Below are 57,671 nucleotides of genomic sequence, written 5' to 3' on the forward strand. Positions count from 1 at the left end.
TACAGCCTATACTTCCCATTGTAATTACTTTATAAAAATCAATTTTTTGAATTAATTTTTTTATTATTTCATTTCTATGATTTTTACTTGTTACTAAACTCATATCTTTAAGACTTTTGTTTGTAGATAAATTGGGTTTAATTTTTGATCCATCTTTTTTTTCTCCCCAAACTTTTTCTCCATCCGTAATCCATAATTCATCTTTATCTGGTATTAAAACAATTCCAATATATGGCTTATTCTTATAATTTAAAGCTAGATGCATTGCATAGTTCCCTGTCCCTTGAATAAAATCCTTAGTCCCATCAAGAGGGTCAAGAACCCAAATCCAATCAGCATTATTATTACAACTTTCAGAGGTTAATTTTACGTTTTCCTCACTTAAAATTTCCCAATTAATGTCTTTATATTTTTCATTAATTCTTTTAATGATTACCTCATTAACTTTTAAATCTGCCTTTGTTACTGGATCATCTAAATTATCATTTTTTAGTATATTGCTTTTGTTGTTTGAATCTTTTACTATTTTAGAGTAATAAATTAAGGTTTCATAAGCTTCCCAGCTAAAAGCCCGTAAATCATCGATAAGATTTTCAAGATAAACACCAGAGGGTAATTTAATCACTAAATGAATATTAAACAACCATCTTCTCATAAAAATCCAGAACCTGAAAGTAGCGTTTTATATATTGTTGGTACGCCCATAGGGAATTTAAGTGATTTATCCTCAAGAGCAATAAATATTTTAAAAAATGTTTCTTTAATTGCATGCGAAGATACTAGACAAACAAAAAAAATAATGAACAAATTCGAATTCACAAATAATCTTATAAGCTTCAATAAGCATAATTCTTTAAAAAAAATCCCAAGAATAATTAATGATCTAAACTCAGGAAAATCGGTAGCCTTAGTCAGTGATGCTGGGATGCCAAGTATTTGTGATCCTGGGGAGGATCTTGTTAAGAATGTTAGGTCGAATGGATCAAATATAATTTGTATCCCGGGACCATGCGCAGCTCTTACTGCCCTTGTATCAAGTGGTTTGCCTTCTTCTAAATTTATATTTGAAGGTTTTCTTCCAAAAAAAAAGTCACAAAGAGAAAAAATTCTTTTTGAAATCAGTAAAAATGAAAAGACTACAATTATTTATGAATCTCCTCATCGCCTAAAGAAATTACTGAATGAACTAAAAATTTATTGCGGTGGCGAAAGAGAAATTCAAGTCTCCCGAGAACTAACAAAAAAGTTTGAAGAACATATTGGTAATGATATTAATAACGTAATAAAAACTTTTCAAGAAAAAGAGGTAATAGGTGAGTTAACTATAGTTATTAAGGGAATCAAGAAAGAAAGCAACTTATTAATTAACAAATCAGATTTAAAAAAAGAGCTTAACGAATTAATTAAGGCCGGATTAAGCTTATCAGCCGCATCAAAATACTTAGCAAAAAAACATGGAATTAAAAAAAGCGAAACTTATAATTTGAATTAATATTTATATAAATAAAAGAATATGCCTCTTCGATTAAAAAACTTAGTTTTCAACGTAACATTCAATTCTTGTTTGTTTTTAATATTAATAATTGGTATTCAAAATAGTTCAAAGAAAAGTAGTATTAATTTGTTGATAGATGAAACAGTAAATTTACCAATTAGTTTTATTATTGGATCAAGTTTCATAAGCGGATCTATTATTGGAAGTATCCTAAGTTCAAATTCCGGTAATAAATAATAATTAAAGCGCTATTAATTTTTCAGAACTTACAATCCTTGAAATTCCGCGAGATCGCAAAATAGGTGCAACTATTCTGAAAACATCTGTATTTGGAACCTTAATTACTTTTTGTTCCTTATTACAAAATCTCTTTGCAATTTTTAAATCAAAAAATATTGAAATAGTTTTTCTATTTAAATCATCAATTGGAAGAAAACTCCATTCTGGATAATCTTTTAATAGTTTTATTTCTAACTCAATTTTTTTATCAACTATCATATAAACCAAATCTGGTAATTTAATTTCTGAAATTGACACTGATGATAAATCTTTTTGTTTTTCAGGCAGTTCATCAAGTAAAGGAGGAACCTCACAGAAAGATTGTACGAAAAAGCTCTCATTAGCACTATAGGTATCAATATCTTTCTTATTTTCTTCCTCACTAAAAGAATCTGTTTTTCTGAAATTAGTTCCACCTATAGTTTTTTTTGTTTGACTAGAAAAGGATATTTTTTTTTTAAATTTCTTAAAATCAATTTCTCCAAAAATTATCTTTAACTGTCTTGTTATTGTTTGTTGTGAAAATTGAAAACTTTTAGATATTTCCTGAATTGAATTGCCTTGAATAAATAAATCTTTTATTTGTTTTTTTTGTAGTTCAGAAACTTTCTTGGACACAAAATTTAATATGGATTAATTTTTATTTTACTATATAAAATTATGCTAAATTTAAAAAAAAATCAACTCAGACTTAAAAGTGAAATAGTTTAAAAATATGATAAATAATTTAAAATCAGATTTAAAATTGCAGCCTGTAATTTTATCAGGAGGAAAGGGTTCAAGACTTTGGCCTTTATCTAGAGAATGTTATCCAAAACAATATTTAGAATTATATGAGGGAAATAAGTTTTCGTTATTGCAGAATACTTTTTTAAGACTAAATCTCTTAGATAACTTAGAGCCTCCAATAATAATTTGTAATGAATCACAAAGATTTCTTGTGGCGGAACAAATGTTAAAGATAAATGTAGTGCCAAAGTCCATAATTATTGAGCCCGTAGGTAAAAATACAGGGCCCGCAGTAGCCCTAGCGGCAATTGCTGCAAATAAAAAAGGACAAGATCCAGCTCTTCTTATCCTTTCTTCGGATCATGTGATTAATGATTCGAAAGAGTTTACAGCAACCATAATTGAAGGACTAATACATGCAAAGCAAGGAAAAATTGTCTCTTTTGGAGTAGTTCCAACATATCCAGAAACTGGTTATGGATATATTGAATCACTTGAAGAACTAACCAATTTTAAGAAATCAAGTTCTATAAAAAGATTTATAGAAAAACCTGAAGAAGATAGGGCTAAACAATTTATTCAAAGCAATCTATTTACTTGGAATAGTGGGATTTTCCTATTTAAAGCATCAACTATTATTCAAGAATTCAATAGATTCGCTCCTGAAATTATTCATATTTGTAAGAAATCTATTGTTAGTGCAGTAAGTGATCTTGATTTTCTTAGATTAAACAATGAAATTTTTCAAAAATGTCCAAATGTTCCAATCGATATCGCAATAATGGAAAAAACAGATAAAGGTACTGTAGTTAGGCTAAATGCTGGATGGAGTGATATTGGAAATTGGGAATCTGTTTGGGATAATTCGACTAAAGACAATGAAAGAAACTCCACTAAAGGTAATGTTCTACTGATGGAATCTCATGGATGCTATTTAAGGAGTGAAAAAAGACTCCTTGTAGGTCTAGGACTAAAAGATCTTATAGTAATTGAAACTGATGATGCCGTACTTGTAATTAATAAAAGCTCAGCTCAAAAAGTTAAGCATATAGTAGAGGATTTAGAGAAAAAAAATATTTCAGAAGGAAAAGTCAATAAAAAAATATACAGGCCATGGGGAAGTTATACTTCAATTTCTAATGGAATTACTTGGCAAGTAAAAAAATTAGAGGTAAATCCAGGTGCGAGTCTATCTTTACAGATGCATTTTCACAGAACTGAGCATTGGATAATTGTTGATGGCACTGCAAAAGTTGAAATTAATAATCACGAAACGATCTTAAATCAAAACGAAAGTATATATGTTCCTATTCAGGCGAAACATCGATTATCTAATCCAGGAAACGAGAACTTAATAATAATAGAAGTACAAAATGGTAAATATCTTGGGGAGGACGATATTGTAAGGTTCGAAGATATCTATGGAAGAAAAAAAGATCTTTAGAAAATCTTTATTTTGGCACTAATATAATTTTTGAAATAACAAATTTAAAACAATCTTGTTTGTATTCATTTTTATCAGTAAACTCTTAAGGTGGAGTTAAAAAATTAAAAACAAAATTCCTTCAAAATAATGATTATTCTGAATATTTTTTTTCAGGATTTTTATTGCTCTCTTAGCTCAGCTGGATAGAGCAACTGCCTTCTAAGCAGTGGGTCGCAGGTTCGAATCCTGCAGAGAGCGTAAATCAAAATTAATTTATACATCTGATCATTAGATTATGATCAATTAAAAATTTCTTTTTGAAATTATAACTTTTAACCAATTTATAAATCGACATAAAATGTGAACTATTATATTAACATTAACTAACATTAATATATCTTCCAAGAAATTTTGTGAATTTTAATTTTATTCCGAGAATAGAATTCAAAGAGCTTTTTGTTAAATCTAATAAAAATTTAAATGGTATTAATTATTTTAGAATTGGAGTCTTCTTATTACCAAGTGCCTTTAGTGTATCATCTATATTTCTAATAATTGCTTTAATCATTAATACTAAGAGCGAAAAGATTAATTATTTTAAAGACTACTTCAATTACCCTTTGTTCCTCTCAGGGATATTAATTTTAATAACTGCAATATCAAATTATTTATCAAATTCTCAAATTGCAGATATGAGATTTGAGAATAGAATCCAATTTTTACTTGATATTGCAAATTGGATTCCTTTTTTTTATGTATTCTCATCATTTGGAAATTATCTCTCAAATACAAAACTAAGGAAAGAATTTTCAATTTTACTTATTTCGGGTTCTCTCCCAATTTTTGTAAGTGGTTTTTACCAGTTTTTTTTATTTAAATTTAATATGCCTTTTTCACTTTCTGGGCCTTATAAGTTATTTAATGGATTAATTACTTGGTATCAGTATGTGATCCAACCTACAGGAGAATTAGGAGTAACAAGTATCTTTAATAATCCAAATTACCTTGGATGTTGGCTTTTAATTTTGTTACCATTTTCAATGTTTTTATCAATTCAAAAATACGAAAAAAGATATCAAAAAATTTTTGCATTAAGTTTTTTAATATCGATAGTTATTCTGATAGCACTCTCTAAATCCAGAGCAGCTTTAGGCCTATTAGCATTATCTATACCAGCAACATTTGAATTGAATTTATTAATAACAACATTATTTTTAATATTTTATTTAAGTACGAATTTATTAATAATATTTTTTGCAAATACAGATTATCAATCATCAATAAAACAACTAATACCTGAACAAATAATTAATGATTTTTCTCAAAGTAAACTTTTGGGAAATCCATCTAGAGAATTAAGATCTGATATTTGGTCGAGTGCAATAAATTTTATAAAGTTAAAGCCATTATTTGGTATAGGTGCAGGACTATTCCCATTAGTTTATATTTCTAGGAATGAATTAACTGAAGAAGTGAACAACTGGGTTGGTCATACTCACAATTTATTTTTGGAGTTAGCATTTAATTATGGCTTAATTTTAGCTTCTGTTATCAGCTTCTTTATACTTTTTCTAATTATCAAAAGTTTTTTTGTAATCCGATTTAATAAATTAAAAGCTTGTAATAGTATTAATAATTTCAATAGGGCATGGTGGGCAGCGACGATATTATTAGTTTCATCTCAACTTGTAGATGTTCAATACTACGATGGAAGAATTTCTATTGTATTTTGGATACTATTATCAGGATTAAGGGCAATTATAAAAGAGGGTTAATAGAGTAATAGTTAAATTAAGAAAGACATTTATATTAATTATTTTTCTTGAATTTAAATGCCAAAGGGTGTCTATCTCTAGATGAATTTATTGGTCTTGGAAGTGGAAGTTTAAAACTAAAATTTTGATTTTGATTTTTTCTATTTCATTAATTTTATAGAAAACCTTCTTAGTCTTTAAAATTCATATTCAAAACTTTTTGTCTTCTAATTTTTATAGGCAAATCTTCTAACCAGAATTTTTCATTCTACTTTAGTTATTTTTAATGTTCTGAATGCTTTTTGAAGAAAATTATAAATTCCAAAAATTTCTGGTAAAAATTTTTAAGAAGAAATACTTTTTGAAGATAAAGCTTTTGGATCTTTTTTAAGCAACTTAACAATCTCTATTAACATTAATATTGAAAATAAAATATAAGGTAGAGATCCCAGTCCCCTTAAATAATTGGGTAAACCGTGAAACATATGACATGAAAGTGCATAAAAAGTTTGATAGAAATTCAAAAAACAAATCCACATTAAAAAAGAAATAAATAATCTTCCATTTTTCATTAATTTTTTATCGTAAATATATCTAATCATCATTGGCGAAACAGCGAAGAAGAAAAGAAAGAATTGCGGATGTCCTACTTTATAAAAAGTAAACGCAAATGCCAAAGTTAATATAACTGCTGGTAAAAGATCGATCTTATTTTTATATATGAAAAATAGTACGATAAGTAATACTAAACCCATAGCGAATAAACTATATTCATCAAGATTAATTCCTACAATTCTTCTGAAGAAATTAAAGAAAGAGAGATGCTTAGAATGCCTGTCGGCCGCATATAATATTGGGTTTAGGGTTGAATTACCCCAAATAATTATTGAAGTGAATAATATACTAATTATTGATAAAAAATACGAAGTAAAAAAATTAACATCAATTCTTTTTTTCCTTAGGATAAATAATGGAGCAATGAAGACTGGGTAGACTTTTATCATCGTTGCTAAAGCAAGAGATATACCAGACAGCAAGCTATTTTGTTTTGTATTGTTGGATAAAGATAGATATAACGATAAAACTATTAAACCAGCCACTGGGGTATCATTAAGTCCATAATATGCAATGGTTAGTAGACAAAATGGTGAAAAAGCAAATACTGAAAATATTCTTATTTTTGAAAAAGTATCTAATTCTCTTTTAAAATTTAAGGGAGATATTGAAGATAAATACATTGGAATTGCAAATATACAAACGAATACAAATTTTGGTAAGGAATTGTTTATAACTGCTAATGGGGCAAAAATATTATGGATTGGTAAGTAAGCATTATCTGTTCCAATCCAAGGATCCAATCCTTGATTAATAATTGCCCAATGATTTAAATAAGCTTTATAGTCCATGACTCCATTCCTACTAGCTATAAATATCAGTCCTATCGAAACTAAACAATAAAAAGCAGTTAATTTTATTGATTTATATTCATTTTTTATATTAATAAACGTTCCATCAATTTTTTCATTGCTTAAAATTTTTAAAATAGCAGCTTTTAGTAAATATGAAGAGAAAATTGCAGATATTAAAGCCTGGGAAAAAATAATAAAAGTATTAATATCATAATTAAACATATAGTATAGTTTGCAAACTAATGCTGCCTGAAAAATAATTACTGGCGTTGAAAAGATAAAAAAAAAGAGGTATCTATTAATTTTCATTTTTAGATAGAGTTATTGTTGAATTTATCATTTAATTTAAAAATCAATTCTTATATGTTTTACAATTGATATACATTAAATTTATTATAAAATATCTCTTAATAAGAATTACTTCAAGTTATTAGTAATTATTCAAGTTTTTTTCCACACAAATTTAGTAGATGCTGTGTAATTCCATATAAAACAAATAGCTATTCCAAATATTTGTGCCCAAAATACATTTCCCAAAATATACGTATAAAAAGCTGTTGATAGCGCAAAATTCGTAATTAATGGTATGGATGTGATGAGAAGAAATCTTATTAATCCAATTAATAGTAAATTCCCACTTAATTTATTTGATCTAAATGTTAAAGAGTTATTAATCAAAAAGTTTGATGTTGCAGAAACTAATATTGAAAATAAAATAACTTGTTCAAAGTCTAAGTTCGTAATACTCATTAAAAAGTAAGTAATAGATAATTGAATAATTATTCCACTGATGCCTATGAGCCCAAAACTTATAGCTCGGCGAGGAAGTAATTTAAAACTTAAATTATGCAATATTGAAATTACAAAATTCCATAAAATTGGCAATTCGATTATAGTTTTATCGTTTAAATTGGCATCTACGATAAGAGGTATTTCTCCAATTGATAGATTTCCTTTACTCATTGCAAGAAATTCAAAAATAAAATTAAATCCATCAATTTCAATCTTATTAATTAATCTTTTACATACAGTCTTTCTTAATACAAAGAAACCTGTCATGCAGTCTGTAATGTGTGAATATTTGTTAGAAAGACAATACTTTCCAAGTTTGTTGGTAATTTTAGAAATTTTTTTTCTTTTCTTGTTCAGGCCTTTTATTTCAGAACTATAGTTAAATCGACTGCCTAATACTAAATCTAGATTATTTTCGATTAACTTATCAAAGGCGGTTATCAGTGAATTTGGGTCATATTGACAATCGTCTTCTATTACAGCTATAAATTCTGATGATGATTCAATTATTAATTTCTTTATTGAATTTGAAACTTCTGATTTTTTTACTTTATTAATTAGTTTGATTTTTTTATTCTTGAGAGATGAATTTCCTTCTATTCCTGCAAATTCAGTATCAAGGCTCAAAATAATAATCTCAATATCAAAAAGCTTTTTAAAATTATTTATCTTATTAAGCAAGATATATAAATTCTCGAATTTTTCGTTTTTTATAAGCAGGATAGTTATATTCGGTTTATCTTTTTTTTTAGTTGATCGCATGATATAAGTAACATATAAATAAGATCAAAGCTTTTAATAATTAAAATTTAACTATTAATTATATTTAAATTAACTTCAAAATCTTAATTTAAAAACTTTTTTATACTTAAGAATAAATAATTTATCTTATCTGATTAGAGGGCACATTATTTCTTTCCCTCTCAATAACCAAAGGCAATTTTAATGATCTTTGATTAATAAAACCAATATATTCTCCTATAATTCCTAAAGCGAATAATATAGTCCCTGCAAATAATAAGTTTGTAACAGAGATCATTGCAATACCAAAGGCAAATTTGGTCCAAAAAAGTACTTTCGTTATTATGACTATTAAAGAAAATATTATTGCTAAGCAGCCAAGGGTTAACCCAAGAAAAGTTATTAATCTCATGGGTTTTCTTGAAGAAGTAACAATTCCCAGAACTCCAAAGTCGATTAGAAATGATAAAGAAGCAGAACTTTTCCCTGATTTTCTATCTGCACTGACATAGCTGATTGTTGACCATTTAAAACCTGTCGCACATACTAAACCTTTTACAAAAGGATAAGAATCAATAGAATCCCTTAAACTTTTAATCACTTTTCTATCGTAGATTCCGTAGCCCGTAGTATTCCTGACCATTTTTTGATCGGATAATTTTGATAAAACATAGTAATATAATTTTTTTGTAAGAAAAAGAATTTTATTTTCCCTACTTGTTCTTCTGACAGCAAAAATTACTAAATTTTCTGTTTCTTCCCATTGTTTTATTAACTCAGGAATTAGTTCAGGCGGATCTTGAAGATCAGACATCAAGAAGATGTTTGCATCAGCGTCTGGAGCCAAAAGAACATTTGCTGATGATCTCACAAAACCAAAGTTTGATACGTTTAAAATATATCCTATCCTTTCATCTTTCTTCATTAATTCTTTAATGAAATCCAATGATGAGTCTTTCGAACAGTTATCTGCAAAAATTATTGAGAAATTATATCCTTTAATATCTTCTAGGACTTTATCAATACGATAATAAAGCTCATCTAAGTTTTTTCTTTCGTTGAAGCATGGAATGCATATAGCAATTGATCTTTTCAAAATTGAAATTTCAAATTAATATTCAAGCATTATATTATTAAATGAAGTTAAAAAAGAATAAATAAGCTCTTATTTAATTAAATTAGTGTTGATGTCCAACTAATCATATCCTTAATACCTTTTTTGTAATTTATTTTAGGTTCCCAACCAAGTTTAATCTTAGCTTTTTTAATTGATGCGACAAAGAAATCTTGATCACTTTGTCTTCTTGGCAATTTATTATAAGAAAGTTGCTCTATATCTAATAGCTCAGACAACAAATTAAATAATTCTAATAAACTTAATGAATTTTCTAAACCACCGCCGATATTAAATATTTCACCATTTAATTTTTCTTTTGCAAAAAATGCCTTTTCATATAGATTTACAAGATCATCCGCATGAAGAACATCTCTAACTTGTTTACCAGAGCCAGAAATTGTAAATGGTAATAACTTTTGATTAGATTTTTGCTGTTTTTTTTGTTCTATTGCTTTTTTGCAGAACCAACCTATCCATCCTTGATCTTTAGAGGCATACTGTCTCCCTCCATAAATAGAAGAATGTCTAAATACAACAGTTTTTAATCCATATATCCTTGCCCAATCTCGAACATATTGATCAGCAGAGCCTTTTGAACAGCCGTATGGAGTTGAAAAATCAAGAGGGAGATTTTCATTGAAACCCTCTGGATATTCTGAAACACTAAATCTAGTACTCATTTCTTTGTAATTCAACCATCCTAAATCTCCATAAACTTTATTTGTGCTGCTATAGGCTAATAAAGAATGAGGTGAATATTTGCGCATTGCCTCAAGAACATTAAATGTTCCTATTAGGTTGGTTTCTAAGTCAGTTCTTGGATCTTTAAGAGAGGTTGTCATTGCTACTTGACCAGCAACGTGACAAATATAATCAAATGGTCCATTAACCTCAAAAATATTTTCTAATTTATTTTTGTTTTTTATATCAATTTGGAAATTTTTTAAATTTTTATGATTTGTAGAGTTTTTGAGCCAACTTAAATTGATATCTGAGCCTCTTCTAACTAATGAGTCTATAATAAAAACTTCATAGTTCTTTTTAAGAAAGAAATTGGATAAATTACTTCCTAGAAATCCACAACCACCTGTAATTAAAATCTTCATCCAAGCAATTTTAACATATTAATAATTTAAATTTTTTTTTCATATAAATTATTTAAATCAGGCACGAACGAATTTGGTTCATTTTCTCTTTCAGGAATTACTCCATTTAATAACTGACCTTTGGCTTTTAATCTTTTCCATTCTTTTTTAGCAAAATCAATAATTGATATCGGAGAGCCACTGCCAATATTAAAAACTAGTGGAGTACCCTTTATAACATCTTTTCTTGAACAGCAATTTATTAAATGTTCCGCAACTTCTTCAACAGGTATGAAATCTCTAATTTGAGTACCTTTAGTCATCTTGAAATCTAGATTATTTAATGCCGCATTTCTTAAAGATGGCCAAAAATTCATTTCATTTTGCCCTAATCCATAAGCTGAAAAAATCCTTGGGTAAATGAATTCTGTTTGATAATTTTTGCATAATGCTTCTAACATATAAAAACTTGCGACCTTACTTCTAGCATAATTATTTGTTGGAATTAAAGGGGCATTACTTGGAATCATTTTATATCTATCAGAGCTCAAACCATATTCATGGCAGGAGCCTGTAAAAATGCATCTTTTTACATTAGCTTTAATTGATTCTTCCATTAATTTAATTGATCCAAGGATATTTGTTTTTGTTAATTCTTGAATAGAAGCCTCTTTAGGACTTACACCTGCTGAAGCCAAATTAAATAATATATCTACTTCTTCAAGGTCATACATATTTATATCTAGTAAATCTTTGTTAAGCCATTTAATATTTTTGTCATGATTTTGGCTACTTATATAAGATCTATTTAATGCAATGATTTCATATCCTTTTTTTTTTGCAAGATTTGTTAGATGTGAACCTATAAATCCAGAAGCGCCTGTTATAAATAATTTCATCATTTAAATTTGGATAAATTATGATTTTAAAAAATGTTCAAGATCTTCTTTACAATATTTTTCGGTTTCACTCGAAAATAAATAATAGTTTTTGTACCACAAAAATGTTCTTTTAACGGATTCATCAAAATCCCATCTTGGTTCCCAATTAATTAAATCTTTTGCTTTATCTGTATTTAATCCGAGGAATCTTGCCTCATGAAAATCTTGTTTACTTTCAATAATTTTCCACGAAACAGGCCAAAACTCCTCAGCTTTATGAACTAAATCTAATACTTTTTTATTTGAGTCAAGATTTGGTCCAAAGTTAAATGAAGATGCTAGATTGATATTATTTTCAAAAAGTTTTTCAGCTAGTTTTAAATAACCAGATAAAGGATCTAAAACGTGTTGCCAGGGTCTTACCGAATCGGGATTTCGTATAGTGATTATTTTTTCAGAAATTATAGACCTTATCAGATCAGGAATAATTCTGTTATCAGACCAATCCCCTCCACCAATAACGTTTCCTGATCTTACACTAGCAATTAGTAGATTATTTTTTTGAAAGTTTGAATTACCACAAAAACTTGATCTAAATGATTCTATAGCAATTTCGGCTGCCGCTTTACTACTACTATATGGATCATGTCCTCCTAAGGGATCAGTTTCTTTGAAATAATTTTCTCGATCATTATTTCTATAAACTTTATCAGTAGTTATACAAATGCAAACGCATTTATTTTTAATAAATTTCAATGAATTCAGTAGATTAAAAGTTCCCATTACATTTGTTTCCCAAGTTTTTAAAGGCTCTAAATAACTTTCAATAACTAATGGTTGTGCAGCCATATGGAAAATAATGTCAGGTTGAATATCAGATATCAATTTTTCTAAGAGACTTTGATTTGTAATGTCAGTAACATGATGATTTATCTTTTGCTGTAGTTTAAGTTCTTCAAATAAATTTGGGGATGTAATTGGTTCTAAACTAATTCCATAAATATTTGCTCCCATTTGCAAAAGCCAATATGAAAGCCAAGAACCTTTAAAACCTGTATGCCCAGTTATTATTACTTTTTTTTTATTCCAAAAAGGAATCTTGGGGTTTCTCAAATTCATATTTTTTTTATAGAAAGCTCTACCAAATTTTCCAAGGCGCTTTATTAGATTCCCATAAATCTTGCAAAACCATCTTATCTCTTAAAGTATCCATTGGCTGCCAAAAACCGCTGTGGTGAAATGCAGATAGTTGATTTAACTCTGCAAGTTTTTGCATTGGCTTTTGTTCCCATGAACAAAAGTCGTTTTCTATAAAATCTATTGTTTCAGGTTGAAGCACAAAAAAACCGCCGTTAATCCAGTTACCATCACCTTTTGGTTTCTCATTAAACCCTAGAACTCTACCTCTTTCAAAAGCTAAAGAACCAAACCTTCCAGGGGGCTGAACTGCTGTAAGCGTCGCTTTTCTTCCTTTTTTAAAATGGAAATCTATTAGTTTACTTATATTTACATCAGCCAAACCATCTCCATATGTGAAGCAGAAAGTTTCATTCCCAATATATTCTTTTACTCTTGCAAGCCTTCCTCCAGTCAAAGTATCTTTACCCGTATCTACAAGAGTGACCTTCCAATCTTCAGAATCCACATTATGGGTAGTAATAGAATTCTTTTGAAGATCTACAGTAAAGTCTCTTGAATGAAGATAATAATTTGCAAAATATTCCTTTATTAAATATCCCTTATAACCACAACAAATTATAAATTCTTTGATGCCATAACAACTATAAATTTTCATGATATGCCATAAAATTGGTAGTCCACCAATTTCAATCATTGGCTTAGGTTTAATTGTTGTTTCCTCTGAAAGTCTCGTACCTAATCCACCAGCAAGTATAACGGCTTTCATATTTTTATAATTTGTCAAAGTTATTTAAGTGGGAAAGGGATTTTTTTTTAAAATTTTGACAAAAATTCATTTATTGTTTTATGTAATCTAGTAAACATTCTATCAGTTAAACCATGGTGGACAGGTAATAAAACACCTTGCTTCATGATTAAATCAGAATTTTTATATCCATATTCACTAATTTTTTTTTCAATGTTTTTAGTCATGGGTTGTTTAAGAATATTGCCAGTAAACACGACTCTAGTTTGGATATTACGTTCTTCTAAATAAATTTGAAATTCTCTTCTTGTAAAAGGTGCATCTTCTTTGATTAATATTGGATAAGCAAGCCATGCTGTATCAACGTTTTCATTTTGTAACGGATTCATAAAGAATTGATTGTGGTTCTCAAAAAAATCAAATTGTCTATTGAAGTTCTTTTTTCTAGTTTGAATATTTTGGTTTAATTTTTTTAGTTGTGCTAAGCCAAAAGAAGCCCCAACTTCATTTCCTTCGACATTGTATCCCACTTTTTCAAAGACGAATTTCGCATCATATTCAATGCCTTCTAAAGAAACATTAAATCTATTGTTTATCGATTCACTTTTTTCATCAAATAAAGATGAACTTCTTCCCCATGACCTTAATAGTTTAGCCTCAGATAAAACGTTTTCATCGTTTATAGCTAAAGCTCCTCCATTGCCAGCACAATTAATGATATGTGATCCATAAAAACTTGTTATTGATATATCTGAATAAAAGCCACTACTTTTACCATCTATTTTTGCTCCTAACGTATCTGCAGAATCCTCAATAACAACTAAGTTATATTTATCCGCAATATTTCTTATTAGTGGCCAATTACAAAGATTTCCAAGTAAATTTGGCGCTAGTATAGCTCTCGTGTTTTTATTAATATTTTTTTCAATTTGCTCGCAATCTATACAATAAGTGGTTAGATCAACATCTACAAAAACAGGAACTAAATTGTTTTTAACGAGGCAGCCGACAGAAGTTGAAAAAGTTAAAGCAGGAGTGATCACCTCTGAGCCTTCAGGTAAATTTAATGCTTCAATTCCTATGTATAGAGCAGATGACCCAGAATTCACATATAAACAATATTTTTTATCAAAAAGTTTGGCTATTTTGCTTTCAAATAATCTTGAGTAATTACCCATTTGAGTTGACTCACCAAGACATTTAATAACTGCATCTATTTCTTCTCTGCCATATACAGTTTTTGCGTAAGAAATTGGCTCTAAATCCAAAACCTGCTAAATCTTTAATATATCATGTTTTTTTAACAATAATGAGTCTTTTATGGCGTATAAATAAAGAAACTTCAAGAAATAAACTATAAATTTATATTATTTATAAGTCATCGTAGTTTGATAAAAAGTTTTTAAGATGAAAGACTTTCTGAAGATAAAGCTTTTTGATCTTTTTTTAATAATTTTATAATCTCAATCAACATTAATGTTGAAAATAAAATATAAGGTATTGCTCCAAATCCTCTTATGTAAAAAGAGTAGCCTTTTGTCATTAAGCAATAAAGTTGATAAAAAGTCTCGTAAAAATTTAAATAACAAATCCACATTAAATATGAAATGAATAATCTTCTATTTTTATGTAATTTTCTATCATAAATGTATCTGATAGTCATGGGTGCTGCAGCAAAGAAAAAAAGAAAAAACTGTGGATGTCCTAATTTATAAAAAGTGAAGCCTGAAGATGAAGTTAGAATTACAGCTGGCAAAAGATCTATCTTATGTTTGTACATTAAAAAAAGTACAGTCAATAGCACTAAGGCCATAGCATATATGCTGTATTGATCTAAGTTAAGACCTAAAATTTTTCGAGAAAAATTAAAGAAAGATAGATGTTTAGAATGCATTTCAGTGGCCCAAAAAACTGATTTCAAGGTTGAATCCCCCCAATGGAATATAGAAATGCTTAGTATGCTAATTATTGATAAGAGATAAGAAGTAAAAAAAGTTATATCTATTTTTCTTTTTCTTAAAACAAATAAAGGTGCAACAAATATTGGATATATTTTCACCATCGTTGCCAATGCAAGTGAGATTCCAGATAAAACGCTATTGATATTTTTGAGATTTGAAATCGATAGAGATAAAGATAAAACAATTAAACCTGCTACAAGAGTGTCATTATGGCCGAAATATGCAGTTACTAATAAACAAAAAGGAGAAAAAGCGAAAATTAGGAAAATTTTTAATTTTGCAATTTCATCAATTTCCCTTTTAAAATTTAATGGAAAAATTGAAGAAAAATACATAGGGATTAAGAAAAAACAACCCCAAAAAAGTTTTGGCAAAGAATTATTAATAGCTGCTAATGGTGCAACAATATTGTGAATTGGTAAGTAAACATTATCTGTTCCAATCCAAGGATTTAAGCCTTGATTAATTAAAGCCCACTGATCTAAATAAGGTCTATAATCTAGTATTCCTTTATGACTAGCTACGTAAATAAGTATCATTGCAATTATGTAGTATAGAAAAGATATTTTTATTGCCTTATACTCATTTTTTTTATTTAAAGATTTTGCGGGAACTAAATCTTTATCTATGACTTTTAGAATTGTAGACCTTAGAAGATATGAAGAAAAAATTGCAGTAAATAAAGCTTGTAAAAGAATAACAAAATTAAAATTTTCATTAAAATTGGATATTCTATGAAGTTTGCAAACTAAGGCTCCCTGGAAAATAAATACTGGTGCTGAAAATACTAAAAGATAGAAATATCTATTATTCTTTATTCTAGAAAGAATCATTATATAGTTTTTAAATTAAATAAATGCTAACTCCTTATGCTTTTCCCAAGTATTAATTTTAAATAAAACATAAACAATTGAAATCAACTAAATAAAACCACTTATATAGATTTATTATAAATTATTCTCACTAAAAATTTTAAAAATTTTTATCTTTTAGAATTACCTTGGTAATGGTTTCTTTATTTTTAAAAGTTTTAAAAAATTTAAAGATTTTCTCTTGAGAGAAAGCTTTAATAGTAATTTTTTAAATAAAAATTTGGGATCTTAAACTGTTTTACTTATTCTTGGATAAAAGGTTTATCTCCAATATTATTATTCAAAGTTCCATTAAATTAAGGTTATTACTTTCAGCATAACTTTCAATTTCCCTTAAAAAAGATCCTGCTTTAGAAATACTAATATATATTTTTTTTAAAGTCTTTAATAGTATTCTCAATACCCTCTTCAAGTGATATTTTACTTTCCCAACCTAATTTTTTAATCCTAGTAATATCCAATCTTTTCAGAGGAGTTCCATTGGGTTTTGTTTTATCCCAAAAAATAGAACCTTTAAAACCTACTTTATTTTTTATCAAAATTGCTAAATCTAAAATCGATATGTCTTTACCAGTTCCAACATTTAAGAAAGAGCAATTATTTAAACTAAATTGAAAATTTTCTAAGGTAAAAACTGATGCCTCAGCTAGGTCATCAACATGTAAAAATTCTCGTTTAGGGGATCCATCACCCCAACAAATCACCTGATCAAGATTATTAATTTCTGCAGTTACGAATTTTTTTATCAGTGCAGCAAAAACATGACTTTCATTATCTTGGTAATTATCATTTGGTCCATATAAATTTGTTGGCATGAGAGAAAAAGCATCAAAATTTTTTTGTTTCCTTAAAGCTTCACAAAATTTCATGCCAACAATTTTTGCTAAAGCATAGTTTTCATTAGTTTTTTCTAAATAATTACTTAGTAAATATTCCTCTCGTATTGGCTGTGTGCATTTTTTGGGATAGGCACAACTACTACTTAAAAAAAGTAACCTTTTCACAGAATTTTGATATGCAGCTTCAACAACGTTTGTTTGAATTTGAATATTCTCAATAATAAAATCATATGGGTAAATGCTGTTTGCTAGTATTCCTCCTACTTTAGCTGCTGCAAGAATAACAATATCTGGACTATTTTCCTTAAACCAATTTTTAACTTTATTTTGATCCCTTAAATCAATTTCTTTCCTTGAAACTGTAATTATATTTTTATATCCAAATTTTTTTAAAGCGCGACAGATTGCAGAGCCTGCCAGTCCATTATGACCTGCGACAAAAATAGAATCACTTTTCGAAATTAAATTCTTCATAAAGAATAAATGATAATATTCAAAATAAAATATTTATTGTTTAGCAAGTTTCAACTTATCAAATTCCACCATTTCGTGTATTAATTTTTCTAAAGTAATAGAGCTTCTCCATCCAAGTTTATTAATAGCTTTAGTAGGATCACCCAACAAACTATCTACTTCAGATGGCCTAAAATATCTTTTATCAACTTTGATAATTATTTTATTATTTTCATTTCTAATTCCAACCTCTTGCAAACCTGAGCCCTCCCAGCGAATAGCTGGTAGATTTCGGTTTTTTCTATTCCAGCCGAGCTCACATGCTACCAATTCAATAAATTCTTTGATACTTTTATTTTTTCCAGTAGCTATTACATAATCATCTGCATAATCTTGCTGAAGCATAAGCCATTGCATTTTCACATAATCCTTAGCATGACCCCAATCTCTCAAAGAATTTAAATTTCCAAGATAAAGTATTTCATCAATACCTGAATCAATTCTCACAAGACCCCTTGTGATTTTTCTCGTAACAAATGTTTCTCCTCTCCTTGGACTTTCATGATTAAACAAAATACCATTACATGCGTAAATACCATATGCATCTCTATAATTTTTTATTATCCAATATGAATACAATTTAGCCACGCCATAGGGACTTTGAGGGTTAAAAGGAGTATCTTCGTTTTGAGGGGATTTACATACTCTCCCATATAACTCACTAGTACTAGCTTGGTAAATTTTAGTCTTTTTTTCTAAGTTTAATATCCTAACAGCTTCAAGAATTCTTAATGTACCAAGAGCATCGCAATTTGCCGTATATTCTGGAGTTTCAAAGCTAACAGCTACATGACTTTGTGCAGCGAGATTATAAATTTCATCTGGTTCAATTTCTTTTATTAACCTAATAATATTTGTACTGTCAACTAAATCTCCGTAATGGAGTATTAATTGTGGAGATATTTCATGTGGGTCTTGATATAAATGATCAATTCTTTCAGTATTAAAACTACTCGATCGCCTCTTTATTCCGTGAACAATGTACCCCTTATCTAAAAGGAGTTCAGCAAGATAACTTCCATCTTGTCCAGTAATACCTGTAATTAATGCTACTTTTGAGCTATTCAATTCGTTTCAAAAACTTTTTTTATTTTAGAGCATAAACCTATTTTCGAATAGTTAACATAATTTTTATTTTTTTCAAAACAGATTAATTAATTACTCAATTAATAATCAGATCTCACAATAAATGCTCAAATCTAGTTCCTCAAGATTTTTGATATAACCATAAGGATTTTTCAAACCCCATCTCCAACCATCCCTACATATATCATCTAATGTTTTTCTTGCCTTCCAATTAAGTATAGAATTAGACAATCTACTATCTGCAAAAAGCACTCCACAATCTCCTATCCTCCTCTCTGAGAACTCATATTCAATTTTTATGTCATTAACTTTTTTAAAAGTATTTATTAACTCAAGTACTGTAGTTCCTTTACCAGTACCTAAATTTACTTTGATCAAATTATGTTTTGAATTTAATAACAAGCGTAATGCTTTTTCGTGACCATCTATTATATCCTCAACATGAACATAATCTCTTAAACAGGTGCCATCCCTAGTAGGCCAGTCTTTCCCAAAAATATTCAATTTTTTATTATTATCTTTAGCCACCTCACAAATAATTGGAAATAAATTATTTTTGTTTGAGATAGGATTTTCTCCTATTATTCCAGAGTGATGAGCTCCTACAGGATTAAAATATCTTAATATAGCTACTCCCCAATTTTTTCTGAAATGTAGATCAGTTAAAATTTCTTCAATTGTTTTTTTTGTTTTTCCATAAACATTAGAAGGGATTAATGAACTATCTTCTTTGATGGGACAATTTTGATTGTTACCATAAACGGCGGCACTACTGCTAAAAACTATATTTTTACAATCATATAACTCCATAACTTTAAATAAATTAATGGATCCTGAGACATTATATTCCCAATACTTAATTGGATTTTCCTCAGATTCACTAACAGCTTTTAAACCTGCAAAATGTAAAACTGCAATTATCTTTTGATTATTACAAAGAGCATGTTCAAAAATAATTTTTAATTTTTCAAAATTTGTTATGTCTGCTTTAAAAAATTTTATTTTATTATCAGCAAATTTATTTTTTTCTTTAAAAAATCTATTAACTCTGGATATTGACTCAAATGAACTATTTTCCAGAGAATCAACTATATAAATTCCATAACCAGCTTCAAGTAAATTTAAACACGCATGACTGCCAAGATAACCTGCTCCGCCTGTAATTAAAATATTATTCATCCTGAGTTTTTAACGTTATGTTTTAATTTTTTTGAAATTGGAATATGAGTTTATATCCGAACATATTCTTTATACCATTTTACAAACTTCCCAATACCCTCAGTAAGATTTATTTTTGGTTCGTATCCAATCCAATCACTTAGCTTATTTATATTAGCGGATGTGGCGATAACATCTCCTGTTTGCATTGGTTTAAAAATCTTCTTGGCACTTTTCCCTATACTTAATTCTAAGAGTTCAATAAATTTCATTAACTTAATTGGATTACCATTGCCAACATTAAAAATCTTATGTTTTGCAAAAGATATTGAAGGGTCTGGTTTATCTCTATTAAAATTGTCAGAACTTTCAGCAGACTTATAAACACACCCTACAATTCCATCTACAACATCATCAATATAAGTGAAATCCCTCATCATCTCTCCATTGTTAAAAATATTTATTTCATCACCAGATAAAATTGCTTTAGTAAATATCATAGGTGCCATATCAGGTCTTCCCCAAGGTCCATAGACTGTAAAAAACCTTAGTCCTGTTGTTGGCAAGTCATAAATATGACTATAAGAATGTGCTATAACTTCGTTACATTTTTTGGTTGCGGCATAAAAACTAACAGGATGATCTACAGATTGGCTTTCATTAAAGGGCATATTAGTATTGCCCCCGTATACAGAGCTACTTGAAGCATAAATAAAATTCCTTACATCATACTTTTTAGATAAATAAATTATGTTATGAAAGCCCACCAAGTTAGATTGAACATATTGATGTGGGTCGATTAATGAATAGCGAACACCAGCTTGAGCAGCCAAATTAACAACAAATTTTGGTTTGTATTTCGTAAAAAGTTTTTCTAATTCATTTATGTTTTCAATTGAGAAATTAAATCCCTCATATTTTCCTTTATTAAATTTTGTAGATTTAATAATTTCTTTCAATCTATCTTTCTTCAGAGAAACGCTATAATATGAGTTTAAATTATCTACCCCAATAACTCTAAAACCTTTATGAACTAATTTTATTGAAAGAGAAGAACCGATAAACCCAGCGGAACCTGTAACTAATATTGTATCCATTTAAAAAGGAAATAATTTAAAATTTAAACTATTAAAGATGCAAAAGCCAGAATTATCAATTTCCTTTTTTAAAATTAAAAATGGATTAAAATTTAAATAATTCTTATTTTTAATATTACTATTTTTAGTAAACAAAAATAAGTAATATAAAGAATAATATATGTTAATAATTTTGCAGATATGAATGGCTACTTTTTAAAAATATCTTCAGTATTATTGTTATTAAATTTATTTGGAATTTTTCCGTTAAAAATATTCTCACAAGATCTTATTAAAAATGAAATATATAAAAATAATATTCCAATAGATTATCTAGATTACATTCCTGATAATGAATATATCTTAGGGCCTGGAGATGTAATTTTAATTTTATTCAATAATAAAGAGCTTTATAATAAATTATTTACTATTCAGAATGATGGGACAATATTTAGTAATAGGTTGAGAAGAGTTTATATTGAAGGTCTTACCATAAATGAATTATCTATTTTATTAAATGAAAAATATAAAGAATTTTTTATTAATCCGAATATAAATATAGAAATTGTTAAAAGCAGACCCATTAGAATTCAAATATTAGGAGAAGTGGTTAGTCCTGGTAGTTATTTATTAGGTGGAAAGAAGGAATTTAATCAATTTAATGCTTTAATTAATGAAACAAGTAATATTAAAGATGAAAAAAGTAATTTACTTTTTGAAGAATTAAATAAAGAGGGGGAAATAACGACTTCTAAGACTTTATTTGATGCAATTAAGGAAGCTAAAGGTATTACTCTTTATTCTGATCTAGAAAACATAGAAGTAATTAGGAGAAATCCAATTAGCAAAGGCGGAGGAAAAATAAAAACAAATTTAAATTTTCTTAATTTCATAGAAACTGGAGCTCAAAAACAAAATATTAGTTTGATGGATGGCGACACCATAATTGTAAAAAAGAGTAATTATCCCCTTAATGAACAGTTTAGAAAGGCAACAAGTACAAATTTACAAAGTCAATTTAATAAGGTATTCATATCTGGAAGAGTAGAAGAGCCTGGAATGAAATTAATTAATAAGTCTGCTACACTAAATGATTTAATTCTTCTGAGTGGAGGTAATAAACCTCTTAGAGGAAATATTTATAATGTAAGATTTAATAATGACGGAACTCTAACTAGAAGTAAAATAAGATATAGAAGGAATGCTCCTGCAAATTCTAAGAATAATCCTATATTACGTTCTGGAGATATTGTAAGCTTAGACTCTAATCTTCTATTAAAAGGTTCGTCAACTATAAGTGAAATCACTAGCCCTTTTGTAGGGATCTTCTCCTCCTATAGCTTTTTTAATATGCTTACGGAATTATGAAAAATTTTTTTAATTAAGATTTTTTTTGTATGCATCTACAATTAAACTTGAATTCGCATTTTCAAAATTCCAACCATATTTCCTACTAAATGATTTATTATTTCTCGTCCTGATTATAAATCCCAACTCAGAATTTAATTTTTCATTAACAAGACTTCCATCAGATAAATATCCTTCCCTTAAGACACATTTAAAACCACAATTTTCTAATTCTGATTTTAAATATTCATAAGTAATGAATTGTTTATGATCAGAGGCATCAGCCCCTTTCCCATTTATTCCAGCATGTTCTCTGTAAATAGGATTTGGATGATTCCCATCTGGCACGGCAATTCTTAATGTTCCATCTTCAATCAAATAATTATATATTAAATTTAAAGCAGACTTCATTTCCAATTTACTTAAATGTTCAAAGACATGCTCAGCTAAGGCTCTTTTAAGCTTTTTTTTATTTTTGAAAAGTCTGTGCCAGTTTTCTTTGCTTGAAATATCAAACCATTCTTCATTTGTTGATAACCAATCTTTTTGAGATGTAAGTGCTGCTCCAAGAATAATTTTTACTTCCTTAGCAAAAAAAAGGATTATTTTGAATTTTAAAAATCTAAATTTATATAGAAAAATTTTAAAAATCCTTCTAATTAAAATTCTTAGTCTTTTTGGAACTATATTTCTGTAAATTAATTTTCCTCTATTAATTAACATTTTTCAAGGATCTAGGTAAGTAGATAATACGCTAATAACTGACTCAGAAGAAGCTTTATTATCATATTTTGAAGAAAGATTCAGAAACACCTCTTTTGGTAAGTGAGAATAAGAAGAGTAATTGTTAATAACTTGTTTTATCAATTTAGAAATACCATAGGGTTCAATCTCCATTGTTGTTTCTCCTAAGATTCCATCTATAAACAAAGAGGAAAGTCCTCTATTAACTATTGCAACAATGGGGATACCCAAAAGACCAGATTCTAAAGCAACTCTTGATAAACCTTCTCCATAAGTACTCGGAATTACAATCAATTTAGAAGTTGCATAATAATTTATAGGTTCAATTACATATTCTTCTAATACGATATTTTTATCTAATAAAAATTCTTTTAAATCAGTATCAATATTTTTTATATCACTTTTTGGTGATACTATTCTGAATTTTAAATTAGAATATATTGGATCACTTAATAAATAGTTAATAGCTGCTATAAACCTATAGAACCCTTTATCGACGGAAATTCTTCCAATATAAGTAATGTACATATCATCTAATTGGAGTTGATTTTTTTTATTTAAAATTCCTAAATTTATCCTCTTTTTCTTAAGATTATCTGGATTAAAAATACGTGAGTCGATCCCAGTCCCAGGAATTATATTTATTTTTGAAATTTGAACTATTTTTTTTTCTAATAAATAAGCATAATCAGCATAATTTAAAACAAATATACCTTTATAAGGATTTAGAAAAATTATTCTATAAACTATTTCCAAAATTCTTTTAAGAATTCTAAATAATAATATTCTTGAAGAAAATATTCTTCCTAAGCCTTCTAAAGTCGCAAATCTAATTGAATTATTAAAAATCGGAAGTATTGATAAGATAATTGGACCAATAGTAAAACTAAATAAAAAAGTTTTCTTTTGATCCTTAGAAAAAAAATTTTTAATATAAAAAAAAATATAATTTACAAAATTATATTGTTTTACTTTGTTTAATAAAAATTTATTTTTATTTCCTACTGGCGGTCCTAATCTTAAATAAATCAAAAGAACTTCAATTTTTTTATTATTCAATTCTTCGATTAAAGGTAACTTAAAATTATGTAGGAACCAAAGTGTATTAGCAAATAAAATAACTTTATGTTTACTATCTTGCATTAAGAAATTTTCAACTTATTTAATAATAGTAAAATTAAAAATAGTTGTTTATAATTTTGCAAATTAACGTCATGAAAACCCATGAAATTTTGTATCAAAATTACAAAAAAACATTTTTAGATTTACAAAATCATTAATATTGTTATATGAAACACAAAAAATAAAATTGTTAGATAATGGTCATCATATAAATTTTTTTTATAATAATAAACTTTTCCTTCCCAAAGATAATAAATTAAGGCCAGCTTTGTTCCTTGACAGAGATGGTGTAATAATTAAAGAAAAACACTTCATATCTAAAGCAACTGACGTCGAATTAGAAAATGGAATTAATGATCTAATATATTTAGCTAATATGCTTCAATTGCCAATAGTAATTATCACCAATCAATCTGGAATAGCACGAAAAATCACAAAATGGGAAAATTACTTTAAAGTAACAGAAAAAATGATAAATCTTATAAATAAAGACAATACTATAATTGCAATTTATGCAAATGGATTAGGTACAGAATCTCCCAACTATTCATGGAGGAAACCAAGTCCTTCTATGATTTTAAACGCAGCAAATTATCTAAAATTAGATCTATCAAAATCACTTTTGGTTGGGGACAGATTAAGTGATTTAATTTCTGGTTTCAATGCAGGTTTATTAAATCTTTTTCATGTACGTACTGGACACGGAAACTTGGAAAGAGAGGATGTTAAAAAATTTTTTAGTAAAAACGATCATTCTGATTTAATAAAAATAAAATATATTAATAAAATAGGGGAAGAATTATTTCATGATCTCCAAGTTTTGGTTGGGCAGCAATGAGCTTGAAGAATGGAGAAATTATTATAATTGGTGGAGGAATTGTTGGATTAACAATTGCATACCAGATTATCAAAAGAGGTATTTCGAAAAATATTATTATTTTAGAAAAAGAAAATAATTTAGGTTTGCATACCTCAGGCAGAAATAGCGGAGTCTTACACGCAGGAATATATTATAAACCTGGCTCCCTTAAGTCAAAAGTATGCATTGAGGGAGGCAAGAGACTTAAGGCATGGATAAAAGATAGAGGACTAAAAACAAATCCATGTGGGAAAATAATAATTCCTACTAAGTATGAACAAGATTCTCAAATAGATTTACTTTTTGAAAGGGGCTTAAAAAATGGAGCAAAAGTCGAAATTATTAATAATAAAAAACTGAAAGAAATTCAACCAAATACAAATTCCATAACAAATAGAGCATTATGGAGTCCTAATACTGCGGTAGTAAACCCATTAGAGATAATAAATCAATTAGAAATTGAACTTAAAGATAAGGGAGTAATTTTCATAAAAGGAAGCAAAATAAGAAAGATAAATAAAAAGGAAAATAAAATTCACACTGAAGATAATTTAATAATAAAGTATAAATATTTTTTTAATTGTGCTGGTCTTCAATCGGATAGGGTTGCACATATGTGCAATGTTGGCAAAAACTTAACAATATTGCCTTTTAAAGGTTTTTATTGGAAGATAAAAAATAATGACGCTTTTGATATCAAAACGAATATATATCCAGTTCCTGATTTATCTGTTCCTTTCCTTGGCGTTCACTTCACGCCAAGTGGTGATAAAAAAAATATTTTTATTGGACCAACTGCGACAGTGGCTTTTGGTAGAGAAAATTACAAATTTTTTGAAGGATTAGAACCATTAATGTTGATTTCAAATCTATTTATTCTTTCAAAGCAATATTTGATGAATAAGAATAAATTTAGACAATATGTTCATCAACAATCTCTTCAGGCTTTTGAACCATTCTTAATAAAATCAGCTCAGAATTTAATTCCATCAATCAAATTGAGTGATATTGAAATAAGTGAAAAACTAGGAATTAGGGCGCAGCTTTTTGATAATAAAAAAATGAATTTAGTAGATGATTTTATTTGTACAAATGATGAAAATTCTACACATGTTTTAAATGCAGTTTCTCCAGCTTTTACATCAAGTTTCTCACTGGCAGATTTAATAATTAATTCTTCAAAATTAAATAAAGAATAATATGGACAAAAAGTTAAAAGTTTTATTATTAGCGGCAGGTTTGGGAACAAGATTAAAACCATTAACAAATAATGTCCCAAAATGTCTCGTAAAAATAAATGAAAAGCCTCTTCTACATTTATGGCTTGAAAAACTAGAAAATTTAAATTGCGAATCTATATTAATTAATACTCATTATTTACCTGATAAAGTTAACAGAGCCATTTATGAATGGGATGGGGAAAAATCCAAAATATATACTACTTTTGAAAAAAATCTTTTAGGCACAGCAGGCACCTTAATAAGGAATCTTGATTTTTTTAATAATTCTGAAGGTTTAATTATTCATGCTGATAATATGACTGATGATAATCTTGTTGAATTTATTAATGCTCATAATAAAAGACCTTGCAATACTATATTATCGATGCTTACATTCGAAACGGATAATCCAACAGCTTGCGGTGTAGTAAAAATAGATAAAGATAATATAGTTCAAGAATTTCATGAAAAAGTAAAAAATCCGCCTTCAAAATTAGCTAATGGTGCTATTTATGCTTTTGGCAATGATTTCATAAATTATCTTAAAAATATGGATAATAAAGTATTTGATATAAGCAAAGATATAATACCTTCATTAAATGGTAGAATATTGTCCTACAAAACTAGTGCGAATTTTCTTGATATTGGAACACCTTATAATCTAAAAAAAGCTCAAAAATTATTTAATAAAGATTTATAGTGATGGAAAAAGTTTTTAAAAATTTTACAGAATTATACCTAAAGAATTTAGTTTCAAGTTTTGAACCAAAGATTATTGAAAAGATAGAAATACTTGCAAATGATTTAAATTTAAGCTGGAAGAATGGAGCTAATGTTTTTATATGCGGAAATGGAGGTAGTGCGGGAAATGCAATGCATATTGCAAATGACTTTCATTACGGAGTTGGTTGTAAAAGGGATCCACAATCAAATGATATAAAAAATAAACCAGGAATAAAAATTATAGCTCTGCCATCAAACCCGAGTATTATTACATGCTTGGCAAATGATATTGGTTATGAAAATATCTACTCTCACCAATTAAAAGTCCTTGGGAATCTAAATGATATATTAATTGTTTTATCAGGCAGCGGAAATTCTAAGAATGTAATAAATGCTATAGTTGAAGCTCATAAAATTGGAATTAAAACTTATTCAATTACTGCTTTTGATGGAGGTAAATGCAAAGAGATTTCAAAAGAAAATATTCATTTTGAAATTAATGATATGCAAATAGCAGAAGATACTCAATTAATTCTTTTTCATATGTGTATGCAATGGCTTTCAAATACTAATAATCAAGAAATAGAATAGTTATTAAAAAGTTAAATGAGTAGTTTCATCACCCCAATTATTCAAATAAATGAAGCATGCAAATACAATAACTGTATCTTGGGTTATGGCCATTTCAACTCAATTCATACCGGGCATATAAGATATTTAAAACGTGCTAAAGATATAAATAATATTCTTTTAGTTGCAGTACTTAAAGATCCACAATTTCAAGGAGTTATTTTTACTCAAGAGGAAAGAGCTGAGTCTATTGCACAATTAGGTATTGCTAATGCTATTGTTCTTCTACCTGATAACAACCTTGAAAAAGCAGTTAATATAATAAATCCTAGAGAACTTATTTTAGGAAAAGAGTACGAGAATTCTAATATAAATAATATTAATACTACAGTTAAAAATTTAAAAGCTAAAAACAAAGCAATCTATTTCCATGCTGGAGAAATAAACTATGCAAATACAGAGTTATTAACTATATCAGAAGATAATCTTAAAAAAGAAAGAGAAAAAGAATTTTTAAAAGCTTTAAAAAGACAGAATATTTCTTGTGAAAATCTTATAGAGACTAGTAAAAGAATTAAGAATACAAAATTAATTGTAATTGGAGATTCTATCGTTGATCAATATGCATCGTGCGAAGCATTAGGTATGAGTGCTGAAGCCCCAGTAATTGTAGTAAAGGAATTAGAACAGAAAAATTTTGTGGGAGGAGCTGCAATTGTAGCCTCTCATATAACCAGACTAGGTTCTGAATGTGAATTTATCTCAGTTATAGGTTCTGATGAGCCCGGTAAATGGATTCATAAAGAATTAAAAAAAAATTCAGTAAAACCAAATTTATTTATTGATAAAAATAGACCTACAACCTTTAAAAAAAGATACATTGTTGAGAATCAAAAGCTTTTTAGGGTAAGTCGATTAGAGGATCATATGATTGACAAAGAAACAACAAAAAAGATTCTTGATTACGTTTATAAAGCAAGTTTAAATGCTAATGGAATTGTAATTTCTGATTTTGTTTATGGAATAATAACAGGTGAACTTTTAAAAGGAATTACTAAATTTGCTAACGAGAGTGGGATTAAACTTTATGGTGATCTTCAATGTAGTAGTCAAATAGGTGATATTTCCAGAATGGAGGATTTCACACTTATTTGTCCAAATGAAAGAGAAGCAAGAATATCTATTCAAAATAAAGATATTGGTTTAGAGGAATTATGCAGAATATTAATAAGTAAAACAAAATGTGAAAATCTTATTATGAAACTAGGTGCTAACGGTTTTATTGTTTACTCACATCAAAAAGGAGAATCTCCAAGGGTACAAGCATTCCCAGCATTATCTGTAAATCCAGTTGACGTATCAGGCGCTGGAGACACTCTTCTTTCAATAATGGCTGCAGGTTTATCTAGTGGATCAAAAATAATGGATGTAGCGGCATTAGCATGCTGTGGTAGTGCAATTGCCGTTGATACTATGGGCAACAACCCCATTGAAATTGAAAAAATTATTGATAAAGCAATTAAGATTTTTAATAAATAATTGCAAATTAAAGTGTTCGTTTTTTATTTGAAAGTATAAAATTGTATCTACACATAATTCTAATTTAAATGAATATTTTAGTAACTGGAGGAAATGGATATAAAGGGAGTGTATTAATTCCAAAGCTGCTTGAAAAAGGACACCACGTGACATCAATAGATATTAATTGGTTCGGAGAATATCTCTTGCCTCATAAAAACCTTAAAGTCTTTAAAAAAGATATCAGAGAAATTAAGTTAGAGGATTTGAAAGGGATTGAAACTATTATTCATTTAGCAAATATCGCAAATGATCCTTTGGTTGAATTAGAACCACAGTTAAGTTGGGAGGTTAATGTATTAGCTAGTCAGCAATTAGCTGAAAAAGCAGTTAAATCAGGAGGAGTTAAAAATTTCATCTTTGCTAGTTCAGGCAGTGTTTATGGCATTAGTGATAAAGAAAAAGTTACCGAAGAAACTGATTTATTACCTATTTCTGAATATAACAAGACAAAAATGGTTGCAGAAAGGATTTTTTTAAGTTATAAAGATTCGATGAATATTTTTTGTATAAGACCTGCTACTGTTTGTGGAGTATCTCCAAGAATGAGATTAGATGTATCAGTAAATGTCCTAACATATTCTGCTCTATCAAAAGGAATTATTACTGTATTTGGCGGCGATCAAATAAGACCAAATATACATATTGATGATATATGTGATTTATATATATTCTTTATTGATAATTATAAAAGACTTGAATCAGGATTCTATAATGCTGGTTTTGAAAACATTTCAATTATGGATATAGCAAAATATGTAAAAGAAATTCTTCCAAATACGATCATAAATGTTACACCATCAAATGATCCTAGATCATATCGTCAGTGTTCTGACAAAATTTTAAAGCTTGGCTTTATGCCAAAAAAGAATGTGAAAATTGCAATACAAGAAATAATTAAAGAATTCAAAAATAATAAATTAAATACAAATGAAACATGTTTTTCCGTTAAGTGGCTTAAAAAGTCATTTAAATAGCTACAAATTTTTTTATTTTAAGAATGTCTAAAAATGCACCTTTAGTCACTATTGGAATACTTTGTTTCAACGCTGAATCTTCAATTTTAAATGCCTTAAGTAGTGCATTAAATCAAACCTATAAAAAAAAAGAGATTATAGTTATAGATGATTGTTCAACTGATAATTCATTAAAAGTTATAAAGGAAAGTAAATATATAAATGACATTAAGGTTTTTAAAAATAAACAAAACAAAGGTGCCGCTTATTCAAGGAATATCATAACTAAGAAATCAAAAGGTTCTTATATATGCTATATGGATGATGATGATTTCTCAGACAAAAAAAGAATCGAAATTCAACTAAAAGGAATAATTGATGAAGGATTTAAGAAAAGTGATTGTGTAATATCTATTTGCAATATAAACAGAGAATATTCCTCTGGATATATAAAAGAGATGAAAGTATTTGGCTCAAAAGCTTTAAAACCCAATAATTATGAAATGATAGATTTTTTACTTTTTAATGAAAAAAAAGCAAAAGTTGATTATGGTTTTGGATGTCCAGCTTGTGCAATGTTAATCTCTAAAAAAGCTTTAGAAATTGTTAAAGGTTTTGATGAAACTCTAAAGAGAGTTGAAGATATGGATATAACTATAAGACTTTCTAGAGAGGGTTGTAATTTTATTAATTCAAAAAAGACCTTTGTTAATCAGCTTTCAACTCTAGGAGAAGATAAATTGCCTATTAACAATTTAAAATCTGAAATACAAATCATAAAAAAAAATAAAAACTACTTAAAAAATAAAAATATTTATTCTTATAGTAGATTATGGCCATATTTGCGTTTCTACCATTTCACCGGAAATTACTTTTTTTTAATATTTTTTCTTATAGTTATATTTTTTATAAATCCCAAGAGAACTCTATACCATTTCATTTCATCAACAATAAATAGAATTAAACATGAGCATAAAATAAAAAATTTTAAAAAAAGGGACTAATATGAGAAATAATAAAAAAAGGATAATTGGATTTGTATGCACCAGTTTTGATAATGTAGCAGGTGGATTAGAAAGGCAAATTATTAGAACTAGTGAAAGTTTAAATTTAAAAGGATACAAAATTTATATTATTAGTTTTGATAATAATTCAGCAAAATCTTTCTACCAAATTCCAAATCAGATTGAGTGGTTAAAATGCGGAAATGGTCTTAAACCTCATACATCGGCAAAAAAATACCAAAGGTTAAAGCAAATTTTACATCTAAGAAAAACAATAAAAAAATATAAAATTACAGATATTATTACTTTCCATCATGGAATATTTCCAAGAGTCTTTTTAGCTTCATTTGCATTAAAAATTATTCATATTGTCTCGGAAAGAAATTCTCTTAAAAATTACGATTATATAAAATTGAATAAAATAAATTTAGGATTTCTTTCTCTATTTTTTGCTAATAAAATTACAGTCCAACTAAAATCATATATAAAAGATTATCCATTCTTTTTAAGAAAAAAAATATATGTCATTAGTAATATTTTAAAGAATCCCTTAGAAAAATATAAAGCCCCAGACTTAAATAGTAATAAGGTTGCAATGGCTGGAAGATTATGTGCCCAAAAGAACTTTACTCCTCTTTTAGATCAAATCAAAAAATCAAATTCAAATGAAATTGAAGTATCAATAGCTGGTGAAGGAGGGTTGAGATCTTTTTTAGAAAAAGAATATAACGAGCAAATTAAAAATTCTACCTTAAATTTAAGAGGAAATATTAAAAATATTGACTCATTTTTTTCTGAATCCGCAATATTTTGTTTCCCTTCATTATGGGAAGGATATCCAAATTCGCTTGTCGAGGCCTTAAGGATGGGACTTCCAATTGTTACTTCTAAAAGGATGAAATACTTAACAGAATTTGTAGAAAATAATGTCAATGGATTGATCCTTGATGATAATGATTTTCTATTTGAAATTAAGAAATTAATAGTTGACAAGGAGAGATTAAATTTTATGAGTTTACAAAGCCACAATAAATATATTGCTTTATGCAAAAGAAATCCTATTAAAGATTGGATTAAACTAATAGAAAGTAATTATCAGTAATGCAACAAGAAGCTTTATTAACATGTGCATTTTCAACTTATAATGCATCAGAAACTATAGAATTTGCAATAGAATCTGCTTTTAATCAAACATATAAAAATAAAGAGTATTTAATAATAGATGACTGTTCAAATGATAATACTTTGAAAATTATTAGTGAAATAAATAAGAAAAAAAATAATGTTATCCATATTGTCAAAAACGATAAAAATAGAGGTATAGGAGAAGTTAGAAATCAATTAATAAAATTATCGAATGGAGTATTTATTGCTTTTTTTGATCATGATGACTACAGCCATCCAGATAGAGTTAAAGAGCAAATAAAATCAATTCAAAGATTCGAAAAGAAGCATAATATTCAATCAGAAAATTCACCTTTATGTTATACAAATAGGAAAATAATATTTTCACCAAAAAATTTTTTAATTTGCAAATCTGTTTCTTATGACGTAAACAAATACTCAAATACAGATGGTGCACTTGCATTACTTTCAGCGAAAAGAATGCCTAAATTTAACTTATCAGGTAGTACAGCCACATGTACCCTATGCGCTAGAAAAAAAAGTCTGGTATTTATAGGAGGATTTAATAATGAATTAAGAAGATATGAAGACTTGGATTTAGCAATAAATGCACTTTTAAAAAAAACATCGCTAATATCTGTTGATGAAATACTACTTGATCAGTTTTTTAAAAACGAAGCTTATAAGAAAAACTCAGAGATATATGAATTAAAAATGATAAAATTACATAAGAAATTTTTAGAGGAAAATAATTTATTTGACTTCTCATATAACTTTGCCAAGATGAAGCATTATTTTATAAACTATAATTTATTTTATTTTTTCAAATATCTTTTATATCTTCAATATAAATATCCCATTAATTTTATAACAAAAGTCATGGGTTCATTTAAAACATTTTTTTTTAGTTTTCTAAATAAATTATATTCAAACGCAAATAATAAAAATGTTTTGGAGTAAGGAATTACATGAATAATAATATTAATTTAGCCATTGATTTAAGATATGCAGAAAAAAAGAACACCGGTTTAACAAGATTCTCTAAAAATATTTTTTTAAACTTACTAAATGCAGATTCCCTTAAATCAAAAAAATTTCTACTAATCTTGCCTCCTAAATCCTCTTCCTCTCATATTAGAGAATTTACAAAATTAAAAGGATTAAATAGGGTCATAGTTCATTGGGATCATAACAGAAAGTGGAGATGGAAATTAGGATTGTATTTCTTAGATATCAAACTTTATTTACTTTTAAGAAAAATGAATATTGGTATTTACATATCTCCTTTTATGGACCCACCAATTATGCCAGGTATAAAAATCATAAGTACAATTCATGATATAACTTTTTTAAAAATAGATAATTATTTTACTAAATTTGAAAATTTAAAAAAATTAATTGGAGATTTAAGGATTTTTATTACAGTCTTGATTTCAAAATATTTAATTACCGTTTCTAAATCTACAAAAGAAGATTTAATTAATAGATATAAATATCTACCACATAACCTGCAAAAAAAGATTTCGAATGCATTAATAATACCAAATGGTATAACTAAATTATCTTTTAAGAAAAAGATTTCCCTTCCAAAAAAATTTCCCGAAAAATATTTTTTATACGTAGGTGACAGAAGACCTCATAAGAATATTGAATATTTGATTAATTTAATTAACGGCATAAGAGCAGAATTAAAAGAAGATATATATCTTGTAATCGCGGGATCTAAATCTTATAAAAATGGATATCTGGATAAGAAAATTATAAACAATAAGGTATTTATTCATGAATTTATTGATCCTAAAGATTACGAATTATCTTATCTTTATAAAAATTGTCGAGCATTCTTTCTTTTATCCAAGTCGGAAGGGTTTGGGATACCAATTATTGAGGCCGGAGTTTACCAAAAAAAAATTATTGCAAATAACATATCATCTTTAAGAGAGACAGCACCTAGTAATTCTTTATTTATTAAGTGCCAGAATATTAATGAAGATAAAAAGAAAGTTATTTATTATCTAAGAAATAATAAAAATCCTAGTGCAAAAGAAGTTTTAAAAAAATGGAAATGGCAAAATTCATCAAAAATCTTATGCGATTTTATACAAAAAATTTGCTAAAATTTTGCAATAAAAAATTCTAATGCTAAAAGAATAAATATAAACTAAAGAAGAATAAAGCTTTAACTTATTTAGCCTTAGAATTATGTTTTTTCTCTTAGCGTATGTCTAATTAAAATAAATTTTTCTTCACAAGTAGCTACCAGAAAACAAAAAAGAACTTTCCATTAACGAGTTCAATGTTAGTTCCCAACTCAAATAAACTAAATCTTTCATTAATATTTCAGCATCTGAGCTACTTATCAAAATGATTATAAAATTCACCATTAAAAACTAATAAATATCTATTATTGCTACTAATTATTTGATTCTAAGCCTCATGCATATTAAGAATGGATAGTCTTTTATGAGCAACTACATAATTACTATTATATTTATCCAGCAACCCTCCGAATCAGGTTATCTTGAAAGAAGATTATTTAAAAGGTATATCAATGAATCCTTAACGGCTCAAAAAGAATAAGAATAGATACCTTCAAATCAACATATAATAAAAAACTAGAATTTGATTTTAAATTCTAGATAAGATTAAAAGCCTTCATCTACTAATTTTATTACTGCGATTCCATTTAATATCCCTGTGAGGGGATCAGTAACAGCCGCCAAACCAGAAGCTAAATTTTGAATTAAATTAGGATTAACTTTTATTAAATCTCCATCTTTTAGGATAGGGTTCTTTTCTCTTGACATACTTTGACTTAAGTCAATTTTAAATCGTTTTCTATAAGCAGATCCATTCTGATTAATTCTTATTAATTCAACATTACCTTTATTACTCTTCCATTGGACAGGTCCACCTGCCTGCATAATGGCTTGTACTAAAGGTGTATTTGATTTTATTTTCGTAGTGCCAGGAGTATTAACTGATCCAATTATATTAACGTTAATATTTGCTGGAAAAATATTAGAAGAAGCTATTGAATTAAATTCTTCTTCATTATTTGATGCTTTTTTTAAGGTAATAATATCGCCATCATTTAGAAAAATATTCTGAGATTGATCTCCTTTAATAATAATATCAACTAAGCTGAGCGAGGTTTTTTTTATAGACTTCTCCTTATCATAAAATTTTCTTATAACTTCTATATCTCGTAAATTAGTTTGGCTAGTAACTCCACCGGCTTTTTTTAATGCTGCTAAAAGGGTTGGAGAATTTCTCATGCTATCTTCAAATTCATGTAAACCAGGCTTATTAACTTCTCCAATTATTGAAATTTTTACTGGTCGAAAAGCTTTCACTTGAATTGATAAATCTGGTCTCAATAATTGCTTAGAAAACTCTCTTATCAATATCCTTTCCACTTCATTAATATTTTTTTCTCTAATGTCAATATCTCCTATCAAAGGTAAAGGTAAAGAACCATTGCTTAATACTATATAAATTCCCGATAAAGATGGTGCATATTGAAAATTTATACTCAATAAATCACCTGGGCCTAAAATATATTTATCTTTATGTATATAAAGATTATTGTTAGTTTCTAATTTTTCTTCTTCTTGAGCTTCTATGGCATAACAAATATTAAAATTAAAAAATGTCATTAAGGTAAATAAAAAACATGTAAAAAAATATTTTATTTTCATTACAAAAATTATACTTTTACTACTATAGTGTTATTTAGATAAATTTTTCAATTTTTTTATAAAATTATATATTATATTTGATTTTAAAAAAAAATTTTTAATAAGCATATTCAATTTTCTATGACTGTAAATATCAAAGGTATTTTTAGAAACAAAGATGACGAAGAATCTATTGATTTTGAGAGTATATTTAAACACTTAATCTCTCAAAAAAAAATTAGCATATTTATTTTTCTAATTTCATTTTTCACAATATTTATACCTTTAGCATTGAAAAAGAATAAAGATTTACTTTTTCAGGGCGAATTTGAATTATTAATTCAAGATCCAATAGCTTTACAAAGCCCAACAAGTAAATTTTCTAGTAATATTTCATTAGCAGGCCTATCTTCCTCACTTAGTCCATCGGAAGGTAATTTAAATACTCTCAAAACTTACCTAAAAAGCAATGAAGTTTTAGGAGAATTAGCCTCCAAATTTGGATATAAAACAAAGGAATTAGCTAGTTTTATTGAAATTACACTGGGTGGGGAAAATAAACAAGCAGAGGGGATTTTAAACGTTTATTTAGAAATTGATAATGCTCTTAAAGGAGAAGTAATTTTAAATGGATTAAGCAAAACATTTATAAGTGCATCCACAAAATATAATCTAGAGAAATTAAAGGATGGACTTAAATTTATCAATAGTGAAAAACCTAATTTTGAAAGAAAAGTAGAATTACTACAGAAAGAGTTTTATAAATTTGAGGAAAAGTATAAAATAATTAGAGGTGGGAAAGACAACACAATAATAAATATAATTAAAAAAGATAATTCTTTAAAAGATAAAATTAAAGACTTAGAAGATAATGGCAATGCTTTAAATCTTCAAAAAGCAGGAATATTAAAAAAAAGACTTTTAGAAATTGAAGGTGAATTTAAAAAACCCACGGAAATACTTAACAGGCTTAATTCAATAGAAAAAGAAATTGTACAATACTCTATCGCAATTAAAAGGTTTATATCCTTATCTGAAACTTATAGATTAGAGATTGCACAGAATACAATTCCATGGCGAATAATTTCTCCTCCTCTAATGAATAAATCACCTAAAAAAGTAGAATATTTAAAATTGTTTACCTTAAGTTCTTTTGCGAGTGGATTTGTAACATTATCAATACTTTTTAGCTATATAAAACTTAAAAATAGATTTAGAGATGAAGCAGATATAAAAAATTTTATTAATATTCCTTGCTTAGGAAGTCTACCTATATTGAGTAAAAATGAAATTTCAGAAATTAAAAACATTAAAGATTTAAATAATTCTCTAGAAGATAAAAAATCAAACTTCGTTGTTTTCCAAAAATCAATAGAAGAATATTGTATAGGAATTAAAAATTTAAATGAGAGTAAAAATTTCAAAACTTTTTTTCTAGCAAGTCCATTTTCTCAAGAAGTTAAAACATTGGTAAATGTACTTTCTTCAAAAATATTATCAAGTACAAATGAAAGAGTTATTTTAATTGACACAAATTTCGGATCTCCGATATTAGATAAATTTTTTAATTTAAATTCTTCTATTGGGGTTTTAGATTATTTAGCTAATGAAAAAATTCAAATAAGTCAAATAATAAACAAATCCAATATTAATAATTACCTAGATATAATTTCTTCAGGTCAAGATTTGAGCAATAAAATGTTGCTTGGATCATTAAGAATGAAAGAATTAATTGAAAATTTAAAAAATAATTATCAATACATATTTATTAATGGTTCTTCGATAAATAATTCTCCTCAATCTGTTATAAATGGCAATTTATCCGATCTAACTACAATACTAATAAGTACCAATAATCTTAAAAAATCAGATCTAGTTAAATCTGTTGATAAACTTTCTAAAGCAGGATCTAATATAGATGCATATTTAATAATAAATCAAGACTTAAAATAAAATATTTTGATAGGGAATCCATCCTCTAGAAGTGGAGCCATAATTTAACCAGACAAATTGAATTAAAAATGCCATTAAAACGACAGAAAGATTTATATATTTTCTTCTCAGTTTTGCAAATTTTAATTCTGGTAAATTAGACAATATGAATATCATAATAGGCAATGCATATAAAGCTAGTCTATCTATGATGGTGCTGCTTGGGCTAATTATTAAAAGTGGGATAAGAGACAAAGAATAAAAAGAAATAGATTTCCAGATTATTATTTGATTTTTATTCAATTGAAGATTTTTTCCTAGTAAAAGAAATAATATTGATGGAAATACCACCATAAATAGTCTGATGTAAACCCCACTTGAAGATCTTTGATATTCAGTAATATAAAAACGAATATATTGTCCAATAAACTTTTCGACAAAAGCTAAATACAATGTTCCTGCAAAAAGAAAAGAAATTATAATTTTTGAAATCTTATTTATAAATTTTGGAGAACTTATGTAATATGGGGCTAACAAAAAAACAGCGACTATACTAGGAAGATGAAATAAGCTAGCAAAAATATTCAATAATAAATAAATTAACTTTTTACCTTGAGATAAAAAAACAAGGCCAATCATTAAGATACCCAGTGCTACTGATTGTCTTGTATAACCCATTCCAATAACAATCACTATGTAAGGAATAGAGATGGTCAAAGCAAGCCATTGTCTTTTCAAAGATCCACAAAATATAATCAAACCACAAGAAAAAATAAAACCACATATTAAATTAACACCATAAATCCCAAAATTTAAATTGTTTGATATTACACTCAAAATAGAAAATAAAAATTCCTTTTTTAAAAAAACATTTTTTACATATTGAAGTTTTTCAAAAGCAATTAAATAATTACCCCAATCTTCTCCAACTTTAAATCTGAGGCCAATAATAATAGAAAAAAAGAGAATCAGAAGAAAGGATGTTTTTTTATTCCACTTTTCTTTTGGTCTTACTAGTGCCAATATTGCAGGAACTAAAAACAAAATCCAATATATTAACAATTTTTAAAAAGATATCTAACTAAATAATATTAATCTTAAAAATATCTAATAAATTTTTTAAATTAATAATTCTTAAATTTTAATAAATTCCAAGAAAAAAAAAAACTTATAATTTAAGTCATCCTAACTTCAAAAAATAATAAATAACAAAAGACAAGAAGAACAAATTGTAATCCCATATAAAATAAATACTGTTGAAGTTTCACTAAAATTATTCCTTATTAATAAGTGATGCAAATGATTACTATCTGGATAAATGAGTGATTTTTTCTTCACAAATCTAACTATGATGACTCTTAGCATATCTACTAATGGATAGAACAAAGTTAATAAAGGCACTCTAAAATCAAGAATATTCTGATTATTTTTTGAGACAAGTAAGCTTAAAAAAGCCAACGTAAAACCTATAAAATACGTACCTCCGTCTCCCATAAGAATTTTTGCAGGCTTAAAATTAAAATTAAGAAAGGCAAAAGAGGAGCCCGCTAAAGCAAATGAAATTAGTGCATATTCATAATCATTATTTTGTATCGCAATTATTCCGAATGTTGATAACATAATCCCAGTACATCCAGAAGCTAAACCATCTAGTCCATCTATCCAATTTATTGCATTTGTTACTCCAACTAACCAAATCAAGGTAAGGATTAAGCTCAAATAATTAGGAAAAATTATATTTTCAAATCCCAAATTAAGAAAAGAAATATCAATATTATTTAAATCAATTCCTAAATTCCAAGCAAAACAAGCCAAAATAAAGCTCAAGAAAAGTCTTTTAAATGGAGAGAGAGAAAGAACATCATCATAAATGCCTATTAAAAAGAAACATAATGATAAACCAACCAAAACAAAAAGGACTCGATATTCAATAATAAAAAAGCTTGAAATATACTGAAAAAATATAAACCCAAGTAAACTTAAAAAAAACCCAAGAAATATAGCTAGTCCTCCAATCCTCACAAGTTTTATTTTTTTTACCTTTCTTGAATTAAGAGAATCAAAAATACCGTATTTACTTCCTATCTTTTTAGAAAAAGGAACAAGTATGAAAGTTAAAAGAAATGCAATTATGAATATTATTAATAAGCAAGTAATTTCAATTAACATTTTAATTTTAAAAAATTTAAGTTTAAATTTTATTCAATATTGAGAATAATACAGATTGATCTAAAGATAATAAACTTTTTAGTAATTTAAAAGAAAATGTATAAATTAATTTTAAAATAAATATATATTAAATTTAAAAAACTCTATTCTTGAAAAAGAATTCATTAGTTTGGTATATATAAAATTGAAAATTGATACAAATAAGAATTAAATTTATTTTTTTATATTTACAATACTGATCTATTAATATACCATTATTTGAAATTTAAAAAATATCTTTTCTAAATGCTCTAAAGGAAAGTACTAAATCATCGCATCGTCTTAAATTTAGATTTTCAATTGATTATTAAAAATGATTTTATTTAAAAATTACTAACTATTTAATCTTTATTTATCCTTAAAAATATTTTTACAGATTACTTAAAATAATTTATTCTATTCTTAATCAGATTTAATTTATGGTAATTCCAAAGTTTGGTTTTCTTGAGAGACCTGATATTGATTTATTGAAGTCTTTTAAAATAAAAAAATATTTATCTGGATGGAAATATTATTTAGGTCGATATAAATATCCAAATTTTACAGGTAATTTGATAAATTATGTTATTGGACCAATATTAAAAAATAAATTTGTTTTTTTAAGGTGTGATTGTGATCATTTTGGACCGTGGACATACTTATTTCTGTTTACAAAATCTCAACTATTTAAAAAAGATAAAATTTATTTTTGTTTAGCTAGAAAAAATACTATTAATAGGCATTGGATTAATTTATACAGAAAAAAAAATCTTATTTTAATTTTTAATCCTATATTACATTTTATTTTATCACCCTTATTTTTTGCTCCTATTATTGCATTAGATGTTAACGCTCATAACTATATTTCATTTTTTAGAAATAATATCAAATATAAGCATTTCAGAAGAATGAATGAATTGAGTGACGATTTTTTAGCATCAATAAACAATGATAAGTCATTACCTAAAAGAAATGAATCAATATTTAATAATAAAATTGTATTACTCTATGCGAGAACAGGAAATTGGAGATTTTCAATAAAAAATTCAACTAGAAATATGTCCCTAGAGGCATCGAACGAATTAATTAGAATTATTAGCAAAAGTTATAACGTTTTTTTAGTAGGTGATACACAATTCTCAAATAAATCTAAAAATAAAAATATTTTTGATGAATCATATCTTTTAAAAAATAATATATCAATATCAGAAATATATAAAAGGGCTTCATTTGTTATTGGGAGTTGTTCAGGGGGTACTCATTTCCCTTCACTTATTTTTAATATTCCCACTTTATATATAGCTGATATACCTTTATGGCACTTGAAAGCTATTTACAACCTCCCAGCATCTAATTATAAAAATTTATCAATTCCTAAGAAAGATAAGTGGTTACTTATCTCGAAAGAAAAATTTAATTCACTAACTTCTAATCAATATGAAGATATTTTACAAATATTTTTCAAGGGGGGGGATATTTCATCTATTAAAGAATTCAATACTTACAGATGTGATAGATCCTTTAATAAAGAGGAACCAGCATTTACTAAGGATAAGAAAGGAAATATACATATTTCAGAATTCAGTTATAACACTTTGGGTATTTAAGAAAATATTTACAAATAGAATTATTTTTTTTTATTGATAAAAATTGATGATTATTGTGCTATAATTCATGAGTTTTAAATGCTTATTTGATAAGCTAATATGCCAATACAAAGTATCAAAAATGATAAGATTCTTGAGAAAATAAATTCTTTAAAAATTTTAAATAATTTTGAGAATCAAAATTTAGATCATTTTAATCAATTCAAAATAGCATTACATATTAGGGCGATAGAAGAGGCAATTGTATCACTTGCAAAAGACAATAAACTTAGAGGTCCAATTCATTCTTATGTTGGAGAAGAAGCAATCGCTACAGGTGTTCTCTCTCACGCAAAGCCAATTGATGCAGTTACTAGTACACATAGAGGACATGGGCATTACATTGCTAAAGGAGGAAATATTTCTATGCTAATAGATGAATTACATGGGAAGGAGTCTGGTTGTAATGGAGGTAAAGGTGGTTCTATGCATGTCGCAGATTTATCGATAAATCATTTTGGAGCGAATGGAATCGTGGGTGGAGGAGTACCAATAGCCTGCGGGATCGCACTTGCAAATAAATTAGATAAAAAGGATTCTATAGTCTTCTGTTTTTTCGGAGATGGGGCTTCTAATCAAGGCGTAGTATTAGAAAGTTTTAACTTAGCCGGATTTTTATCTCTTCCTATAGTTTTTATATGTGAAAATAATCAATTTGCACAATCTACAAAACTCTCTGATATTTCTTTAACCTCGGTTGCAAAAAAATCACAAGGATTTGGCATTAAAAGTATAGAGGTGGATGGCCTAAATATTTCGGAAGTATATAGTAAAACCTCTGATGCCGTTAATTACACAAGAAATGAAATAAAGCCATATCTAATTCAAGCAAATACTTATAGATTTCATAGACATTTTGTTTCAGAGAAACCTAAACCTATAGATTACTTGGATGAAAATTTTCATAAAGAATTCTTATCAAAGGATCCAATAATAAATTATTGTTACCGAAATAAAATTGATTTCATCGTATTAGAAGATTACTTAACTAATATAAAAGATATTATTTTTAATTATTCAAAAAATATAAGTTAATTATGAAGCTAATAGAAAAATTTAGGGAAGAATTATTTAAAGAATTTGAATCTAATAAAGATGCAATTTACCTTGGTGAAGATGTAAGAAATGCCCATAGAGGAATTGCAATAGGTCTTCATGAAAAATATGGAGATAAACAAATCATTGATATGCCTATCTCAGAATCAGCATTTACTGGCCTTGCTCTAGGTTTAGCAATTTCAAAGAAGAAAGTTTTTGTTGAATATAATTTTGCTGGACTAGTTTATTTAGGTTTAGATCAAATTTTTAACCAAGCTCATAAATATAATGAGATGTTAAATACCAATTTGAATTTAGATTTAATCTATATTTTACCGACAGGTACCAGGGGAGGATTGGCAGGCCACCATTCAGATAATCCTTATGCTATTTTGAGTCATCTGGGTATTCAGAGCTTTATGCCAACAAATGCAATAGATTGTGAAATGATTTTTAATTATTTGAATGAGAATAGAAAGCCTACTGCTATTTTTTTACCTGTAGCCTCATTCTTCAATGAAATAGATCAAGATCAAATTGGAAATAATTTTAATTTCGGATTTTATAGAATACATAAAGGAAAAAAATTAAACATTATTTGTACTGGAACAACTTATGGAATTATAAGAGAACTTCTTGTAGATTTAAATAATTTAGATCCCAATATCTTTATTTTAACCGACCTTTCATTTTCAGAAAAAACTATAAATGAAATACATAAGATTGATGATTTCCCAACTATTTTTATAGATGACTCTTTTGAGATTTGCGGCATAGCATCTGAAATAAATAAATATATTCCCAAGAAAAATTTAGTAAAACCTCTTTGCAGAATTTCAAAAAATGTTCCTTTCGCAGAACATCTAGAAGCTGATGTTATTGTAAGTAAAAAAAGAGTAAAAGAAGTTTTAACGAATTTATCGAAATGAATAACTTTGAATTATTATCTTTGGGCATATATAAGAAATCAGGGGAGATTTCAGTTGAGAAGAATTTTATAAAGCAACTTTATAAAGATGCTGATGCCCACCCTAGAAATAGATCAAGAATATTAATTCACAAAGATTCTGAATCCATTCCTCAAGAAATGCTCATTGCATTTACAAGTAAATCAATTGTAGAGGTATCTACTCATACATTTCCAGAATCATTCACTGTTTTAGATGGAGTTGCAAAATATATTTTTTACGAGGAGAGTGGAGAATTAATAGGAGATATTTTACTTTCACCCTATGAAAATGAAGGGACATTCTACTGCTTTATTCCAAAATCTACCTTTCATAGATTTATTCCCTACACAGAAAATAGCTTAGCTCACGAAGTTGGCTTTTCTAATTTTGATAAAGAATTTACAACTTTATATCTTGATAAACAATTCAAGGATATTTCTAGAAAAACTAATAAAGAATATTCAATTGTACCCAGAAAAATAATTAATAATAAACTAAATTTCAAGGAAAAAGAATTTAATGAATATACACAAATTGAAATTAGTGGAGGAATTATTTCCATTTCTCATGAAAACGTACAAGAATTTATGTCAATTAAAAAACCTGTTTTATTAAAAATTAAAGATCAAATTCCTGCATTTATAAATGAAAATATTTTAATAATTCAGACTAATAAGGAATTTATAATAGATACAGAAATAAATCTTCAGACCATATCATTAATCACTGGCTCTATAACCCTAATTTTGAGTAATAATCAATCTATTAATCTTAAAAAGGGAAATTCTATTTTTTATACCTGTGCAAATGAAATCAAAATATGTAAAATCATTAATTCCAATAATCAACTAGCAATAGTAAAATTTACTTCACATACAAAATGACCAAAAATATTTATAGTTATAAAAGGAATAATTGTAGGCTCTGCTCAAGCAATGAATTATTAAAAGTTTTAGATGTTCCAGCTTCTCAACCAGTTGATGGATTTAGACCACACTCTCATGAATATCTAAATCTCCCAAGATTTGAAATGGATCTTTATATATGTAGGAGATGTGGGCATCATCAATTATTAGATATTGTAAAGCCTCATTTATTATATGGTTCTTACATTTATACCAGTTCTAGTAGCCCCGATCTAAAATTACATTTTAAAAAGTATGGAGAATATTTAAAAGATAAATTAAAAATTGATAATTCTAAGAATATTTTAGATGTTGGCTGCAATGATGGTTTATTCTTAAAAACACTTTCCAAATATTCTTGCAATTTATATGGTATAGATCCCGCTCCAAACATTAAAGATAACTTTAAAGATGCATCCTATAAGTTTTTTTCAGGTTATTGCAATTATGAAAATCTTAATAATTTATCGGATAAATTTAAAGTAAAAAGTTTTGATTTAATTACCGCTAACAATGTATTTGCACATGCTGATAACTTAGAGGAAATGCTTTCAAGCATAGTAAATAAACTATCTGATAATGGTAAATTCTGTTTTGAAGTATCATATATACTAGATATGGTTGAATCTAACGTAATTGACTATATATATCATGAGCATTTAAGTTACCATGGCATTAAATCTCTTAAGCCTTTTTTAAAAAGATTTGGGTTATTTATTTATGACATACAAAGAATAAATACAAAGGGAGGAAGTATAAGAGTTTTATGCACTAAAAAAGAAATTGAAGAAAATACTCAACTAATTACTGATTTTATAAATTTAGAGGTTAATAATAAATGTTATGACTCTTCAAAGTATGAATCAATACGCTTACAGATTTCTCAGTTTAGGAATAAATTAAATGACTATTTATTAAAAGTTGATCATAATCATATATTTTCCTATGGAGCTGCTCCTACATCAATAGTTAATTCCTTGTTATTAAATTATGATAAAAAGTTAAATGGTTATTTAGACGATAATCCAATTAGGCAAAATAATTTAACCCCAAATAACTTTATTCCAGTATTATCTCCTTCTATATTATCTAAGATTGATAAACCTTTAGTAATAATAGGAGCTTGGAGGTTCTCAGAAATAATTATACCTAAGATATTAAATATCAATAATAGAACTGATATAATTATCCCATCTCTTTCCGAGGGAGTGAAGTTTTATAAAAATAAATAAATGGTCAAAAGAAAAGTTATATTATTTGGCGCATCTGGACATTTAGGAAATTACTTAAATAAAACACTAATTAATAATAATTTTTCTGTTAAGACACCTTCAAGAATAGAAGTTAATGAAATACTAAATAATAAATATAAAAAAGAATTTTTTGAAGATTCATTTGTAATCAATACTGTTGCAATTGTTGGCAAAGAAAATTCTAATTCTTGCTTAATTGATGATTTAAAATTGATAAATGAGGAATTTCCAAAGAAACTCAGTGAAGGAGTAAATTTATATAATAGTAAACTTATACATATAAGTAGCAATAGTGTTTTTGATAATTCTAAGAAACACTTTAGGCGCGATAAAGATACTCCATCTTCAAAAACAAATTACGGTATCTCAAAAATAAATGCCGAAATAAATATTAAAGAGACCCTTAATAATAAAAAATATATTATATTAAGAACCCCCCAACATTACTCTAATGATATTGATAATCCAAGAAATTTATTATGTGGAATATATAAGCAACTAAAAAAATATAAACACATCAAAATTACAAGAAATGAAACTTTTTCAATAGCATCTTGTCAAAGAATTAGTCTTCTTATAGTTCAATTAATTGAAAAAGATTTTTATGGTTTATATCATGTAAGCGAATTAAAAAATTTCAATTGGTTTGAAATAGCAAGAATTTTATCTAAAAAAATGGGATTAAATTGGAGAGAATCAATATCAAATGTATATAATGATAAATTACAAATAAACAACACTTTATACCCCTCCAGTGATACTATTCTTGAAAGCGATATTATCAAAAAAGATTTTTTACAATTTAATTTATTAAAGTAACCAACTTAAGGGATTCATGAAAGCAGCCATTTTAGTAAATCAAAAAAAAAAATTAATTGTTGATGAATTAGATTTACCCACTTCTCTGAAAGTTGGCCAGGTATTAGTAAAATTAGAATATAGTGGTATTTGCGGAACTCAAATTGGAGAAATAGATGGTGTTAAAGGAGAAGATAAATTTTTACCTCACCTTCTGGGCCATGAAGGTTCTGGAATTGTTGAAAAAGTTGGTCCAGGAGTAAAAACTGTAAGAGAAGGTGACTCAGTTGTTCTTCATTGGAGACAAGGGAATGGGATTCAGTCTGAACCTCCAAAATATAATTGGAATGGAAAAACAGTCAACGCTGGATGGGTAACAACGTTTAATACTAAAGCAATAATTAGCGAGAATAGGTGTACTAAGATTCCAGCTAACATATCTAAAGAGGATGCTGCCTTGTTTGGCTGTGCTGTAACTACTGGTTTTGGTGTGATCGAAAATAATGCAAAACTAAAGATGGGAGAATCAATTGTTGTTTTTGGAGCAGGTGGAATTGGACTGAATATAATTCAAGCTGCAAGGCTTACCTCAGCATGGCCAATTATTGCAGTTGATTTATTTGATAATAGGTTAGATCTTGCTAAGAAATTAGGTGCGACTCATTCGGTTAATTCATCTAACAAAAGTTATCTTGATGAAATAGAAAATATACTTAAGGATAGAGAACTTGATGTTTTTATTGATAATACTGGGAATACTTCAATAATTGAGATGGGCTATAATTTAATCAGTGATCAAGGTAGATTAATTTTGGTTGGAGTTCCGAAAACTGGAGAAAATATTAATATATTTTCTCTTCCACTGCATTTTGGAAAAAAAATAACTGGCTCATTTGGAGGAGAATGTAACCCAGCGAAGGATATCCCTAGATTTATTAAAATGATGCAAAATGGTCTATGGGATTTAAAAGGTTTAATTACTGAAAGTTATGATTTAGAAAATATTAATGAAGCAATATTTTCTATGAGGACAGGAAAAACATCTGGAAGAGTGATTATTAAACTATGAGTATAGAAACTAAAAAATACAATAATTTAATATCCATTTCAACAGAACTAAGAAAAAGGATAATAAAGACTTCATATGAAGCAAAAATTCCCCATATTGGTTCTTGCCTTTCATGCATCGAACTCTTAGTTTTCCTTTACTGGAAAGAATTAAATATTGATCCAAGTAATTCTGAAGCTATTAATAGAGATAGATTTATTCTTAGTAAAGGCCATGGAGCTCCTGCATTATTTCAGGTTCTTGGCTTAAAGGGTTTTTTCCCAATTGAAAGGTTAAATTCATTTGGAAAGCCTGGGAGTGTTTTCCATGAACATCCACCTAAACCTGGTTATATCCCAGGTATAGAGGCTGCGACTGGTTCTCTAGGTCATGGCTTCCCAATGGCCGTTGGCATGTCATTAGCTAAAAGAATCAACAATCTACAATACAGAACTTATTCAATTTTGAGTGATGGAGAATGTAATGAGGGTAGTATATGGGAAGCTGCTATGTTCGCAGGTGCTCAAAAACTAGATGATTTGACAATATTTATTGACTTTAATAAATGGCAAGCGACTGGTAGAAGCAAGGAAGTTTTAGCATTAGATCCTTTAAAGGAAAAATGGCAGTCATTTGGATGGGATGTTTATGAAATAGACGGTCATAAATTCAATCAGATAGATAAATCTATTGAGCTAGCTAAGACCAATAAAAACAAACCAAGTGCTATTATTGCTCATACTATTAAAGGCAAAGGGGTATCTTTTATGGAAGACAATAATAATTGGCACTACAAAACACCAAATGAAGAGGAATTCAAAAAAGCATTTGAGGAATTAAAAAATTAAATCATGAGAGACGCATTTGCAAATGAAATAAAAAGATTAAGCGAAGCAAATAAAAATGTTGTACTACTTTCTGGGGATATTGGTAATCGAATGTTTGATAAATATAAAAGTGTATCTCCTGAGAGATTCTTTAATTGCGGGATTGCTGAAGCTAATATGATGAGCCTCGCTTCTGGAATGGCACTTTGCGGATTAAAGCCTGTAATTTATACAATCACGCCATTCACTACCACTAGATGTTTAGAACAAATTAGAATTGGTGTCGCGTATCATAATGCACCGGTAGTAATAGTAGGCACAGGCTCAGGACTATCGTATTCTGAGTTGGGTCCAACTCACCATTCATTAGAGGATATAGCTATTCTCAGAGCAGTTCCAAATATAAATATTTTAACTCCATCGGATAAGCAGGAATTAACTACACAACTTCAAGAAGCCATTTCAATGAATACTCCTTCCTATATGAGAATAGGAAAAAAAGGAGAACCAGATTTATTCAACGAATCCCATAATCTAGGAATAGGTAAAGCAAATATATTAAAAGAAGGAGAAGAAATTTTAATTATTGGCATTGGACCTATTCTTATAGAAGCTATTGAGGCAGCAAAATCCTTGAAAAATGATGGTTTAAATATTGGTGTAGCATCCATGGGAAGTATAAGACCATTAGACGATGATTTTTTAAGAAAAATGATTTCAAAGAAATATAAATATTGGATTACTTTAGAAGAACATGGAATAGTTGGTGGTTTAGGAAGTACATTAATTGAATGGTGTTCCGATAAACAATTGTATGATATTAAAATTAAAAGATTAGGGGTAAAAAATGAATTTATCCATAAACTGGGTAATCAATCTTACACAAGAAATATTTTAGGAATAGATAAAAAAGGAATTATTAATACAATAAAAGAACTATGAAAAAATTAGGCTTAGATTTTGATAATACATTAATTGATTATGACGAAGTATTTTATAAGCTTGCTTTAGAAAAAAACTTAATACCTCAATCTATTAATAAAGATAAAAAATCTGTAAGAAAGTTTTTCATTGATAATAATATCGAAGATGAATTCATCAAACTTCAAGGTGAAGTATATGGATTAAAAGTACTTGAGGCCAAGCAATCATTTGGAATGTTTGAAGCATTAAAATCACTAAAAAATGATAATTTTGAATTGATAATAGTAAGTCATAAAACTAAATATCCTTATTCTGGCAAAAAATATGATCTTCACAAAGCAGCAAGTAATTGGTTAGAAGTGAATAAATTCTATGATGAAGATGGCTTAGCTATGAAAAGAGAAAATGTATATTTTGAAGTAACAAAAGAAGATAAAATTTCTCGTATTGAAGAGTTAGATATTTCTTTCTATATTGATGATTTGCAATCCATCTTAGAAATGATAAGACCATCGATTAAAAGAATACTTTATAACCCTAAATTCAAAGAAAAAATTGATAAAGATTTTTACTTATTAGAGAATTGGAAAGATTTAAAATACTTAATTGAAGAAATCAGTTAAATGAAAAAACCTTTAATTGATATTAAGTCTTTACTAAAATCAAAGGGAATATCAATTGAGGATTATTCTGAAATAGGATTTGGCAAAAATAGTAGATCTTTTAGAGTATTTACTAAAAAGCAAATATATTTTTTTAAAATTTATTCTTCTGATCATAAAGATAAACGAGATAGATTATTAACCGAATTAAATTTCCTAAATTTTTTAAAAGAAAGTAAATTTAATAATACCCCCTTACCAATAGTTTGGGATTTTAAAGAAAGATGGATATTGTTAAGTTGGATAAATGGAGAAAGATTATCAAATCCATCTAATGATGAATGTCAAACTTTAGTAGATTTTCTTATAAATATACAAAGTAATAGAGAATCAGAATTTGCAAAAAAGATTGGGAATGCATCGGAGGCTCAATTTTCAATTAATGATCATATTAATCATGTTCATGAAAGGTTTAAAAAGGTGGATAATTATTTTTCAATTAATAAAGAAAATAACATCCCGAAAGAAAGTTCGTTTTATGAATTAGAAATTCTTTTTAATAAATTATTTCGTAAGTTTGGTGAAAATATTGATAAATCATTTCCTTTTTTTGATTCAAAAAAAGATATATATAAAATCCTTTCCCCATCTGATGTGGGTTTTCATAATATATTAATTGATAGAAAAAAATTGTATTTTATTGATTTTGAATATGCCGGATGGGATGATCCATGTAAATTAATTTGTGATTTGGTTTTACAACCTGACTATCCAATTCCAAGTAAATATATAGGTACAATAAATAAATTAATATCAAATAAACATTTTCCTAAGGATTCCCTTAATAATTTAGATTTAATGCTAAATATTTATCAATCAAAATGGGTTCTAATTATTCTTAATACTATTATTTTTAATAAAGATACTATTACAGAAAATGTCTTCAAAAAATTATCAAGAAAAATCTCAAAGTACATAGCTAATAGCGAAGCCAAAATTTTCATTACAAAGAAAGCACTTTTTTATTAATAAAATCATTCATTTTAAATATAAATACTACTTTATTGATTTCCTAAAAAAAATCAATAAATTTCCATTTTTTAATTAAAGGTTTATTAAAGATAAGAATTAATCTAAAATTTAATTAAATTGATAACAAAGTCATTTTTTTTTTAATAGTTTCAAATTTTCTTTCAAAATATAATGAGATTAACTGAAGATGGTTTAAATAAAAATCAATCAAATTCATTAAGTTTACTTTCTTCCTTATATAAATATCTTAGCTTTAAGAGAAAATTACAAATCTGGATAAATTTACTACTTGCATTATTGAATGCAGCTTTTGAAATATTTTCTATAGGGATTATTTTCCCATTATTAAATATAGTAATTAATCCTAAAGAAATTGAAACAAATAAATATCTCTCTACAATTTATAATTTTTTTAATTCTTATGGAGAAAATTATTTTTTATATTTTATTATCATTTCCACACTCTTAATAGTTTCAATATCATTAATAGTCAAATTAACAAACTTAAGATATACAATTAAACTTGCCCAAAATATCGGTACAGATTTATGTAAATCAGCTCTAAATTCATATCTTAATAAGTCCTACGTTGAATTAAAAAATACAAACAGTGCTGATATGATTTCAGGGATTAATAAGAATATAGAGGGCTCCATAATTGCTCTTGAATCTTTTCTCCAATTAGTTACTTCTACTGTATTAGCAATATCAATTTTTATAGCTTTATTATTAATAAGTAAAAATATTACATTAATTGCATTTTCTACAATATTGTTAGTTTATTATTTTCTCAGTATATATTCAAAAAATAGGTTAACTAAAAATAGCAATAAAATTGTTATCAATGAACCTTTTAGGCAAAAGTATTTACAAGAAAGTTTACAGGGTATAAGGGATGTAATTTTATCTGATTTGCAAGATTTTTTTGTATTTAATTTTGGTAAATATGATAGTTACATGAGAGTCTTTACCGCAAGCAACGGATTCATAGTAAATTCGGCTCGATATATTATTGAATATATTGTATTAGTTTTAATTTGTCTTATAATAATTTCCTTTTTATTATTAGATAATGTTAATATTAACTCTTTTGCAATTTTAGGTACATTTGCTATAGGGTGTCAAAAGTTACTTCCTTCATTACAAACTATATTTAGAATGTTATCTAATCTTAGAGGTTTTAAATATCAAATAATAGAAGCCATTAATATTCTCTCAACTAATAAAGATAATAAGCAAAATATTCATAGAGAAAATATCAAATTTGACAAACATATTTCCCTCAATAAAATTTCATTTAAGTATCCTAATACAGAAAAAATAATATTAAATGATATAAATTTTAAATTGAGAAAAGGAGAATGCATAGGGATAAAAGGAACATCCGGTGCCGGTAAAAGCACTTTTGCAGATATTATTATGACTTTATTAACTCCTAATAGTGGAGAATATTTTGTTGATAATTTCAATATTCTTGAAGGTAATTTAAAAGAGAATATTTTTAAATGGAGAAAATCTATAGCCCATGTTCCACAAGAAATCTTTATAGCCGATACAACAATTGCAGAGAATATAGCTTTCGGTCTTTCAAAGGGAGAAATTGATTATAAAAAAATAATCTCTTGTTGTAGGCAATCTAAGTTATTAGATTTTATAAATTCATTACCAAATCAATTTGAAACTATTGTTGGAGAAAATGGCAGTTTATTAAGTGGAGGCCAAAGACAAAGAATAGCAATTGCACGAGCATTATATAAAGATGCTCAAATATTAATTCTAGACGAAGCGACAAGTTCTCTTGATAACGAAACTGAAAACTCTGTCATTGAATCAATTAAGAATATAAAAGGTAAAGTTACTATTATATTTATTACTCATCGATTAAGCACACTAAATATATGTGATAGGATTATTGAATTTAAAAATGGTAAATTATTAGAGACTTTAAAAAACTAAATGCAAGAAATTGATTTCATGAGTTCTCTTCATAAAAGCACAAAAAGAGATTATTTAAAGCGTGTTAACGACACTGTATACCCTAAAGCAAAAGCAGCAGAATTAGCCAAAAAGTTTGATTTCGACTACTGGGATGGAGATAGAAGAATATGTTTTGGAGGATATAAATACATTCCAGGAAGATGGTCAAATGTAGCAAAAGAAATGATCGATTTCTATAAACTTACAAATAATTCGAAGATTCTTGATATTGGATGTGGCAAGGGATATCTTCTTTACGAAATATCTTTAATCCTTCCAAATGCCAAATTATATGGATTAGATATTTCCAAATATGCTATCGATAATGCAAAAGAAGAAATTAAAAATAATCTTAAAATTGGGAACGCAATAAACCTTCCTTGGGAAGATAATTATTTTGACTTTGTTTATTCACTAAATTCTCTTCATTGTTTACCAGCAAAAGATTTATACAATTCTTTAATTGAAATGGAAAGGGTAGGTAAAAAAGATAAGTATCTTTGTGTAGAAAGTTTTAGGAATGAAGAAGAAAAAGCTAACCTTCTATATTGGCAAGTAACCTGCGAATCATTTCATAATAAAGATTCTTGGCAATGGTGGTTCGAATTAACTGGATATAAAGGAGATTATTCATTTATATATTTTGAATAAAATTTTAATTAATTAGATCTTAAATTTATATTTACAAAATTATTATTTTTCAATGGTCCAAATTGAGTTTATTGGAGCCATAAATATTTAATATAAAATTTTCTTCTATAACAAGTAAGTTTCTATTTTATTTCTAATATATGTATCAGAAAAATTGTAAATAAAACTAGAGATGCATATAAAACTAATTAAAAATTACTTTTATTTAAATTTAAGAACTGCTGTTAAATTTAAAGATAATCTCATTTCGAACGGATACTTATCTTTATTTAAATCAGTTGGGATTATTTATAAAAAAGTTTTATTCGATAAAATTTAACATCCAAATATATTTAAAAGTTCGTAACTATTAATATCTAATAACTTTATTATTTGTATTTCTAATTTTCAAAATAAATTTTTATTTTGCTGTTACATAAAAGAAAGAGAATAATTTAGAATTATAAATTAATTATTTTTCGAACTAGAATATCAATATTGTTTTTTTTATATAATCTTATGTGGCTTTTAAAAATATTTCTGAAAATAATACTTTCAAGATTACCAATTAAACAAAAAATCTTCCAAAAAATTGGGATCTTTAGAAATGGTGGAATGAATCAAGTTGATTACTCTAAAAGAATATTCTTTTGTCATTTAGAAGATTTAAAATCCTTTAAAGACTTTAATGAACCTGTGATATTAGAAATTGGACCGGGTGATGGTATTGCTACTGCTATTTATTCGAGAGTTTATAATTCACCTAAAGTATATTTAATTGATGTAGAGGAATTTGCTGATACTAATATCTCTAACTATAAAGACATCATATTTTCTTTGAAAGATGAAAAAAACTTTCAAAATATTAATTTATCATCACTTAACACTATTTCAGATTTTCTAAAAGAATTTAATACCTCTTACTTAACAAATGGTATAGAGAGTTTTAAAAAAATTGAAAATTTTTCAGTAGATTATATTTTTTCGCATTCTGTTATGGAACATATAAGATTATCAACATTAGATGAAATGATTGAAGAAATGAATAGAGTTTTAAAAGTAGGTGGTCTAGTGTCACACAACATAAATTACAAAGATCATCTTTCTGATTCATTAAATAATTTGAGATTCTCAAAAAGAATTTGGGAATCAAACTTTTTTGCTAATTCTGGATTTTATACAAACAGAGTTCCAGCAGTAGAAATGCATAAAAAATTTGTAGAATCTGGTTTTGAAATAATTTACCAAAATTTTGGATCATGGGCAAAATTACCTTTAAAAAGAAAATATATTCATAAAGAGTTCAGTAAATATACCGATAAAGAATTAAATAACTGTACTTCAAATTTTATTGCGAAAAAAAAATAGGTTTATAATTTAAATTATTATAATTTTAATTGGTAAAACAAATTTGCTATGCAATTTTCTTCTGCATCAAGAAAGCTCCTATTGTATTTCTTATATGTGGATCAGAAAACTTCCAAATAAAACCATCGATATAAAAATGATATAATTGGAAAATAATTGGGATTAAGTAAAATAAATTAAAGGAATTATTAGAATTATTTGCTGAAGTAACACCTATAAATGCAAATATTGTCATTACTAGTGCATAAATTAGAATAAATAAAAGTCTTGATTTAAACTCAAATGAATTTAATAAATCTTTTATATTTTTATAATTAACACTTGTTTTTCTAAAATAAATTAAACCTATAATTGATATGTATTGTATCCAATGCATACCCACACCAACAGCTGTAGCTGTAGACAAATCTTTAAAAAATAAAATCGGAAGATAAATAATAATACCTGTAATTAAAGAAGAAAAATAATTAATATTTTTAATATATTTTATTTTAGTTGAAAGAAAAACTAAAAATAAATAAAGGAGAAATATGATAACTAGAAAAGAATTAAATATGTACTTATTTTCCATAAAAAGGTTGTTAAGTATGCCAGGTTTTACTAGTCCAGTAGCAAGGAATCCAAATGAAAAGAAATATATAATTAAACGAAAATTAGTGCCTGTTTTCTTAGGCAATTTTGAGATACCTATGCTTTGTTTTGTAACATGATATCCTGAGGCCAAATAATGTAGTAAAAGTACAACTTGTGGATTAAAGAACCAAATTCCTAAAATAGCAATCCCAATATATATAGGTAAAACAATTAATTTATATAAATTTTGTTTAATCCAATATTTATTTTGAACATCAAAGAAAAATAACCATGTTGAGGCAAAATGAGTCTCTGCAAATAAAAATAAACTAAAAACAAAGCATATTGAGGCAAGTGAAGGGACATTAGTTACTGTCAATAAATAAATGATTGGGAACCAAAGAGGTAAATAAATTAATGATAAATCAAATCTATTATTTAATATCTGCTGAGAGCTGGAAGACATCTTAAGAAAAACTGATTATTCTTTCTGGGCACATACTGTAAAATAACCAGGACTAAATTCTAATTTATTAATATTTTTTTCGTAAGATGATGACTCTAGTGATTTTTCGAGATCAAAAAGATCACTACTCTTAGAATTTGAAATATCTTTATAATTGTTTATGCTTGTCGAAACTACTTTAAAATTAATCTCTTTTATCCAACCTAAAAGCTCTTCATAAGTATGTTGAGTCTCGTGAGGATGCAATACTTGATCCCTAAACCAAGAATATGAATGACTATCATCATTCATACTTTTATTCATTTTCTTAAATAATTTATAAGCTGATTGTTCCCCATGCCAATTAGAGTATGATTGTAAGAATTGAAGCATTGGTTTTCGCCCATACAAATGGTACAAACCAACATACAAGTACCCTCCTGGTTTTACGAATTTAGAGATTTTAGTAAAAGCTTTTTTGCAATCAAAAGTGTGATGAAGCACACCTAAACTTATAACTAAATCATAATTATTATTATCTTCATATTCGAATATGTTGCAATGATTGAAATTAGCAGATTTATTTAGTTTTTTTGAAACATTTTTAGCAACTTCAATAGCCTTCTCAGTAAAGTCTACAGAAGTAAGATTTTTGTTATAGTAATACATCAAAGAATTAGTAAGCCAACCAGTGCCACAACCAAATTCAATAACATCCTTAATTAACTTACCCTTAAAGAGTGATTTATTTTTTATTAATAGTTTATGAAGATCTTTATATTCCAATACCTGATTAGAATTTTTTATATTTTTTAAATAGAAATCTATATCACTTGTAAAATTGAAAGGGATATCCTTATAGAAATTTACAACATCTTTCATCGTTTTCTAAAAAAGTGTATAAATGAAAGGTGCAACTATTGAACCTTGTGCAGTAATTAATATGACAGCAATCGCAACTAATATTATTGCAAAAGGAACCAACCAATATTTTTTTCTTACTTTCGCGTAGGCCCAAATTTGTTTAAAAATTAAAAAGAATTTCATTAGTATTGATCTGTAAAATTTAAATCTGTTGAAGGAATATTAACACTATTTGTTTGTTTTCTAGTTCGTATTTTAAAAATCATTTTAATTAAATTTCTTAATATTGAAAATGGTGTAATCATAAAATAAAAGAATAGGCCTAATATTAATTTACTATTTAACCTACCTAAAATATTACCAAGCCTAATCCAAAACGAGTAAGGTCTTCTAAGTTTGTAAGGGGAAAAGATACTAATAGTAGTTATTAATAAAGAGAAAAACAAAGGGAAGACCTTCATTTGTTGATGTAATAAATATGGAATAATTGAAAAAACTATAATAAAAAGTATCGAGAATAAAATTCCTGACTTTCGTAAATGAGACTTACTTGGATATTCCATGTATTTTAATCCTCTACAAATTGTGTATTTAAAAATTTAGAGTTCAAATTAGATGGTAATTTATCTTTTAATATTATAAATGA

General features: G+C 27.0%; 55 protein-coding genes and 1 tRNA gene (2 of these 56 running past the window's edge). 31 read left to right on the plus strand and 25 right to left on the minus strand.

Annotated features, from left to right (window positions below):
- Window positions 1-625 carry the 5' portion of a 3'(2'),5'-bisphosphate nucleotidase CysQ gene (locus TX50_RS06430; protein ID WP_042116241.1) on the minus strand. The gene continues 287 nt to the left of window position 1, outside the view, so 625 of the gene's 912 nt are visible here — the first part of the coding sequence; it begins with the start codon at window positions 623-625; its stop codon lies off the left edge, out of view.
- 3 nt (window positions 626-628) lie between these two features.
- Between TX50_RS06430 and rsmI the strand changes: the two genes are divergently transcribed.
- Together rsmI and TX50_RS06440 are read left to right on the plus strand one after the other, a co-directional pair.
- Window positions 629-1,492 (plus strand): 16S rRNA (cytidine(1402)-2'-O)-methyltransferase, encoded by an 864-nt coding sequence (rsmI, locus tag TX50_RS06435; RefSeq protein WP_011132827.1) that lies wholly within the window; start codon window positions 629-631, stop codon window positions 1,490-1,492.
- A 21-nt stretch (window positions 1,493-1,513) separates the two neighbouring features.
- A complete protein-coding gene (locus TX50_RS06440) occupies window positions 1,514-1,732 on the plus strand; it encodes a hypothetical protein (protein ID WP_011132828.1) in 219 nt (72 codons plus the stop codon).
- Window positions 1,733-1,735: 3 nt separating this feature from the next.
- Here TX50_RS06440 and TX50_RS06445 read toward each other — a convergent pair whose 3' ends face one another.
- Entirely contained in the window at window positions 1,736-2,392 is a 657-nt protein-coding gene (locus tag TX50_RS06445; RefSeq protein ID WP_011132829.1) for a hypothetical protein, read from the minus strand.
- 97 nt (window positions 2,393-2,489) lie between these two features.
- On the opposite strand from TX50_RS06445, the gene TX50_RS06450 reads away from it, so the two are divergent.
- The 3 genes from TX50_RS06450 to TX50_RS06460 all read left to right on the plus strand — a co-directional run bounded on the left by TX50_RS06450 (window position 2,490) and on the right by TX50_RS06460 (window position 5,704).
- Window positions 2,490-3,947, plus strand: a complete 1,458-nt coding sequence (locus tag TX50_RS06450; protein WP_011132830.1) for a mannose-1-phosphate guanylyltransferase/mannose-6-phosphate isomerase — start codon at window positions 2,490-2,492, stop codon at window positions 3,945-3,947.
- A gap of 166 nt (window positions 3,948-4,113) precedes the next feature.
- Window positions 4,114-4,187, plus strand: a tRNA-Arg gene (locus TX50_RS06455).
- A 155-nt stretch (window positions 4,188-4,342) separates the two neighbouring features.
- Window positions 4,343-5,704 (plus strand): O-antigen ligase family protein, encoded by a 1,362-nt coding sequence (locus TX50_RS06460; protein ID WP_011132831.1) that lies wholly within the window; start codon window positions 4,343-4,345, stop codon window positions 5,702-5,704.
- A gap of 323 nt (window positions 5,705-6,027) precedes the next feature.
- Here the strand turns inward: TX50_RS06460 and TX50_RS06465 are convergent, their stop codons facing one another.
- The 13 genes from TX50_RS06465 to TX50_RS06525 all read right to left on the minus strand — a co-directional run bounded on the left by TX50_RS06465 (window position 6,028) and on the right by TX50_RS06525 (window position 21,119).
- Window positions 6,028-7,314: a glycosyltransferase 87 family protein gene (locus TX50_RS06465; RefSeq protein WP_036930537.1), complete on the minus strand. Its 1,287-nt coding sequence runs from the start codon at window positions 7,312-7,314 to the stop codon at window positions 6,028-6,030.
- A 219-nt stretch (window positions 7,315-7,533) separates the two neighbouring features.
- Entirely contained in the window at window positions 7,534-8,646 is a 1,113-nt protein-coding gene (locus TX50_RS06470) for a GtrA family protein (protein ID WP_011132833.1), read from the minus strand.
- 121 nt (window positions 8,647-8,767) lie between these two features.
- Complete coding sequence (locus TX50_RS06475; protein WP_011132834.1) at window positions 8,768-9,721, minus strand: glycosyltransferase family 2 protein; 954 nt, start codon at window positions 9,719-9,721, stop codon at window positions 8,768-8,770.
- Window positions 9,722-9,798: 77 nt separating this feature from the next.
- Window positions 9,799-10,848: an NAD-dependent epimerase/dehydratase family protein gene (locus TX50_RS06480; RefSeq protein WP_011132835.1), complete on the minus strand. Its 1,050-nt coding sequence runs from the start codon at window positions 10,846-10,848 to the stop codon at window positions 9,799-9,801.
- A 26-nt stretch (window positions 10,849-10,874) separates the two neighbouring features.
- A complete protein-coding gene (locus TX50_RS06485) occupies window positions 10,875-11,726 on the minus strand; it encodes an NAD-dependent epimerase/dehydratase family protein (protein ID WP_036930534.1) in 852 nt (283 codons plus the stop codon).
- Window positions 11,727-11,744: 18 nt separating this feature from the next.
- Window positions 11,745-12,827, minus strand: a complete 1,083-nt coding sequence (gene rfbG / locus TX50_RS06490; protein WP_011132837.1) for a CDP-glucose 4,6-dehydratase — start codon at window positions 12,825-12,827, stop codon at window positions 11,745-11,747.
- 19 nt (window positions 12,828-12,846) lie between these two features.
- On the minus strand, window positions 12,847-13,614 hold the full coding sequence (gene rfbF, locus TX50_RS06495; RefSeq protein ID WP_011132838.1) for a glucose-1-phosphate cytidylyltransferase: 768 nt from the start codon (window positions 13,612-13,614) through the stop codon (window positions 12,847-12,849).
- A gap of 47 nt (window positions 13,615-13,661) precedes the next feature.
- A complete protein-coding gene (locus tag TX50_RS06500; RefSeq protein ID WP_011132839.1) occupies window positions 13,662-14,861 on the minus strand; it encodes a DegT/DnrJ/EryC1/StrS family aminotransferase in 1,200 nt (399 codons plus the stop codon).
- A 134-nt stretch (window positions 14,862-14,995) separates the two neighbouring features.
- Window positions 14,996-16,387 carry a glycosyltransferase 87 family protein gene (locus TX50_RS06505; protein ID WP_011132840.1) on the minus strand — a complete coding sequence of 464 codons (1,392 nt, stop codon included), beginning with the start codon at window positions 16,385-16,387 and terminating at the stop codon, window positions 14,996-14,998.
- 398 nt (window positions 16,388-16,785) lie between these two features.
- Complete coding sequence (locus TX50_RS06510; protein WP_011132841.1) at window positions 16,786-17,739, minus strand: GDP-L-fucose synthase family protein; 954 nt, start codon at window positions 17,737-17,739, stop codon at window positions 16,786-16,788.
- A 33-nt stretch (window positions 17,740-17,772) separates the two neighbouring features.
- Window positions 17,773-18,846, minus strand: coding sequence for a GDP-mannose 4,6-dehydratase (gene gmd / locus TX50_RS06515; protein WP_011132842.1), 1,074 nt, complete (start codon window positions 18,844-18,846; stop codon window positions 17,773-17,775).
- 105 nt (window positions 18,847-18,951) lie between these two features.
- Window positions 18,952-20,043 (minus strand): UDP-glucose 4-epimerase GalE, encoded by a 1,092-nt coding sequence (gene galE, locus TX50_RS06520; protein WP_011132843.1) that lies wholly within the window; start codon window positions 20,041-20,043, stop codon window positions 18,952-18,954.
- A gap of 50 nt (window positions 20,044-20,093) precedes the next feature.
- A complete protein-coding gene (locus tag TX50_RS06525) occupies window positions 20,094-21,119 on the minus strand; it encodes an NAD-dependent epimerase/dehydratase family protein (protein ID WP_011132844.1) in 1,026 nt (341 codons plus the stop codon).
- Window positions 21,120-21,299: 180 nt separating this feature from the next.
- On the opposite strand from TX50_RS06525, the gene TX50_RS06530 reads away from it, so the two are divergent.
- Window positions 21,300-22,466: a polysaccharide biosynthesis/export family protein gene (locus TX50_RS06530; protein ID WP_011132845.1), complete on the plus strand. Its 1,167-nt coding sequence runs from the start codon at window positions 21,300-21,302 to the stop codon at window positions 22,464-22,466.
- Window positions 22,467-22,475: 9 nt separating this feature from the next.
- Here the strand turns inward: TX50_RS06530 and TX50_RS06535 are convergent, their stop codons facing one another.
- Complete coding sequence (locus TX50_RS06535) at window positions 22,476-23,168, minus strand: hypothetical protein (RefSeq protein WP_011132846.1); 693 nt, start codon at window positions 23,166-23,168, stop codon at window positions 22,476-22,478.
- Between the two features lie 3 nt (window positions 23,169-23,171).
- Complete coding sequence (locus tag TX50_RS06540; RefSeq protein WP_011132847.1) at window positions 23,172-24,332, minus strand: glycosyltransferase; 1,161 nt, start codon at window positions 24,330-24,332, stop codon at window positions 23,172-23,174.
- Between the two features lie 166 nt (window positions 24,333-24,498).
- Here TX50_RS06540 and TX50_RS06545 point away from each other — a divergent pair, with 166 nt between their 5' ends.
- From TX50_RS06545 to TX50_RS06590, 10 genes are all read left to right on the plus strand, one after another.
- The gene (locus TX50_RS06545) at window positions 24,499-25,149 is read left to right on the plus strand and encodes an HAD-IIIA family hydrolase (protein ID WP_011132848.1); all 651 of its coding nucleotides are present in this window, start codon (window positions 24,499-24,501) and stop codon (window positions 25,147-25,149) included.
- The gene (gene lhgO / locus TX50_RS06550) at window positions 25,146-26,369 is read left to right on the plus strand and encodes an L-2-hydroxyglutarate oxidase (protein ID WP_011132849.1); all 1,224 of its coding nucleotides are present in this window, start codon (window positions 25,146-25,148) and stop codon (window positions 26,367-26,369) included. The genes TX50_RS06545 and lhgO overlap by 4 nt, the downstream gene beginning before the upstream one ends.
- Window position 26,370: 1 nt before the next feature.
- Window positions 26,371-27,090 carry a nucleotidyltransferase family protein gene (locus TX50_RS06555; RefSeq protein WP_011132850.1) on the plus strand — a complete coding sequence of 240 codons (720 nt, stop codon included), beginning with the start codon at window positions 26,371-26,373 and terminating at the stop codon, window positions 27,088-27,090.
- Window positions 27,091-27,092: 2 nt separating this feature from the next.
- The gene (locus TX50_RS06560; protein WP_011132851.1) at window positions 27,093-27,704 is read left to right on the plus strand and encodes an SIS domain-containing protein; all 612 of its coding nucleotides are present in this window, start codon (window positions 27,093-27,095) and stop codon (window positions 27,702-27,704) included.
- 15 nt (window positions 27,705-27,719) lie between these two features.
- Window positions 27,720-29,222 carry a PfkB family carbohydrate kinase gene (locus TX50_RS06565; protein WP_011132852.1) on the plus strand — a complete coding sequence of 501 codons (1,503 nt, stop codon included), beginning with the start codon at window positions 27,720-27,722 and terminating at the stop codon, window positions 29,220-29,222.
- Window positions 29,223-29,290: 68 nt separating this feature from the next.
- Window positions 29,291-30,238 (plus strand): NAD-dependent epimerase/dehydratase family protein, encoded by a 948-nt coding sequence (locus TX50_RS06570; protein WP_011132853.1) that lies wholly within the window; start codon window positions 29,291-29,293, stop codon window positions 30,236-30,238.
- A 23-nt stretch (window positions 30,239-30,261) separates the two neighbouring features.
- A complete protein-coding gene (locus TX50_RS06575; RefSeq protein ID WP_011132854.1) occupies window positions 30,262-31,221 on the plus strand; it encodes a glycosyltransferase family 2 protein in 960 nt (319 codons plus the stop codon).
- 1 nt (window position 31,222) lies between these two features.
- Window positions 31,223-32,323, plus strand: coding sequence for a glycosyltransferase (locus TX50_RS06580; protein ID WP_011132855.1), 1,101 nt, complete (start codon window positions 31,223-31,225; stop codon window positions 32,321-32,323).
- Window positions 32,323-33,306, plus strand: a complete 984-nt coding sequence (locus TX50_RS09200; RefSeq protein ID WP_011132856.1) for a glycosyltransferase family 2 protein — start codon at window positions 32,323-32,325, stop codon at window positions 33,304-33,306. The genes TX50_RS06580 and TX50_RS09200 overlap by 1 nt, the downstream gene beginning before the upstream one ends.
- 8 nt (window positions 33,307-33,314) lie before the next feature.
- A complete protein-coding gene (locus TX50_RS06590) occupies window positions 33,315-34,463 on the plus strand; it encodes a glycosyltransferase family 4 protein (protein ID WP_011132857.1) in 1,149 nt (382 codons plus the stop codon).
- A 528-nt stretch (window positions 34,464-34,991) separates the two neighbouring features.
- On the opposite strand, the gene TX50_RS06595 is transcribed toward TX50_RS06590, so the two are convergent.
- Window positions 34,992-36,005 carry an SLBB domain-containing protein gene (locus tag TX50_RS06595; RefSeq protein ID WP_052039325.1) on the minus strand — a complete coding sequence of 338 codons (1,014 nt, stop codon included), beginning with the start codon at window positions 36,003-36,005 and terminating at the stop codon, window positions 34,992-34,994.
- 162 nt (window positions 36,006-36,167) lie between these two features.
- On the opposite strand from TX50_RS06595, the gene TX50_RS06600 reads away from it, so the two are divergent.
- A complete protein-coding gene (locus tag TX50_RS06600; protein WP_011132859.1) occupies window positions 36,168-37,979 on the plus strand; it encodes a hypothetical protein in 1,812 nt (603 codons plus the stop codon).
- Here TX50_RS06600 and TX50_RS06605 read toward each other — a convergent pair.
- Window positions 37,971-39,002, minus strand: a complete 1,032-nt coding sequence (locus tag TX50_RS06605) for an EpsG family protein (RefSeq protein ID WP_036930527.1) — start codon at window positions 39,000-39,002, stop codon at window positions 37,971-37,973. The two genes, TX50_RS06600 and TX50_RS06605, sit on opposite strands and share 9 nt — an antisense overlap.
- A 147-nt stretch (window positions 39,003-39,149) precedes the next feature.
- Entirely contained in the window at window positions 39,150-40,127 is a 978-nt protein-coding gene (locus tag TX50_RS06610; RefSeq protein ID WP_011132861.1) for an MraY family glycosyltransferase, read from the minus strand.
- Between the two features lie 458 nt (window positions 40,128-40,585).
- Between TX50_RS06610 and TX50_RS06615 the strand changes: the two genes are divergently transcribed.
- The 14 genes from TX50_RS06615 to TX50_RS06680 all read left to right on the plus strand — a co-directional run bounded on the left by TX50_RS06615 (window position 40,586) and on the right by TX50_RS06680 (window position 55,143).
- Window positions 40,586-41,752 carry a hypothetical protein gene (locus TX50_RS06615; RefSeq protein WP_011132862.1) on the plus strand — a complete coding sequence of 389 codons (1,167 nt, stop codon included), beginning with the start codon at window positions 40,586-40,588 and terminating at the stop codon, window positions 41,750-41,752.
- A 99-nt stretch (window positions 41,753-41,851) separates the two neighbouring features.
- Entirely contained in the window at window positions 41,852-42,826 is a 975-nt protein-coding gene (locus tag TX50_RS06620) for a thiamine pyrophosphate-dependent dehydrogenase E1 component subunit alpha (protein ID WP_011132863.1), read from the plus strand.
- A 2-nt stretch (window positions 42,827-42,828) separates the two neighbouring features.
- Entirely contained in the window at window positions 42,829-43,758 is a 930-nt protein-coding gene (locus TX50_RS09205) for a dehydrogenase E1 component subunit beta (protein WP_011132864.1), read from the plus strand.
- The gene (locus TX50_RS06630; RefSeq protein WP_011132865.1) at window positions 43,755-44,663 is read left to right on the plus strand and encodes a WbuC family cupin fold metalloprotein; all 909 of its coding nucleotides are present in this window, start codon (window positions 43,755-43,757) and stop codon (window positions 44,661-44,663) included. The genes TX50_RS09205 and TX50_RS06630 overlap by 4 nt, the downstream gene beginning before the upstream one ends.
- Window positions 44,660-45,916, plus strand: a complete 1,257-nt coding sequence (locus tag TX50_RS06635; protein WP_011132866.1) for a class I SAM-dependent methyltransferase — start codon at window positions 44,660-44,662, stop codon at window positions 45,914-45,916. Before TX50_RS06630 ends, TX50_RS06635 begins: the two co-directional genes overlap by 4 nt.
- Window positions 45,917-46,756, plus strand: coding sequence for a sugar nucleotide-binding protein (locus tag TX50_RS06640; protein ID WP_011132867.1), 840 nt, complete (start codon window positions 45,917-45,919; stop codon window positions 46,754-46,756). It abuts the gene before it with no gap.
- 16 nt (window positions 46,757-46,772) lie between these two features.
- The gene (locus TX50_RS06645; RefSeq protein ID WP_011132868.1) at window positions 46,773-47,804 is read left to right on the plus strand and encodes a zinc-binding dehydrogenase; all 1,032 of its coding nucleotides are present in this window, start codon (window positions 46,773-46,775) and stop codon (window positions 47,802-47,804) included.
- A complete protein-coding gene (locus TX50_RS06650; RefSeq protein ID WP_011132869.1) occupies window positions 47,801-48,631 on the plus strand; it encodes a transketolase in 831 nt (276 codons plus the stop codon). Before TX50_RS06645 ends, TX50_RS06650 begins: the two co-directional genes overlap by 4 nt.
- 3 nt (window positions 48,632-48,634) lie before the next feature.
- Window positions 48,635-49,552 (plus strand): transketolase family protein, encoded by a 918-nt coding sequence (locus TX50_RS06655; RefSeq protein ID WP_011132870.1) that lies wholly within the window; start codon window positions 48,635-48,637, stop codon window positions 49,550-49,552.
- Window positions 49,549-50,157, plus strand: coding sequence for a hypothetical protein (locus TX50_RS06660; protein ID WP_011132871.1), 609 nt, complete (start codon window positions 49,549-49,551; stop codon window positions 50,155-50,157). Before TX50_RS06655 ends, TX50_RS06660 begins: the two co-directional genes overlap by 4 nt.
- The gene (locus TX50_RS06665) at window positions 50,158-51,165 is read left to right on the plus strand and encodes a phosphotransferase (protein WP_011132872.1); all 1,008 of its coding nucleotides are present in this window, start codon (window positions 50,158-50,160) and stop codon (window positions 51,163-51,165) included. It abuts the gene before it with no gap.
- A gap of 174 nt (window positions 51,166-51,339) precedes the next feature.
- Complete coding sequence (locus TX50_RS06670; RefSeq protein ID WP_011132873.1) at window positions 51,340-53,124, plus strand: ABC transporter ATP-binding protein; 1,785 nt, start codon at window positions 51,340-51,342, stop codon at window positions 53,122-53,124.
- Entirely contained in the window at window positions 53,125-53,796 is a 672-nt protein-coding gene (locus TX50_RS06675) for a class I SAM-dependent methyltransferase (protein ID WP_011132874.1), read from the plus strand.
- A 498-nt stretch (window positions 53,797-54,294) separates the two neighbouring features.
- Complete coding sequence (locus tag TX50_RS06680; protein WP_011132875.1) at window positions 54,295-55,143, plus strand: class I SAM-dependent methyltransferase; 849 nt, start codon at window positions 54,295-54,297, stop codon at window positions 55,141-55,143.
- Between the two features lie 46 nt (window positions 55,144-55,189).
- Here the strand turns inward: TX50_RS06680 and TX50_RS06685 are convergent, their stop codons facing one another.
- The 5 genes in view from TX50_RS06685 to TX50_RS06700 are tightly spaced (at most 15 nt apart) and all read right to left on the minus strand, a layout consistent with a single transcriptional unit that may run on beyond the window.
- Window positions 55,190-56,182 carry a hypothetical protein gene (locus tag TX50_RS06685; protein WP_011132876.1) on the minus strand — a complete coding sequence of 331 codons (993 nt, stop codon included), beginning with the start codon at window positions 56,180-56,182 and terminating at the stop codon, window positions 55,190-55,192.
- A 15-nt stretch (window positions 56,183-56,197) separates the two neighbouring features.
- Window positions 56,198-57,043 (minus strand): class I SAM-dependent methyltransferase, encoded by an 846-nt coding sequence (locus tag TX50_RS06690; protein WP_011132877.1) that lies wholly within the window; start codon window positions 57,041-57,043, stop codon window positions 56,198-56,200.
- Between the two features lie 6 nt (window positions 57,044-57,049).
- The gene (locus TX50_RS09775) at window positions 57,050-57,208 is read right to left on the minus strand and encodes a DUF5989 family protein (protein ID WP_011132878.1); all 159 of its coding nucleotides are present in this window, start codon (window positions 57,206-57,208) and stop codon (window positions 57,050-57,052) included.
- Window positions 57,208-57,588: an SxtJ family membrane protein gene (locus TX50_RS09990; protein ID WP_011132879.1), complete on the minus strand. Its 381-nt coding sequence runs from the start codon at window positions 57,586-57,588 to the stop codon at window positions 57,208-57,210. The genes TX50_RS09775 and TX50_RS09990 overlap by 1 nt, the downstream gene beginning before the upstream one ends.
- Window positions 57,589-57,593: 5 nt before the next feature.
- Window positions 57,594-57,671 carry the 3' end of a carbamoyltransferase family protein gene (locus TX50_RS06700; RefSeq protein ID WP_011132880.1) on the minus strand. Its footprint extends 1,755 nt past the window's final position, so 78 of the gene's 1,833 nt are visible here — the last part of the coding sequence; its start codon lies beyond the right edge, outside the window; its stop codon occupies window positions 57,594-57,596.

This window comes from Prochlorococcus marinus subsp. pastoris str. CCMP1986 (assembly GCF_000011465.1).
Classification (GTDB): domain Bacteria; phylum Cyanobacteriota; class Cyanobacteriia; order PCC-6307; family Cyanobiaceae; genus Prochlorococcus_A; species Prochlorococcus_A pastoris.

Excerpts from the sequence above, each read along its gene's own strand:
- rsmI (WP_011132827.1), top strand. The coding sequence starts at position 629 with ATGAATATTAAACAACCATCTTCTCATAAAAATCCAGAACCTGAAAGT.
- TX50_RS06440 (WP_011132828.1), top strand. The coding sequence starts at position 1,514 with ATGCCTCTTCGATTAAAAAACTTAGTTTTCAACGTAACATTCAATTCT.
- TX50_RS06450 (WP_011132830.1), top strand. The coding sequence starts at position 2,490 with ATGATAAATAATTTAAAATCAGATTTAAAATTGCAGCCTGTAATTTTA.
- TX50_RS06465 (WP_036930537.1), bottom strand. The coding sequence starts at position 7,314 with ATGTTTAATTATGATATTAATACTTTTATTATTTTTTCCCAGGCTTTA.
- TX50_RS06470 (WP_011132833.1), bottom strand. The coding sequence starts at position 8,646 with ATGCGATCAACTAAAAAAAAAGATAAACCGAATATAACTATCCTGCTT.
- TX50_RS06480 (WP_011132835.1), bottom strand. The coding sequence starts at position 10,848 with ATGAAGATTTTAATTACAGGTGGTTGTGGATTTCTAGGAAGTAATTTA.
- TX50_RS06485 (WP_036930534.1), bottom strand. The coding sequence starts at position 11,726 with ATGAAATTATTTATAACAGGCGCTTCTGGATTTATAGGTTCACATCTA.
- rfbG (WP_011132837.1), bottom strand. The coding sequence starts at position 12,827 with ATGAATTTGAGAAACCCCAAGATTCCTTTTTGGAATAAAAAAAAAGTA.
- rfbF (WP_011132838.1), bottom strand. The coding sequence starts at position 13,614 with ATGAAAGCCGTTATACTTGCTGGTGGATTAGGTACGAGACTTTCAGAG.
- TX50_RS06505 (WP_011132840.1), bottom strand. The coding sequence starts at position 16,387 with ATGATTCTTTCTAGAATAAAGAATAATAGATATTTCTATCTTTTAGTA.
- TX50_RS06510 (WP_011132841.1), bottom strand. The coding sequence starts at position 17,739 with ATGAAGAATTTAATTTCGAAAAGTGATTCTATTTTTGTCGCAGGTCAT.
- galE (WP_011132843.1), bottom strand. The coding sequence starts at position 20,043 with ATGAATAATATTTTAATTACAGGCGGAGCAGGTTATCTTGGCAGTCAT.
- TX50_RS06525 (WP_011132844.1), bottom strand. The coding sequence starts at position 21,119 with ATGGATACAATATTAGTTACAGGTTCCGCTGGGTTTATCGGTTCTTCT.
- TX50_RS06530 (WP_011132845.1), top strand. The coding sequence starts at position 21,300 with ATGAATGGCTACTTTTTAAAAATATCTTCAGTATTATTGTTATTAAAT.
- TX50_RS06535 (WP_011132846.1), bottom strand. The coding sequence starts at position 23,168 with ATGTTAATTAATAGAGGAAAATTAATTTACAGAAATATAGTTCCAAAA.
- TX50_RS06540 (WP_011132847.1), bottom strand. The coding sequence starts at position 24,332 with ATGCAAGATAGTAAACATAAAGTTATTTTATTTGCTAATACACTTTGG.
- lhgO (WP_011132849.1), top strand. The coding sequence starts at position 25,146 with ATGAGCTTGAAGAATGGAGAAATTATTATAATTGGTGGAGGAATTGTT.
- TX50_RS06555 (WP_011132850.1), top strand. The coding sequence starts at position 26,371 with ATGGACAAAAAGTTAAAAGTTTTATTATTAGCGGCAGGTTTGGGAACA.
- TX50_RS06560 (WP_011132851.1), top strand. The coding sequence starts at position 27,093 with ATGGAAAAAGTTTTTAAAAATTTTACAGAATTATACCTAAAGAATTTA.
- TX50_RS06565 (WP_011132852.1), top strand. The coding sequence starts at position 27,720 with ATGAGTAGTTTCATCACCCCAATTATTCAAATAAATGAAGCATGCAAA.
- TX50_RS06570 (WP_011132853.1), top strand. The coding sequence starts at position 29,291 with ATGAATATTTTAGTAACTGGAGGAAATGGATATAAAGGGAGTGTATTA.
- TX50_RS06575 (WP_011132854.1), top strand. The coding sequence starts at position 30,262 with ATGTCTAAAAATGCACCTTTAGTCACTATTGGAATACTTTGTTTCAAC.
- TX50_RS06580 (WP_011132855.1), top strand. The coding sequence starts at position 31,223 with ATGAGAAATAATAAAAAAAGGATAATTGGATTTGTATGCACCAGTTTT.
- TX50_RS09200 (WP_011132856.1), top strand. The coding sequence starts at position 32,323 with ATGCAACAAGAAGCTTTATTAACATGTGCATTTTCAACTTATAATGCA.
- TX50_RS06590 (WP_011132857.1), top strand. The coding sequence starts at position 33,315 with ATGAATAATAATATTAATTTAGCCATTGATTTAAGATATGCAGAAAAA.
- TX50_RS06595 (WP_052039325.1), bottom strand. The coding sequence starts at position 36,005 with ATGACATTTTTTAATTTTAATATTTGTTATGCCATAGAAGCTCAAGAA.
- TX50_RS06600 (WP_011132859.1), top strand. The coding sequence starts at position 36,168 with ATGACTGTAAATATCAAAGGTATTTTTAGAAACAAAGATGACGAAGAA.
- TX50_RS06610 (WP_011132861.1), bottom strand. The coding sequence starts at position 40,127 with ATGTTAATTGAAATTACTTGCTTATTAATAATATTCATAATTGCATTT.
- TX50_RS06615 (WP_011132862.1), top strand. The coding sequence starts at position 40,586 with ATGGTAATTCCAAAGTTTGGTTTTCTTGAGAGACCTGATATTGATTTA.
- TX50_RS06620 (WP_011132863.1), top strand. The coding sequence starts at position 41,852 with ATGCCAATACAAAGTATCAAAAATGATAAGATTCTTGAGAAAATAAAT.
- TX50_RS09205 (WP_011132864.1), top strand. The coding sequence starts at position 42,829 with ATGAAGCTAATAGAAAAATTTAGGGAAGAATTATTTAAAGAATTTGAA.
- TX50_RS06630 (WP_011132865.1), top strand. The coding sequence starts at position 43,755 with ATGAATAACTTTGAATTATTATCTTTGGGCATATATAAGAAATCAGGG.
- TX50_RS06635 (WP_011132866.1), top strand. The coding sequence starts at position 44,660 with ATGACCAAAAATATTTATAGTTATAAAAGGAATAATTGTAGGCTCTGC.
- TX50_RS06640 (WP_011132867.1), top strand. The coding sequence starts at position 45,917 with ATGGTCAAAAGAAAAGTTATATTATTTGGCGCATCTGGACATTTAGGA.
- TX50_RS06645 (WP_011132868.1), top strand. The coding sequence starts at position 46,773 with ATGAAAGCAGCCATTTTAGTAAATCAAAAAAAAAAATTAATTGTTGAT.
- TX50_RS06650 (WP_011132869.1), top strand. The coding sequence starts at position 47,801 with ATGAGTATAGAAACTAAAAAATACAATAATTTAATATCCATTTCAACA.
- TX50_RS06655 (WP_011132870.1), top strand. The coding sequence starts at position 48,635 with ATGAGAGACGCATTTGCAAATGAAATAAAAAGATTAAGCGAAGCAAAT.
- TX50_RS06660 (WP_011132871.1), top strand. The coding sequence starts at position 49,549 with ATGAAAAAATTAGGCTTAGATTTTGATAATACATTAATTGATTATGAC.
- TX50_RS06665 (WP_011132872.1), top strand. The coding sequence starts at position 50,158 with ATGAAAAAACCTTTAATTGATATTAAGTCTTTACTAAAATCAAAGGGA.
- TX50_RS06670 (WP_011132873.1), top strand. The coding sequence starts at position 51,340 with ATGAGATTAACTGAAGATGGTTTAAATAAAAATCAATCAAATTCATTA.
- TX50_RS06675 (WP_011132874.1), top strand. The coding sequence starts at position 53,125 with ATGCAAGAAATTGATTTCATGAGTTCTCTTCATAAAAGCACAAAAAGA.
- TX50_RS06680 (WP_011132875.1), top strand. The coding sequence starts at position 54,295 with ATGTGGCTTTTAAAAATATTTCTGAAAATAATACTTTCAAGATTACCA.
- TX50_RS06685 (WP_011132876.1), bottom strand. The coding sequence starts at position 56,182 with ATGTCTTCCAGCTCTCAGCAGATATTAAATAATAGATTTGATTTATCA.
- TX50_RS06690 (WP_011132877.1), bottom strand. The coding sequence starts at position 57,043 with ATGAAAGATGTTGTAAATTTCTATAAGGATATCCCTTTCAATTTTACA.
- TX50_RS09775 (WP_011132878.1), bottom strand. The coding sequence starts at position 57,208 with ATGAAATTCTTTTTAATTTTTAAACAAATTTGGGCCTACGCGAAAGTA.
- TX50_RS09990 (WP_011132879.1), bottom strand. The coding sequence starts at position 57,588 with ATGGAATATCCAAGTAAGTCTCATTTACGAAAGTCAGGAATTTTATTC.